Origin of the sequence: Kitasatospora sp. NPDC002965, from assembly GCF_040611255.1 — a bacterium.
Lineage (GTDB): Bacteria > Actinomycetota > Actinomycetes > Streptomycetales > Streptomycetaceae > Kitasatospora.
Genome location: NZ_JBEXNT010000044.1, coordinates 1 through 57,671, shown reverse-complemented (window position 1 = coordinate 57,671; position 57,671 = coordinate 1). Strand labels below are relative to the sequence as shown.

General features: G+C 76.0%; 40 protein-coding genes and 1 pseudogene (1 of these 41 running past the window's edge). 7 read left to right on the top strand and 34 right to left on the bottom strand.

Annotated elements, in window-relative coordinates; genetic code table 11:
* The 10 genes from ABZY91_RS19025 to ABZY91_RS18980 all read right to left on the bottom strand — a co-directional run.
* Nucleotides 1-1,393, bottom strand: the 5' portion of a protein-coding gene (locus tag ABZY91_RS19025; protein WP_355403716.1) for a N,N-dimethylformamidase beta subunit family domain-containing protein. 608 nt of this gene lie to the left of the window's left edge; the window shows 1,393 of its 2,001 coding nt (coding positions 1-1,393); the start codon lies at nt 1,391-1,393; its stop codon lies off the left edge, out of view.
* Nucleotides 1,390-2,880, bottom strand: a complete 1,491-nt coding sequence (locus tag ABZY91_RS19020) for a condensation domain-containing protein (protein ID WP_355403713.1) — start codon at nt 2,878-2,880, stop codon at nt 1,390-1,392. Before ABZY91_RS19020 ends, ABZY91_RS19025 begins: the two co-directional genes overlap by 4 nt.
* Nucleotides 2,877-3,158, bottom strand: coding sequence for a phosphopantetheine-binding protein (locus ABZY91_RS19015; RefSeq protein WP_355403711.1), 282 nt, complete (start codon nt 3,156-3,158; stop codon nt 2,877-2,879). Before ABZY91_RS19015 ends, ABZY91_RS19020 begins: the two co-directional genes overlap by 4 nt.
* Nucleotides 3,155-3,379, bottom strand: coding sequence for an MbtH family NRPS accessory protein (locus tag ABZY91_RS19010; protein WP_329951317.1), 225 nt, complete (start codon nt 3,377-3,379; stop codon nt 3,155-3,157). Before ABZY91_RS19010 ends, ABZY91_RS19015 begins: the two co-directional genes overlap by 4 nt.
* A gap of 3 nt (nt 3,380-3,382) precedes the next feature.
* Complete coding sequence (locus tag ABZY91_RS19005) at nt 3,383-6,469, bottom strand: amino acid adenylation domain-containing protein (RefSeq protein WP_355403707.1); 3,087 nt, start codon at nt 6,467-6,469, stop codon at nt 3,383-3,385.
* A complete protein-coding gene (locus tag ABZY91_RS19000; RefSeq protein ID WP_355403705.1) occupies nt 6,466-7,992 on the bottom strand; it encodes a class I adenylate-forming enzyme family protein in 1,527 nt (508 codons plus the stop codon). The genes ABZY91_RS19005 and ABZY91_RS19000 overlap by 4 nt, the downstream gene beginning before the upstream one ends.
* Nucleotides 7,989-13,688 (bottom strand): amino acid adenylation domain-containing protein, encoded by a 5,700-nt coding sequence (locus ABZY91_RS18995; RefSeq protein WP_355403703.1) that lies wholly within the window; start codon nt 13,686-13,688, stop codon nt 7,989-7,991. The genes ABZY91_RS19000 and ABZY91_RS18995 overlap by 4 nt, the downstream gene beginning before the upstream one ends.
* Nucleotides 13,685-17,065 carry an amino acid adenylation domain-containing protein gene (locus ABZY91_RS18990; protein ID WP_355403701.1) on the bottom strand — a complete coding sequence of 1,127 codons (3,381 nt, stop codon included), beginning with the start codon at nt 17,063-17,065 and terminating at the stop codon, nt 13,685-13,687. The genes ABZY91_RS18995 and ABZY91_RS18990 overlap by 4 nt, the downstream gene beginning before the upstream one ends.
* Nucleotides 17,066-17,504: 439 nt before the next feature.
* A complete protein-coding gene (locus ABZY91_RS18985; protein WP_355403699.1) occupies nt 17,505-21,707 on the bottom strand; it encodes a CHAT domain-containing protein in 4,203 nt (1,400 codons plus the stop codon).
* A gap of 129 nt (nt 21,708-21,836) precedes the next feature.
* Nucleotides 21,837-22,043, bottom strand: coding sequence for a DUF397 domain-containing protein (locus ABZY91_RS18980; RefSeq protein ID WP_355403698.1), 207 nt, complete (start codon nt 22,041-22,043; stop codon nt 21,837-21,839).
* Nucleotides 22,044-22,452: 409 nt separating this feature from the next.
* Between ABZY91_RS18980 and ABZY91_RS18975 the strand changes: the two are divergent.
* From ABZY91_RS18975 to ABZY91_RS18965, 3 genes and pseudogenes are all read left to right on the top strand, one after another.
* Nucleotides 22,453-22,575: pseudogene (locus tag ABZY91_RS18975) on the top strand (DUF6879 family protein); the annotation flags it as partial.
* Nucleotides 22,576-22,602: 27 nt separating this feature from the next.
* A complete protein-coding gene (locus tag ABZY91_RS18970; protein WP_355403696.1) occupies nt 22,603-23,451 on the top strand; it encodes a helix-turn-helix transcriptional regulator in 849 nt (282 codons plus the stop codon).
* Between the two features lie 618 nt (nt 23,452-24,069).
* Nucleotides 24,070-24,630: a hypothetical protein gene (locus ABZY91_RS18965; protein ID WP_329951308.1), complete on the top strand. Its 561-nt coding sequence runs from the start codon at nt 24,070-24,072 to the stop codon at nt 24,628-24,630.
* A gap of 91 nt (nt 24,631-24,721) precedes the next feature.
* Here ABZY91_RS18965 and ABZY91_RS18960 read toward each other — a convergent pair whose 3' ends face one another.
* The 6 genes from ABZY91_RS18960 to ABZY91_RS18935 all read right to left on the bottom strand — a co-directional run bounded on the left by ABZY91_RS18960 (nt 24,722) and on the right by ABZY91_RS18935 (nt 33,627).
* Complete coding sequence (locus ABZY91_RS18960; RefSeq protein WP_355403694.1) at nt 24,722-24,847, bottom strand: hypothetical protein; 126 nt, start codon at nt 24,845-24,847, stop codon at nt 24,722-24,724.
* 160 nt (nt 24,848-25,007) lie between these two features.
* Complete coding sequence (locus ABZY91_RS18955) at nt 25,008-28,619, bottom strand: hypothetical protein (RefSeq protein WP_355403692.1); 3,612 nt, start codon at nt 28,617-28,619, stop codon at nt 25,008-25,010.
* A 29-nt stretch (nt 28,620-28,648) separates the two neighbouring features.
* Nucleotides 28,649-29,266, bottom strand: coding sequence for an FHA domain-containing protein (locus ABZY91_RS18950; protein WP_329876917.1), 618 nt, complete (start codon nt 29,264-29,266; stop codon nt 28,649-28,651).
* Nucleotides 29,254-30,009 carry a 4Fe-4S single cluster domain-containing protein gene (locus tag ABZY91_RS18945; protein WP_355403690.1) on the bottom strand — a complete coding sequence of 252 codons (756 nt, stop codon included), beginning with the start codon at nt 30,007-30,009 and terminating at the stop codon, nt 29,254-29,256. Before ABZY91_RS18945 ends, ABZY91_RS18950 begins: the two co-directional genes overlap by 13 nt.
* Nucleotides 30,006-32,153 carry an AAA family ATPase gene (locus ABZY91_RS18940; RefSeq protein WP_355403688.1) on the bottom strand — a complete coding sequence of 716 codons (2,148 nt, stop codon included), beginning with the start codon at nt 32,151-32,153 and terminating at the stop codon, nt 30,006-30,008. Before ABZY91_RS18940 ends, ABZY91_RS18945 begins: the two co-directional genes overlap by 4 nt.
* A gap of 4 nt (nt 32,154-32,157) precedes the next feature.
* On the bottom strand, nt 32,158-33,627 hold the full coding sequence (locus ABZY91_RS18935; protein WP_355403686.1) for a hypothetical protein: 1,470 nt from the start codon (nt 33,625-33,627) through the stop codon (nt 32,158-32,160).
* A gap of 299 nt (nt 33,628-33,926) precedes the next feature.
* Between ABZY91_RS18935 and ABZY91_RS18930 the strand changes: the two genes are divergently transcribed.
* Both ABZY91_RS18930 and ABZY91_RS18925 read left to right on the top strand, forming a co-directional pair.
* The gene (locus ABZY91_RS18930; protein ID WP_355403684.1) at nt 33,927-34,574 is read left to right on the top strand and encodes a hypothetical protein; all 648 of its coding nucleotides are present in this window, start codon (nt 33,927-33,929) and stop codon (nt 34,572-34,574) included.
* A gap of 4 nt (nt 34,575-34,578) precedes the next feature.
* Nucleotides 34,579-35,244: an RES family NAD+ phosphorylase gene (locus ABZY91_RS18925; protein ID WP_355403682.1), complete on the top strand. Its 666-nt coding sequence runs from the start codon at nt 34,579-34,581 to the stop codon at nt 35,242-35,244.
* A gap of 66 nt (nt 35,245-35,310) precedes the next feature.
* Here ABZY91_RS18925 and ABZY91_RS18920 read toward each other — a convergent pair whose 3' ends face one another.
* The 3 genes from ABZY91_RS18920 to ABZY91_RS18910 all read right to left on the bottom strand — a co-directional run bounded on the left by ABZY91_RS18920 (nt 35,311) and on the right by ABZY91_RS18910 (nt 37,990).
* Complete coding sequence (locus ABZY91_RS18920; RefSeq protein WP_355403680.1) at nt 35,311-35,943, bottom strand: hypothetical protein; 633 nt, start codon at nt 35,941-35,943, stop codon at nt 35,311-35,313.
* Between the two features lie 469 nt (nt 35,944-36,412).
* Nucleotides 36,413-37,297, bottom strand: coding sequence for a siderophore-interacting protein (locus ABZY91_RS18915; protein WP_329876901.1), 885 nt, complete (start codon nt 37,295-37,297; stop codon nt 36,413-36,415).
* A gap of 150 nt (nt 37,298-37,447) precedes the next feature.
* The gene (locus tag ABZY91_RS18910) at nt 37,448-37,990 is read right to left on the bottom strand and encodes an MOSC domain-containing protein (RefSeq protein ID WP_355403678.1); all 543 of its coding nucleotides are present in this window, start codon (nt 37,988-37,990) and stop codon (nt 37,448-37,450) included.
* 472 nt (nt 37,991-38,462) lie between these two features.
* Between ABZY91_RS18910 and ABZY91_RS18905 the strand changes: the two genes are divergently transcribed.
* The gene (locus ABZY91_RS18905; RefSeq protein ID WP_355403676.1) at nt 38,463-39,701 is read left to right on the top strand and encodes a glycosyltransferase; all 1,239 of its coding nucleotides are present in this window, start codon (nt 38,463-38,465) and stop codon (nt 39,699-39,701) included.
* Nucleotides 39,702-39,765: 64 nt separating this feature from the next.
* Here ABZY91_RS18905 and ABZY91_RS18900 read toward each other — a convergent pair whose 3' ends face one another.
* Nucleotides 39,766-40,731 (bottom strand): metallophosphoesterase, encoded by a 966-nt coding sequence (locus ABZY91_RS18900; RefSeq protein ID WP_355403674.1) that lies wholly within the window; start codon nt 40,729-40,731, stop codon nt 39,766-39,768.
* A gap of 141 nt (nt 40,732-40,872) precedes the next feature.
* Nucleotides 40,873-42,120, bottom strand: a complete 1,248-nt coding sequence (locus tag ABZY91_RS18895; protein ID WP_355403672.1) for an MFS transporter — start codon at nt 42,118-42,120, stop codon at nt 40,873-40,875.
* A gap of 128 nt (nt 42,121-42,248) precedes the next feature.
* On the opposite strand from ABZY91_RS18895, the gene ABZY91_RS18890 reads away from it, so the two are divergent.
* The gene (locus tag ABZY91_RS18890; protein ID WP_355403670.1) at nt 42,249-43,211 is read left to right on the top strand and encodes a LysR family transcriptional regulator; all 963 of its coding nucleotides are present in this window, start codon (nt 42,249-42,251) and stop codon (nt 43,209-43,211) included.
* Between the two features lie 105 nt (nt 43,212-43,316).
* On the opposite strand, the gene ABZY91_RS18885 is transcribed toward ABZY91_RS18890, so the two are convergent.
* The 13 genes from ABZY91_RS18885 to ABZY91_RS18825 all read right to left on the bottom strand — a co-directional run bounded on the left by ABZY91_RS18885 (nt 43,317) and on the right by ABZY91_RS18825 (nt 57,496).
* Nucleotides 43,317-44,684: a carotenoid oxygenase family protein gene (locus ABZY91_RS18885; RefSeq protein WP_355403667.1), complete on the bottom strand. Its 1,368-nt coding sequence runs from the start codon at nt 44,682-44,684 to the stop codon at nt 43,317-43,319.
* A 98-nt stretch (nt 44,685-44,782) separates the two neighbouring features.
* A complete protein-coding gene (locus tag ABZY91_RS18880) occupies nt 44,783-45,238 on the bottom strand; it encodes an SRPBCC family protein (protein WP_355403664.1) in 456 nt (151 codons plus the stop codon).
* 87 nt (nt 45,239-45,325) lie between these two features.
* Entirely contained in the window at nt 45,326-46,909 is a 1,584-nt protein-coding gene (locus ABZY91_RS18875; RefSeq protein ID WP_355403662.1) for an MFS transporter, read from the bottom strand.
* 154 nt (nt 46,910-47,063) lie between these two features.
* A complete protein-coding gene (locus ABZY91_RS18870; RefSeq protein ID WP_329876885.1) occupies nt 47,064-47,630 on the bottom strand; it encodes a TetR/AcrR family transcriptional regulator in 567 nt (188 codons plus the stop codon).
* 79 nt (nt 47,631-47,709) lie between these two features.
* Nucleotides 47,710-48,588 carry a metallophosphoesterase gene (locus ABZY91_RS18865; protein WP_355403660.1) on the bottom strand — a complete coding sequence of 293 codons (879 nt, stop codon included), beginning with the start codon at nt 48,586-48,588 and terminating at the stop codon, nt 47,710-47,712.
* Nucleotides 48,585-50,594 carry a dipeptide ABC transporter ATP-binding protein gene (locus tag ABZY91_RS18860; RefSeq protein ID WP_355403658.1) on the bottom strand — a complete coding sequence of 670 codons (2,010 nt, stop codon included), beginning with the start codon at nt 50,592-50,594 and terminating at the stop codon, nt 48,585-48,587. The genes ABZY91_RS18865 and ABZY91_RS18860 overlap by 4 nt, the downstream gene beginning before the upstream one ends.
* Entirely contained in the window at nt 50,591-51,580 is a 990-nt protein-coding gene (locus ABZY91_RS18855; RefSeq protein ID WP_355403656.1) for an ABC transporter permease, read from the bottom strand. The genes ABZY91_RS18860 and ABZY91_RS18855 overlap by 4 nt, the downstream gene beginning before the upstream one ends.
* Nucleotides 51,581-51,586: 6 nt before the next feature.
* Nucleotides 51,587-52,573, bottom strand: a complete 987-nt coding sequence (locus ABZY91_RS18850) for an ABC transporter permease (protein ID WP_355403654.1) — start codon at nt 52,571-52,573, stop codon at nt 51,587-51,589.
* A 110-nt stretch (nt 52,574-52,683) separates the two neighbouring features.
* Nucleotides 52,684-54,360: an ABC transporter substrate-binding protein gene (locus tag ABZY91_RS18845; RefSeq protein ID WP_329951284.1), complete on the bottom strand. Its 1,677-nt coding sequence runs from the start codon at nt 54,358-54,360 to the stop codon at nt 52,684-52,686.
* A gap of 311 nt (nt 54,361-54,671) precedes the next feature.
* A complete protein-coding gene (locus tag ABZY91_RS18840) occupies nt 54,672-55,082 on the bottom strand; it encodes a nuclear transport factor 2 family protein (RefSeq protein WP_329876872.1) in 411 nt (136 codons plus the stop codon).
* Between the two features lie 127 nt (nt 55,083-55,209).
* The gene (locus tag ABZY91_RS18835) at nt 55,210-55,629 is read right to left on the bottom strand and encodes an ester cyclase (protein WP_329876870.1); all 420 of its coding nucleotides are present in this window, start codon (nt 55,627-55,629) and stop codon (nt 55,210-55,212) included.
* A gap of 82 nt (nt 55,630-55,711) precedes the next feature.
* A complete protein-coding gene (locus tag ABZY91_RS18830; protein ID WP_329951282.1) occupies nt 55,712-56,479 on the bottom strand; it encodes an SDR family oxidoreductase in 768 nt (255 codons plus the stop codon).
* Between the two features lie 141 nt (nt 56,480-56,620).
* Nucleotides 56,621-57,496, bottom strand: coding sequence for an alpha/beta fold hydrolase (locus ABZY91_RS18825; RefSeq protein ID WP_355403651.1), 876 nt, complete (start codon nt 57,494-57,496; stop codon nt 56,621-56,623).
* Between the last annotated feature and the right edge of the window lie 175 nt (nt 57,497-57,671).

Genomic DNA, 57,671 nt, shown 5'->3' with positions numbered 1-57,671 from the left:
CGGCGACGGCGAAGAGCAGTCCCTCGCACACGGCGAGGGCGCGCAGCCCCTCCGCCGGACCGACGGTGTGCCAGCGCGGTGCGGCGGCGCCGCCGAGGCGGTCGAGGACGTTGCGGGTGATCCGGTCGACCACCGGATCGCCCAGGGCCCGACCCCAGTTGATGGTGGCGGCGTTGAAGACGGTCCCCGCGCCGAGCCGGTGGACGCCCATGGTGGCCCAGCCACCCTGCCCGTGGGCACGCCAGTGCCGCAGGTCGGCGGTGGCGAGGACGGCGAAGGAGCGGGGGGTGCCGTCGCGGCCGGTGGCCCGCGGGACACCGGCGGACCAGTCGAGTTCGGCGGCGTCGGTCTCGTAGCCGAGGGCGCCGCGCGCGAAGGTGTCGCCGTCGGCCAGGCCGGTGCCGTCGAAGACCCAGTGGTCGGCGAAGCGGACGGTGTACGACTCGCGGCCGATGACCGCCATCCCGTCGCCCCAGGCGCCGGCGCCGTGGCGGAAGCTGACGCCGGTCATGGTGTTCTCCGGACGGTCGACCGGGGAGCTGGACCACTCGACGGTGGCACGGCGCGGGTCGGTGGCGGTGACCGGGTCGGCGGCGGCGTCCCGGTGGCAGACCAGGGTGCGGCCGCCGTCCTCCAGGCGGATCTGCCACCACGCCGTATTGGCCGCGAAGAAGGCCAGGTTGCCGCCCCGGCGGGCGAACTCCTCGACGGTGTCCCGCATTTCGGCGGACCAGTACTCGTCGTGCCCGTTGACGACCAACAGCCGGTAGGAGGAGAGGAAATCGGCGCCACCGGGCCGGTCGTGCAGGTCGAGTCCGGAGCAGTACTCGACCGGGTATCCGGCCCGGGGCAGCCAGTGGAGCAGCGGCTCCTCCCAGCGCTCGGGCGGCGGACCGCCGCCGGGCGCGTCGAGCGGGACCCGGGCGGCGCGGTCCGGCTGTTCGGCGTAGTAGAGGCCCCGGCCGGGCTGTCCGGCCCGGTGGTAGGCGCGCCAGGTGGCGAACGGGATCGAGACCAGGGTGCCGGAGACGGCGCCGGGCCGGGCGGCGCGCACCACGAACCAGACCTCGTGCTCGGCGTCCCGCTCGGGAGCGGGCTGCTCCGGGCGCTCGTCGTGGAAGCTCGCCCGGTAGAGCGAACTCGGCCAGCCGACGGGCACGGTGAGGTCGAAGAGCCGCCCGGTGACGGCCGTCTTGAGCCGGACCTCGCCGGTCACCGCGTCGGTGACGACGACCCGCCCGCGCAGCGGCCGGCCGCTCCGGCCGCCCTCGCCTCCGTCGCCCCCGCCCCCGTCGTCGTCGCCGGGGGCGAGGTGGAAGCGGAGCCGCCCGCCCTGCACGCACGAGGTGCCCTCCGCGCGGGCGAGCGGCCTCGGGACCGGGCCCGCCGTCACGAGTCCGCGTCCCGGTACCCGGCGAGCAGCCCGGGCAGGTCGGCGAGCCGGGGCGGCCGGCCGGCGGCGGAGGCGACGACGACCTCCTCGATCGCCCGCAGATGGGCGTGGACGGCGTCCGGGGGCAGGTAGGCGGTGTCGGCGGTCAGGGTGACGGTGAGGGCCGTGTCGTCCCCGGTCAGGTGGAGGCAGTAGCGGCAGGCGACCCGCTCCTGGGTGGCCGGGAAGTCGAGGACGGTCCGCCGGCGGAGCGCGGCCAGCTCCTCCCCGGCCGGCAACGCCCCCTCGCGGAGCGGCCGTTCGACCAGTCGCATGTCGTTGAAGCAGCAGTAGGGGTGGACCTCGGTGCCGCGCTCGCGGGCGATCCCGGCGAGCAGGGCGTCCCACTCCACCGGGTCGTAGGCGGCGGCCCGGTAGCCGGCCAGCGCGGCCCGCCAGGCGGCCGGGAGCAGGTCGGTGAAGACGATCCGGCCGTCCGGGTCCGCCGGCAGGTCCAGGACGACCAGGGCGTCCTGGGAGAGCGTGCCGACGAGGTCGCGGTGGTCCCGGGCGGCCCGGTTCCCGGCGATGGGCAGGACGGCCGCGGCCGGGTGCCCCTGGTCGGCGGCGACCAGGACCGCCGATGCGGCGAGCAGCACCGTGGAGCCGCTGACCAGGTGGGCGGCGGCCAGCGCGTCGACCGCCGGCGGAAGGGCCGCGGAGACCAGCCGGCCGGTCCAGAACCGGGGCGTGCGCGGCTCGGCGACCGGCTCGGCGAACATGGTCGGCGGTACCCGGCGCAGGTCCGCCTCCCAGCGGGCCAGCGCGGCGGCGCCCCGGCGCCGGCCGGCCGGTCCGTGCTGCTCGTGCGCGAGGTCGAACGGGGTGTCGGCGCAGGGCCGGCCCGCGGAGCCGCGCCGGACCAGCAACCGCAGGTCCCGCAGCAGCACCTCGGCGCCGTGGCCGTCGGAGGCCAGGTGGCAGAGGGCCAGCACGGCGTGGGTGATCCGGCCGCCGCTGCGGACCGCGCCGATCCGGACCGGCCACTCCTGCGTGTAGTCGAACCGCCGCCCGGCGAGCACGGCGAGCAGGTCCTCGGCGGCCTGCCCGGCTCGGGCCGGATCGGGCTCGTCGTGGACGGTCACGCCGATCTCGCCGCCGGCGAGGAGGTGCTGGCGCGGTTCGCCGTCCTCGTCCAGGACGAGTCGGGTGCGGAGCGCCTCGTGCCGGGTGAGCAGCGCGGCGACGGCCTCCGCGAACCGCGGCACGTCGACGGGGGCTCCCCGGTCGGCGAGCGGGAGCACCCGGCCCAGGTTGAAGTAGTGGTCGTTGGGCACGGTGCGGCCGATGGCGTGCCAGATGGCGCGCTGGCCCCAGGTGAGCGGCGCGAGGCCGGTGCGGGTGCCGGTGAAGGCGACGGTGAGGTCGCCCGGCCCGGCCGGGGGCGGGTCGGTCACGGCCGGCCCGCCCACGTCCACGGCCGGCCCGGCTTCGGCGGGTCCGCTCATCCGGTGGGCTCCACCCCGAGTCGGCGGAGGCGTTCGGCCAGGCCGTCCAGGCCCTCCGCGTGGAGCGCCGGGTCACCGAGGTCGATCAGCACCTCGTACTCCTCCTCCAGGCCGTCGGCGAGGCGCAGCAGTGCCAGCGAGGAGACCCCGAGGGCTGTCAACGAGGCGTCGGAGGCGAGGAGTTCGTCCTGTCCGAGCTGCCCGTCGGTGGCGTCGGAGAGCAACGCGGCGAGGCGGCGACGCAGGGCGTCGGCGGGGGCGGGCGCGGCGGCGTTCACCGGGCGGCCCCGCCGGTGGCGGCCGCCTGCTCGGCGAGGCGGCGGCGCAGGCTGAGCGGGCGGATGTCCGGCCAGACCCGGTCGACGTGGGCGGCGCACTCCTCCTCCGTCCCGACGAACCCCTCGGCACGCCAGCCGGCGGGCAGCGGGGCGCCGGACGGCCAGAGGGCGTGCTGCTCCTCGTCGTTGACGACCACCTGGTACGCGGTTGCGGTGCTCACGGGCTACTCCTTGCGAAGGTCGGCGACGGCGGCGACGACGCCGCGCACGGTCGGGGTGTCGAAGAAGACGTCCAGCGGGACGGTGACGCCGAGCTGTCGGCGGATCCGGGCGGCGATGGACGTCATCAGCAGCGAGTGGCCGCCGAGGTCGAAGAAGTCCTCGTCCGGCCCGAGGTCGTCCAGCCGCAGCACCTCGCGCCAGATGGCGAGCACGGCGGCGGTGGTGTCGTCGGGCTCGTCCGGCCCGGTGGTCGGGGCGGTGGCCGGGGCGGCCGGCTCCGGCCGGACGGTGACCGGTTCGGGCAGGGCCGCGCGGTCCAGCTTGCCGTTCGGGGTGAGCGGGAACGCGGCGAGCACGACGTAGGCGCTCGGCAGGACGGCGGCGGGCAGCGTGGCGGCGAGGTGGGCGCGCAGCTCGTCCGGCCCGGGCGGAGGACCGGCGGGACCGGCGGGGACGACGTAGGCGGCGAGCCTGCGGTCACCGTCGGGGCCGTACAGGGTGGCGGCGGCCCGGGCCACGGCCGGGTGTTCGGCCAGCCTGGCCTCGATCTCGCCGAGTTCGATCCGGTGGCCGCGCAGCTTGACCTGCGTGTCGGCGCGGCCGACGTACTCCAGGGCGCCGCCGGGGTGCAGCCGGACGAGGTCGCCGGTGCGGTAGAGCCGGGCGCCGGGCGGCCCGTACGGGTCGGGGAGGAAGCGGGTGGCGGTGAGGCCGGGGCGGCCCCGGTAGCCGTGGGCGACGCCCGCACCGCCGAGGTACAGCTCGCCCGCCAGCCCGGAGGGGACGGGGTGCAGGCGTTCGTCCAGGACGTGGGCGCGGGTGTTGGCGAGCGGCTCGCCGATGCTGACCCGGCCGTCGGTCTCGACGGGTTCGGCGAGGGTGGACCAGACGGTGGTCTCGGTGGGGCCGTAGACGTTGACCAGCCGGGCGGTGGCGGCGGCCAGTTCGGCCGCGAGCGGGGCGGGCAGCGCCTCGCCGCCGGTGAGCGCGGTCAGACCGGGCGCCGTGCCCCGGAGGCCGGCGTCGAGCAGGACCCGCCAGCCGCTGGGGGTGGCCTGGACGTGGCTGATCCGCTCGCGCCCGATCAGCCGGAGCAGCGCGGGCCCGTCCCGGTGGGCACCCTCGGGGGCGAGGACGACCCGGCCGCCGGTGGTCAGCGGGAGCAGCAGCTCGACGGTGGAGATGTCGAAGGAGAGCGAGGTGAGCCCGAGCCAGCGGTCCTCCGGGCGGCTGCCGAGCCGGTCGCGCAGGGCGGCGAGCAGGTTGGCGAGCGCGCCGTGCGGCACCTCGACGCCCTTGGGGGTGCCGGTGGAGCCGGAGGTGTAGAGGACGTAGGCGGGGTGGGCGGGTGAGGGGCCCGCGGGCAGCGCGGGCCCCTCACCCCGTCCGGGGGCGCCCGCCGGTGCGGGGGCCAGGTCGCCGGGCGCGAGGTCGCCCGGCCCGGAGGGTTCGCCGGTGACCCGGAGGGCGAGCCCGGCGTCGGCGCGCAGGAAGGCGAGCCGCTCGGCCGGGTACTCGGGGTCGAGCGGCAGGTAGGCGGCGCCGGCGGCCAGCGCGGCGAGGACGGCGACCAGCTGGTCCCGGCCGCGCGGCAGCGCGATGCCGACCAGCGTGCCGGGGCCGGCGCCGTGCCGGGTGAGCGCGGCGGCGGCGTGCGCGACCAGGGCGGCGAGTTCGCGGTAGGAGTGCGCGACGCCGTCGGCGACCAGGGCGACGGCGTCCGGGGTGGCCGCCGCGCGGGCGGCGAACAGGGCGGGGACGGTGTCCTCGGCGAGCTCGGGACGGGGCGCCGGTGCGGCCGGCCGGGCGGCCCGTTCGTCGGGGCCCAGCAGCGGCAGGTCGCCGACGGGGGTGGCGGGGTCGGCGACCACGCCGTCCAGCAGGGTGGTGAGGTGGCCCGCGATCCGTTCGGCGACACCCGGTGCGAGGGCCTCCGTCCGGTACTGCAGGCTTCCGGTCAACTCGCCCTCGGAGTCGACGAACTGGAGGTGGAGGAGGTTGCGGGCGGTGCCCGCGAAGCCGGTCCAGCGGACCGTCGCGGCGAGGTCCCCGGCCGTGGTGCCCGCGGCGGCGAAGCCGGGGCCCGCGGTGCCGGCGGGCCGGCGGCGGTAGCTGAGGGAGAGCGGGGTGAGCGCGGTGCGCGGGGTGAGGCCGCGGACGGCCCGGCCGAGCGGCACGGTGCGGTGCCGGTACAGCGTGCGCAGTTCCCCGCGCACGGCCCGGGCGAAGGCGGCGAACGGCTGCCCGGCCGACGGCTCGGTGAACAGCGGCAGTTCGTTGACCGCCAGGCCGACGGCGGTCTCCTCGCCGGGGCGTCGGACGGAGAGTTCGAGGGCGGTGGCGGGCGCCCGGTTGCCGTAGCGCAGCAGCAGGGCGTGCCAGGCGGCGGTGAGCAGCTCGAAGCGGGTGACGCCCAGCCGGTCGGCCGTGCCGGCCAGCGCGGTGTACCGGGCACCGGTCAGTCGGAAGGGGACGGCGGCGCCGGGCCCGGGGGCGGTTCCGCCGTCCGCCGGCTGCCGCAGCCCGGGCAGGACCGGCACACCGGGCTCGCGCCAGCGGTCGGCCCAGTACGCGGTGGCGTCCGCGACGTCCTGCGGCGCCGGTTCGGCCGCGGCGGGGGCGGGGGCGGGGGGCGCCGATTCCCGGAGGTCACCGCGGTAGGCGGCGGCGAGGTCGGCGACCAGCCGGTCCTTGGACTCGCCGTCGAAGGCGAGGTGGTGGACGGTCACCAGCAGGACGTGCCGGCCCGGCCCGGTCCGGTACAGGCCGAACCGGGCGAGCGGCCCGGCGACCAGGTCGAAGCGGGCGGCCGTCTCGTCGGCGAGCAGCTTGCCGAGCTCGTCCTCGCCGCAGTCGGCCACCCGCAGCTCGGGCGCGGGACCGGCCAGGACGGCGGTGCCGTCGGGGGCGATGCGGCTGCCGAGCGCGGGGTGCCGGCGGGCGACGGCGGCGCAGGCGCCGGCCAGCGCCGGGACGTCGAGCGGGCCGTCGAACCCGACGGTGACGGCGAGGTGGTAGGCGGCGCCGGCGTCGAGGGTCTGCTCGGTGAGCCAGATGCCGTGCTGGGCGGGGCTGAGGGGGGTGCTCATCGGGGTGCCTCGGGGGACTCGTGGGTCGTCAGGAGCCGGCGCAGTTCGCGTTTGAGGACCTTCCCGCCCTCGTTGCGGGGCAGTGCGTCGCGGAACAGGACGGTGGCCGGAAGCTCGTGCGCGGCGAGCCGGTCGAGCAGGAAGGCGCGCAGCTCGGCGGGGGTCGGTGCCGCGTGCTCGGGCCCGGCGCCGGGGGCGAGCACGACGACGGCGGCGACCACGCTGCCCAGCACCGGGTGCGGGATGCCGAACGCGGCCGCGTCGGCGACCAGCGGGTGGCGGTGCAGGGCGTTCTCGACCTGGAGGGTGGACACCTTGTGGGCGCCGGACTTGATCACGTCCTTCTCCCGGTCGAGCAGGTGGAGGAAGCCGTCGGCGTCGATCCGGCCGAGGTCGCCCATCCGGACCCAGCGGCCCTGGAACACCGTCGTGTCCCGCTCGCCGAGGTAGCCGCGCGGGGCGGTCGGCGAACGGAGCCAGAGCTCGCCCGCTTCGCCGGGCGGCAGCGGCCGGCCGTCGGCGTCGGTGATCCGCAGGTCGGCGAGCGACGCCGGCTGCCCCGGCGACTCCGGGTGCTCCGGGTCGAAGAGCAGGGTGACCTGGGCGGGCGCGGCCTCGGTGGAGGTGTAGTAGTTGGCGATCTGGGCGTGCGGGAAGGCCCGGCCGAGGGCCAGCGCGACCGCTTGCGGGAGGGCCGCGGCGGTGGAGCCGACCAGCTTGACGCCGTCCAGCGCACCGGGGGCGTCCGCCCCTGCCTTGGCGAGGGCGGCCGAGCCGAGCAGTTCGATCGCCGTCGCGGGGACGAGGAAGACGCTGCCGACGTCGTGTTCGGCGATCAGCCGGAGGAACCGCAGCGGGGTGAACTGGGGGGCGGCGATGCAGGCGGCGTGCGCGTTGAGCGCGTTGACCAGCATGGTCTGGCCCGCGTTGGTGCCGACGGGGAAGGAGTGCAGGAACGCCGTGGAGTGCCGCAGCGGGCGGCGGCGCTCGTCCAGGGTGCAGCCGTACGCCAGGTTGGCGTGGGTGGCGGTGACGCCCTTGGGCGTGCCGGTGGTGCCGGAGGTGTAGAGGATCTGGGCGGGGGCCGCCGGATCGGCGGGCGGGAGGCCGGGATCGGCGGGGTGGCCGGCGGCGTCCGCCTCGGTGAGGGCCGTCACCCCGTCCGCGGCGGCGGGGGCGTCCGCCGCCGCGTGCACGAGGAACCGGGCCCCGGAGTCGGCGAGGGCGTGCGCGGTGACGGCCGGGGCGAGCCGGTCGGAGAGCGGGACGGCGACGCCGCCGGCCCGGAGCACGGCCAGGTGGGCGACGGCGTAGGCCGCCCAGTCGGCGGTGCCGTGGCGCAGGCCGACCCGGTCGCCGGAGCGGAGTCCGGCGGCGCGCAGCGCGCCGGCGAGCGCTCCCGAACGGGCCTGCCAGGCGCCGAAGTCGAGCCGGTCGGGGCCGTTGACGATCGCGGTCCGCCCGGGGTGGGCGGCGGCCCGGTGGGCGAGCAGCTCGGGCAGGGTGGCGGGGGCGCGGTTCATGCGGCGCCCGCCTTCGCCCGGTCCGCGGCTTCCGTCGCGGCCCGGCGGTCGGCCGCGAGGCGGGCCCGCTCACGCAGCCCGACCAGGTCGTCCGGTTCGGCGTCGGGCACGTCCCGGTCGAAGCGGGCGAGCGCGGGCAGCCGCAGTCCGACGGCGACCAGGACGAGCATGGCGAGGCCGAACAGCACGTACATCAGGGCGATGCCGCGCCCGGGGCCGGTGCCGATCAGCGGGCCGAAGACCGGGGCGAGCCCGCCGCCCGGCTCCATCAGCGGGCCGAACACGGCCGAACCCAGCGGGGCGATGACGCCGTGGCCGAGCGGCAGGGTCGACCACGCGACCAGGGTGTTGAGCGCGAAGACGCGGCCGTGGAACCGCTGCGGGACCTTGACCTGGACGATCGTCGAGTAGACGCCGTTGACCAGGGAGAGCGCGAAGGACATCCCGAACGCCCCCGCGGCGATCACCCAGAGGCCGGCGTTCAGGCCGGTGACGGCCCCGGCCAGGGCGAGCAGGGCGGCCAGGCCCAGCATCCCGCGCAGCCGGTGCCGGCGCGGTCCGCCCCAGAAGCCCATGGTGACGCCGCCGAGCAGCGCGCCCGCGCCGCCGGCCACCGCCACCCGGGCGGCGCCGTCCAGGTCGTCGAAGGCGAGCACCATGGGCGTGATGAGCAGGAACAGCGGGGAGAGGAAGACGTTCAGCCCGGCGAACCAGAGCAGCATGGCCCGGAAGCCCCGGTTGCGCCAGGACCAGCCGAAGCCCTGCTTGATCTCCGCGGTGAGGGACTCGCGCCGGGTCCAGGGCAGCGTGCGGGGGAACCGCACCGCGAGCAGGATGCCGATCGCCAGGACGTAGCTGGCCACGTCGATGATCAGGATGCCGCGCAGGCCGATCGCCGCCATCAGCGCCACGGCCACCAGCGGCACGACGAACTGCGCCGTTCCGAAGGCGAGCTGGACGATCCCGTTGGCATGGCCGAGGTACTGCTTGGGGACGATCTGCGGCACCGCGGAGGCGTAGGCGAGGCGTTGGAAGGTGAGTGCGACGGAGAGCACGCCGAGCAGGACGTACACCTCCCACGAGTGCAGCTGCCCGGCGAGCAGCAGGGCGAGCATCGCGGCCTGGGTGGCCCCGGCCGCGACGTCCCCCGCGAGCATCACCTTCCGCCGGTCGAGGCGGTCGACCAGGGCGCCGGCCAGCGGGCCGACCAGGATGCCGGGGAGCATGGCGACGACGGCGTAGAGCGCGTACCGCGCCATCGAGCCGGTCTCCAGCAGGATCCAGATCGGCAGGGCGAACTCGGTGAGCGCGGAGCCGGTGATGGAGGCCAGCTGGCCGGTGGCGACGGCGAGGAAGCGGCCGAGGCCGGGCTGCGGGCCGTCGGGCTCCGCCGGGGCCGGCGCGGCCTCGGGGGCGAGCGGCGTGTCCGGGTCGACCGCGGCGTCGGGGGCGACCGGCGTGAGCGGGCCGGTCTCGCCGTGGAACCACCAGGAGTTCTCCGGCGCCCGGGCGGGCAGCTCACCGGTCTCCCCCGCCAGCACCGCGCGGTGCACGGTGGTGACCGCCTCCGCGACCTCGGCGGCCCGGTACTTGACGAAGAAGTGACCGCCCTGGTCGAGCACGGCCACGGCGGAGCGCTCGGCGAGCAGCAGCCACTCGCGGTAGCGCTCCTGGTAGAAGTCCGCGGCCGGGTCGTGGTCGCCGACCAGCGAGACCAGCGGCGCCCGCAGCCGGGGCGCGCCCGCGGCCACCTCCGCGATGGCGCGGGTGAAGTACGCCTCGGCGGCCTTGGAGTCCCGGCGCATGTTGCCGACGATGAACCGGATCTGGTCCTGGTCGAGCTCGGAGGTGTCGACGCCCATGCCGGTGAGCCAGTTGACGTAGACCCGGTCGCCGAGCAGCGGCTCCAGCGAGGCGAGTCCGCTGAGCGCGGTGAGCACGCGGCTGCGCGGCTTGGCGAACGGGAACTGGGCGCCGGCGTAGACCGCTTCCAGCTCCCGCCCGGAAGCCTCCAGCAGACGGGCGGTCGCGACGGCCAGCGCGGTGCCGACGCCGCAGTGCCCGTAGACCACGACGGGCCCGTCGACCCGTTCGCGGACCTCCGCGGCCAGCTGCTCGGCCAGTTCGTCGAAGGGCAGGTGTTCCTCGGTGACACCGATGTCGTGGCCGGGGATGGCCACCGCCCACAGTTCGGTGTCGGCGGGCAGCAGGTCGGCGACGGGCTGGTAGACGACGGCGCTGCCGCCGCCGTACGGGACGCAGACCAGGGTCAGCCGGCGGCGGTCGGCGGGGACGGGCCGGGTGAGCCGGTGCAGCAGGCGGCGCGGGCCGCGGTCCTGCTCGTCGAGGGCGGCGAGCGCGGCGAGGTCGCGGACGGTGCGGCAGGTGAAGAGGTCCATCACGCTGACCGGGCGGGCCCCGGCCTCGGGGAGCCGCCGGCGGGCCTTGGCGACCACCTGGGTGGCGAGCAGCGAGTGGCCGCCGAGGTCGAAGAAGTCCTCGTCGGTGCCGACCTCGGGCAGGCCGAGCACCTCGGCCCAGATCTCGGCGAGCACCCGCTCGGCGGGTGTCCGGGGCGCGGTGGCGCCGGCGTCGCGGCGCAGGCGCGGCGCGGGCAGGGCCCGGCGGTCGAGCTTGCCGTTGGGGGTCAGCGGCAGCGCCGGGAGGACGGCGAAGGCGGTGGGCACCTGGTGGTCGGGGAGGGTCCGCTTGAGTGCGGCGCGCAGGGCGGCGGGGTCGGGTTCGTCGGCGCCGGGCTCGGGGACGAGGTAGCCGACGAGCCGCTTGTCGCCGGGCCGGTCCTCGCGCACGACCACGGCGGCGTCGGCGATGCCGGGCCGGGCGCGCAGGGCGGCCTCGGTCTCACCGGGTTCGATCCGCAGGCCCCGGATCTTGACCTGCTGGTCGATCCGGCCGAGGTGTTCGAGGGCTCCGTCCGGCCGGCGGCGGGCGAGGTCTCCGGTGCGGTACAGCCGGGCACCGGGCGGGCCGTAGGGGTCGGGGACGAACCGGGCGGCGGTGAGGCCGGGTCGCCGGTGGTAGCCGAGGGCGACGGCGGGGCCGCCGATGTGCAGTTCGCCCGGGGCGCCGGGCGGCACCGGCCGGAGTGCCTCGTCCAGGACGTAGAGGCGGGTGTTGTCGATCGGCAGGCCGATCGGGACGGTCTCCAGCGGGCCTTCGCACTCCCAGGCGGAGACGTCGACGGCGGCCTCGGTGGGGCCGTACAGGTTGGCGAGCGCGCAGCCGGGCAGGCGGCCGGTGAACTCCCGTGCGGTGTCGGGCGGGAGGGCCTCACCGCTGCACACGACGCGGCGCAGTGCGGTGCACTCCTCGATGCCGTCCTCGGCGAGGAAGACGGTGAGCATGGCGGGGACGAAGTGGGCGACGGTGACGCCGGCCCGCACGATCAGGTCCCGCAGGTAGCCGCTGTCCTTCTGGCCGCCGGGCTTGGCGAGGACGATCCTGGCGCCGGTGGTGAGCGGCCAGAAGAACTCCCAGACGGAGACGTCGAATCCGGCCGGGGTCTTCTGCAGGACGGCGTCCCCGGGGCCGATCCGGTAGGCGTCCTGCATCCACCGGATGCGATTGGCGATGGCCCGGTGGGTGTTGGGGACGCCCTTGGGGCGGCCGGTGGAGCCGGAGGTGTAGATCAGGTACGCGGTGTCGTCGGGGGCCGGTCCGGCGGGACCGGCGGGGCCGCCGGCCCGGGTTCTCACCCGGGGCCACTCGGCCGGGTCGTCGAGCAGCAGGACGCGCGCGGTGCAGCCGTCCGGGACGGGGAGCCCGCGCTGGGTGAGCAGGACGGGTGCGGCGCTGTCCGCGAGCAGGAAGGCGAGCCGCTCGGCCGGGTACTCCGGTTCGAGCGGGGTGTAGCCGGCGCCGGCGCGGAGCACGCCGAGCAGGCCGGCGACCAGCTCGGGCGAGCGTTCGGCGCTGACCGCGACCAGGCTGCCGGGGCCGATCCCCTCGGCGGCGAGGCGGGCGGCGATCCGGTCGGCGGCGGCGTCGAGCTGACGGTACGTCAGGACGGGCTTGCCCTCGAAGGCGACGGCGACCGCGTCCGGGGTGCGGGCGACCTGTTCGGCGACCAGGGCGGTCAGCGTGGTGGCCGGGCGGTCCACGGCGGTGTCGTTGAACTCGTCGATCTCGAAGCCGCGTTCGGCCTCCGGGAGCTCGCCGAGGGCGGACAGCCGGGTGTCCGGATCGGCGGCGACGGCGGTGAGCAGCCGGCCGAGGTGTCCGGCGAGGCGGGCGATGTCGCCCTCGGCGAACAGGTCGGTGTTGTAGTTGAACGAACCGAGCAGGCCCTGCGGCCACTCCTGGAGGAAGAGTTCCAGGTCGAACCGGGTGCCGCTGGCCCGCACCCCGAACGGCTCGACCTCCACCGGCAGTCCGTCGATCCCGTCGCGCTGGGTGGCGTAGTTCTGCACCGCGAGGACGGCCTGGAAGACCGGCGGCCGGGTGACGTCGCGGGGCACCTTGAGCTCGGTGACCAGCTGGGCGAAGGGCAACTCCTGGTGGGCGTAGGCCTCCAGGCACGTCTCCCGGGTGCGGCGGAGCAGCTCGGTGAAGGCCGGGTCGCCGTCGAGGCGGGCGGGCAGGGCCAGCACGTTGACGAACATGCCGACCAGGGCTTCGAGTTCGGGCTCGGTGCGGCCCGCGACGGGCGAGCCGACCGCGAACTCCCGCTGCCCGCTGTACCGGGCGAGCAGGGCCTGGAAGGCGGCCAGCAGCACCATGTGGACGGTGGCGTCGTGCTGCTTGCCGAGCGCGGTGAGCCGGTCGAGCAGGTCCCGGTCGACCGCGAAGCCGTAGCCGGCGCCGTCGAACGTCTGGCGCGGCGGCCGGGGGCGGGAGAAGGCGAGCTCCAGCGGTTCGACGCCGGCCAGCTCCCGGCCCCAGTGCGCGACCTCGGCGGCGAGCCGACCGCCGCTCAGCCGCTCGCGCTGCCAGATGGCGAAATCACCGTACTGGACGGCGAGTTCCGGCAGCGGGTCGGGCCGGCCGGCCGCGTACGCGGCGTAGCCGCGGAGGATCTCGCCGAGCAGTACCTCGCTGGACCAGCCGTCGCCCACACTGTGGTGGACGACCAGCAGGAGGACGTGGTCGTCGTCGGCGAGCCGGATCAGCAGGGCACGCAGCAGCGGGCCGTTCTCCAGGTCGAACGGGACGGCGGAGGTCTCGTCGACCAGCCGTTCGGCGTGCGCCTCGCCGTCGGCGTCGGTCACCGTGAAGGCGGCCGGGCCCGCCGGGTCGACGGCCAGCAGCGGGCGGCCGTCCTCGGTGGCCGGGTACCGGGAGCGGAGGGTCTCGTGCCGGGCGACGGAGGCGTCCAGGGCGCGGCGCAGGGCTCCGGCGTCCAGCGGCCCCCGCAGCCGCCGGACCACCGGGATGTTGTAGGCCGCGGTGCCCGGTGCGAACTGCTCCATGAACCAGAGGCGTTCCTGGGCGAAGGAGAGCGGTACGGGCGCGTCGGCGGCGCGGCGCGGGATCGCCCCGCGCGGGGCGGTGCGGGCGCGCAGCCGCCGGCTGAGCAGCTCCCGCTTCGCGGCGGTGAGACCGGCGGCCGGGGCCGGGACGGTGGCCGCAGGGGCCTCGCCGGTGGGCGACGGGGCGGTGGGCGACGGGTCCGCCGGGGGCGCGCCCGCAGCGGGCGCGTCCGCCCCGGCGGCGGAGATGGTGATGTCGGTGCTCATTGCGGCGTTGCGGTCCCTTCCAGGGCGTCCTGCGCGGCGAGCAGTTCCTCGACGGCGTCGTCGGACAGCGCGGCGAGCTCGGCGACCAGGGCGGCTTCGACGGCGTCGGCGAAGGCGGCCACCGTGCGGTGGGTGAAGAGGGTGCGCAGCGGGACGGCGAGGTCGGCCGTCCCGCGGATCCGGGCGATGACCCGGGTGGCGAGCAGGGAGTGGCCGCCGAGATCGAAGAAGTCGTCGTGGACGCCGACCCGGTCGAGGCCGAGCACCTCCTGCCAGACCTCGGCGACCAGCTCCTCCGCCTCGGTGCGCGGGGCGAGGTAGGCGGCGCGCAGGTCGGGGCGGGTGTCGGGGGCGGGCAGGGCCCGGCGGTCGAGCTTGCCGTTGGGCGTCAGCGGCAACGCGTCGAGCGCGACCAGGGCGTTGGGCACCAGGTGGGCGGGCAGGGTGGCGGCCAGGGCGGCCCGCAGCGCGGCCGGGTCGGGAGCCCCCGCGCCGGGCGCGGGCACGACGTAGCCGACCAGGCTGTCGCCGCGGGCGACCACCGCGGCCTCGCCGATGCCGGGCCGGGCGAGCAGCGCCGACTCGACCTCGCCGGGCTCGATCCGGTAGCCGCGCACCTTGACCTGCGCGTCGATCCGCCCGAGGAACTCCAGGGCGCCGTCGGCGCGGTGGCGCACCAGGTCACCGGTGCGGTAGCGGCGGGCGCCGGGCGGGCCGTCCGGGTCGGGGACGAAGGCGCGGGCGGTGGCCCCCGGCCGGCCGAGGTAGCCGTCGGTGACACCGGCCCCGCCGACGACCAGCTCGCCGGGAGTGCCGGGCGGTACGGGCGCGCCGTGGCGATCGAGCACGGCGACGGTGGTGGCGCCGATCGGCCGGCCGATCGGCGGGCGGTGTCCGGCGTCCGCGGCGGTGAGTTCGGCGGTGGTGGCGATGACGGTGGTCTCGGTGGGGCCGTAGGAGTTGACCAGCCGGACGCTGTCGCCGAAGCGGGCCCGCCAGGCGGCGACGGCCTCCGGGGCGACCTGGTCGGCCCCGAGGATCAGCAGCCGCAGACCGGGCGGCCAGGGGGTGGCGTCGAGGTCGGCGGCCAGCCGGTGCCAGTACGGCGTGGGCAGGTCGAGGACGGTGAGGCCGGCGGCGGACGGCTCGGCGAGCTGGTCGGGCAGTGCGGCTCCGGCATCGGCGACCACCAGGGCGGCGCCCGCGGCGAGGGCCGGGAACACCTCCTCGGCGCAGGTGTCGAAGGAGAGCGAGGCGTACTGGAGCACCCGGTCGGCGGCGGTGATGCCGTAGCCCTCGCGCATCCAGGCGACCCGGGCGGCGAGCGCGCGGTGCGGGACGAGGACGCCCTTGGGGGTTCCGGTCGAACCGGAGGTGTAGACGAGGTAGGCGGTGTCGTCCGGCCCGGCGGCGGCCCCGGCCGCGAGCGGCGCGGGCACGAGCGGCGCGGGCGGCGCGGGCGGCGCGGGCGCGACGTCCGGGGCCGGTCCGCCGGGGCCGTCCGCGTCGGCGGGGAGGACCGGGCGAGCGGGGAGGACGGGGATCACCGGGACCGCGGTGGTCAGGCCGTCGACGGGCGCGCCGTCCGTGGTGACCAGCACCGCGGCGCCGCTGTCGGCGAGCATGAAGGCGAGCCGGGCGGCCGGGTACTCCGGGTCGAGCGGCAGGTAGCCGGCGCCGGCCCGCCAGGCCGCCAGCATGGCGACCACCGCGCGCGGCCCGCGCGGCAGGCAGAACGCGACCAGGTCGCCGCGCCGCACACCGTGGGCGGCCAGCCGGGCGGCCAGGGCGCGGGAGGCGTCCGCGAGCTGCGCCCGGTCGAGGGTCTCGTCGCGTCCGACCAGCGCGACGGCCGCCGGTTCCGCCGCCGCGGCGAGGTCGATCGCGTCGAGCACGGTGGCCGGGTGGTCGGGCAGCGCCGGTCCGGTGGACTCCCCCGCCCGGGCGGCGCGTTCGTCCGCGTCCAGGAGCGGCAGCCGGTGGACCGGGGTGTCCGGGTCGGCGAGCGCGGCCCGCAGCAGGGTCTCGAAGCGGCGGCCGAGCCCGACGACCCACTCCTCGTCCAGCAGGTCGGTCCGGTAGCCGAACACGGCCTGCAGGTCGGCGCCGTCCGGCCGGACGTCCAGGGCCAGTTCGAACTTGGCGGCGGTGTGGCCGCCGTCCGTCTCGGCGCAGACCAGGTCCGCGAAGGCGTGCTCGTCCAGCGCTCCGCCGCGCTGGGTGTGCACGGTCAGCAGGGTCTGGAAGAGCGGGGTCCGGCCGGGGTCGCGGTCCGGCCGGAGCTCCTCGGCGAGCTGCTCGAACGGCACCCGGCCGTGGCCGAGCGCGCCCAGCCAGTCGCTGCGGACCCGGCGCAGCAGCGCGTCGAAGGTCGGCGCGTCGGCGAGGTCCGCGCGCAGCACCAGGGCCGAGGAGAAGTAGCCGACCGTCGACTCGCTCTCGACGGTGGTGCGGGCGGCGGTGGGCACGCCGACGCAGAAGTCGTCCTGGCCGGTGCAGCGGTGCAGCAGCGCCTGGTAGGCGGCGGCCAGCACCATGAACGGGGTCATCCGGCGAGCGCGGGCGAAGGCCTCCAGTTCGGGGCCGGCGCCGCGCAGGATCCGGGTGTGGAAGGCGCCCGTGCTGCCCGGCCCGGTGGGCCGGGGCCGGTCCAGCGGCAGCTCCAGGGCGGGCGCGCCGGCCAGCCGCTCGCGCCAGTACGCCACCGCTCCGGCGGCCTCCGGGCCGGCGAGCCAGGCGCGTTCGGCGGCGGCGTGGGCGGCGTAGGAGGGCGGGGCGGGCAGGTCGAGCGGCCGTCCGGCGCGGTGCGCGGCGTAGCGGTCGGCGAGTTCGGTGCGGAGCAGGCCGAGTGACCAGCCGTCGGCGGCGATGTGGTGCAGGACGAGGCAGAGCACGTGCTCGCGGTCTGCGGTGCGCAGCAGGGCGGCGCGCAGCAGCGGTCCGGCGGCCAGGTCGAAGCCTCGGTTGGTGCGTCCGGCGAGCGCGGCGGCCGTCTCCTCGGTGGGGCGTCCGCGCAGGTCGATCTCGTCGAGCGGGACGGGCGCCGCCGCGTCGACCAGGGCGACCGGCCGCCCGTCCTCGGCGGGGAACCGGGTGCGCAGCGCCTCGTGGCGGGCGACCAGCCCGTCGAGGGCGGCGCGCAGCGACTCCGGGGCCAGCTCGCCGGTGAGGCGCAGCACCAGCGGGATGTTGTACGCGGGGTCGCCCGGGTCCAGCTGGTCGAGGAACCAGAGGCGTTCCTGCCCGACGGTGAGGACGGCGGACGTGGCGGTGGCGATGGACGTGGCGGTGGCGTTGACGACGTCGGTGGTGGTCGGGCTGCCGGGCGTGGACGGCTGGGCAGGCCGGTGCTCGGGCTCCTGGACGGTCCTGGACATGGTGCTCCTCGGTACCCGCCCCGCAGAGGGGACGGCGGGTCTGGGACATGGCTCGGCCGCGTGCCCTGTGTGGGTGGGAGGGAGCTGCGCGCTCGGCGAAGGCGGCGGGCCCCCGTATGGCCGCCGCAGTGCGGATCATGCTAGGGAGCCCCCAAGGGGGCGTCAATGGTCTGGACCAGTTAGACCGGTGGGACCAGTGTGACGGGTGGGACAGCCAGGGCGAAGGGGTCCGATCCGGGCGTGAACGGCGGAAAGCCGCCCGAAACACAGGCTGGGACGGCCCCACCCCGGACGCGGTCCCGGCGCCGCGCGCCCCTCCGCCCGGCCCTTCGCGCCGTCCGCAGCCGCGGACCGCCACCGCGCCCCCCGGCCCTCGGAACGGGTCAGGCCCGGGCCCGCCCGGCCTGACGGGCGGTCACCGGCGGGCCGTGACCGCCCGTCACGCGCCCTGGTACGCGAAGGCCGCCCACACGTCGAGAGCGGCCGTGTCGCGGCGGGCGAGCGCGACGAGCTCCGCCGGGGCTCCCGGCGGAAGCCGCCGGTCCGGTCGGAGCGCCCACAGCTGGGTGCGGCGCAGCGCCTCGGCCGGCGGATCGCCCTCCGCGAGCCGGCCGTGGAACACGTACATCAGCACGCACACCATCTCGTCGACCACCTCCCAGCGGGAGCCGACCACCCCGGTGGCCCCGGCGGCGACGAACGCGGTGGAGAGGGTGAGCGCCTCGTCGAGGTCGCCGCCGGTGTGGTCGCTGACGCAGGCGTCCAGCACCACCAGCCCGCCCGGCGAGCCCGGCGGGCGGCCCTGGGCCTGCCGCAGGATGTCGCCGACCGGCAGCCGGCCGCTCCGCGCGGGGTCCTGCCCGTCCGGGCCCGGCGCCCGCCCCGCGTCCTCCGCGCCGGACCGAACGGGCCCCGGTTCGGGCGCCAGGCCGAGGTAGGCGTCCAGCGGGGAGCCGCCCGACGGCAGCGCGTGGCAGGCGAGGTGCAGGACCGACGCCCCGGCCCGCCCCGGGGCGGGCAGCGCGGCCAGCACCTCGCGCGCCGTCCCCGCGCCCTCGGCGCCCTCGACGTAGCCGAGCAGGGTCCCGTGCGGGTAGTAGTCGGCGTGCAGGTACTCGGCCTCGACCTCGGCGAACATCAGCTCGCGGGTCGGGTCACCGACGATCACCGGCCGCTCGCCCAGGGGCAGCCGGGGCCGCCCGACCACCTCGCAGAACTGGCGCGCCGAGGCGGCGTACGACAGCACCGCCCGCTCCAGGGCGCGGACCGGCCGGCTGCCGTCGCGCAGTCCGCTGCTCAGCAGCGCCGCGTGCCAGGGAACGCCGCCGAACTCGCCGAACGGCACCAGGACCAGCCGGGGCAGCCCGCCCGCCACCCCACCGCTGCCGGCCGATCGCAGCGCCGGGTGCCGGAGCAGCGGCCGGAGGACGGCGGTGCCCGACCAGTCGCACAGCTCCGCCAGGGTGGCCTGCCAGCGGCGCCGGGCGGCGATCCGGTCCGGGTGGCCGGCCGGGTGGTCGCCCAGGGTGGCCTGCCGCTCCACGTGTGCCCGCCGGTAGGCGGTCAGCGGACCGCGCGGGCCGAGCGCGTCCGAACTCACCAGGCTGAGCGGCACCAGCTCGACACCGCCCGTGCCCGCCGCCGTGACCAGCAGCGCCTGACCGCTCCGGCCCTCGCCGGGCGGCAGCAGGTAGACCAGGCCGTCGGCTCCGGCCGCACGCAGGCTCCGGGCGATCTCCTCGACCGACGGTGGTGCCATGAGCAGGGTGCCGGCCGGGGAGTCGGCCAGCGCGGCGACCGCGCGGCGGCGCAGGTCGTCCGGCATCGGGACGGCAGCGCCGCCGGGCAGCGAGTCGAGCAGCGTGCCGGGAAGGCCGAGCAGGGCATCGAGCGAACCGACGGAGGCGATGTCACCGGCTTCACCGCCCACCGCCCAGGCGGCGGCGAGATCCTCGTGGCCGGCGGCCCGCAACAGGTCGGGGACGTCGGTCGTGGTGGTGGAGGCGTGCAGCACCAGGCCCCGGCCGAGCTCCAGCACCTCCACGGCGGCCCGCAGGTGGGGCGTCACGGCGTCCGGGCCGGACCGCTCCCCGGGCTCCGCTCCCGTCCCCACCGCATCGAGGTCGGCCAGGCACCAGTGGGCGATCGACAGGGCTTGGGCGGCGGCGTCCCTGGCCACCACGAGGGCCGGGGCGGCGGCGGCCTGGAGCAGCGTGGCGGCGGCCGTCTCACGCAGCGCGGTGAGGCCGAACTCGCGGCCCAGCCGGCGGTCGTCCGGGCCGAGGCGCTGCCGGTGGACGCGGGCCACCAGCATCGTCGCCGCGGCGAGCAGCTGGGTGGGACTCCCGCGCCGGAGCCGGTCACGGACGGCCCCCGCGGCGGCCAGCGCCGCGACGGCGTCGGCCGGGAGCCGCGCGTGGCGGTACCGCATCATCAGCAGCATCGCCCGCAGCAGTTGTCCGCGCGTGCCCTCCAGGCTCGCCGGGTCGACGGCCCTGTCGAGCTCGTCGAGGTAGGTCAGGGCGCCGCCGACGCGGTGCTCCGAGTAGACCGGGTAGAGGGCCAGCAGACCGAGCGCCGACGCCGCCCGCATGGTCAGCACCGCCTTGTGCAGATGCCCGGCGGGCGTCTCCTCCGCCGCCTCCACCATCAGGCCGACGGCCTCGACGATCCGGTCCGGGGCCGTGAAGAGGGCGTGCATGAAGGTGACCGCGCCGAGGTCGCCTCGTGCGAGCAGGTACAGCGGGTCGTCCACCGGGACCGCCGCCACCAGCGGCTCCAGCTCGGCCACCACCCGGCCCATCCGCCCGGTGTCCCGGCCGGTCATCGCGTCCTGGAACTCCAGCATCAGCCGGGTGCGCTGGAGGGTCGGCAGCTCACGCGCCACCAGCCGGTCCACCCCGGCGTGCTGCGAACGGGACAGGAAGGCCAGCACCTCGGCGTGGTAGCGGCGGGAGGCCTCCAGGTCCTGGTAGTCCCCGCCGAGCAGGAAGCGCTGGTAGAGGCTGACCGAGAGGTTCTCCAGGTAGACGGCCCGGTTGACGTCGTCCGGTGCGGCCCGGCGGAACGCGGCGCGCTCGTGCCGGATCGCGGCGTCCAGGTCGGCCATCTCGTTGGTCAGCGCGAAGCGCTTGCTCATCGCCGCCGCCAGCGAACCGTGCAGGTGGTCCTCCGACCACTGGGTGCCGGAGGGCTTCGCCCGCGACTCGTCCAGCAGCCCGATCACCCGGTCCACCGCGCCCAGGTCGGTCGAGAACTCGCCCTGCACGATGGAGGCGTGGGCCAGCTGCTGGAGGATGTCACTGCGGCGGATCCCGTGATCCTCCTCCTGCATCGAGTCGACGGCCACGGTGAGGTGGTGGGCGGCCTCCTCGGTGCGGTACGTCTCCGGGTCGTGCTCGCGCATCGCGTTCACCATGGTGCCGAGCATCGCGTGCGAGGCCGGCCGCACCGGGTCGTCCCCGGCCATGCCGGTCAGGCCCTCGCGGAGCACCTCCACCGACTCCCGCGCCTCCTCGGTCGCCACGTAGCGGTCGAGCCGGGCCAGTCCGGCCAGCGCGCCACCGAGCAACCAGCGCACCGTGCCGCCCAGTTCGTGTTCGGGCGGGAGCAGTCGGCGCAGATCGCGCAGTCGGGCCAGCCGGTGGTCCACGTCCTCCGGCCGGATCGTGCCGTCGCAGCGCTCCCAGTACCGGTCGATCAGGCTGAGCGAGGCCCGCAACCGGTAGGGGTCGTCCGGCGCGCTGGTCGCCGCGATCAACTCCAGGTGCATGACCGCCCGTTCGACGCGCAGTTCCTGCTCGGGCGTGGCGGCGCGACGCTCGTCCCCGACCAGCAGGAGGGCGAGGCGTTCCCGGACGGCGAGTTCGAGGGGCTCGGCCAGGTCGACCGGGCCGGGCTCGGCGTCCGGGGCCGGACGGAACGGCGGGCCGTCGGCGTCCGTCCACGGCGGCGGGCGCAACCGGTCGAGGACGCCCTCCAGGACGGCGCTCGCGGCAGCGAGGTCGGCGGGGTCGAGGTCGCGGTCGTGCCGGTCGGCGAGCGCACAGCCGAGGTTGGCCACGAAGCCCGGGTCCTGGTCGCCGTAGTCGGCCTCGTCGGACGGATCCCGTCCGGCGAGTGCCCGCCAGGGACCGGGCGGGACCGGGACGGGGCAGGCGAGCCGCAGCGCCTCGACGGCCCGGTCGAGGTCGTCCGCGCGGGCGTCCCCGTCGGCCGAGGCGTCGGCCAGCACGTCCTCGTGGCGTACGTGCAGCAGCAGCCCCAGCCGACCGGCGGCCTCCGCACGCTCCGGCGCACCGGGATCGAGGAGCGCCACGGCGAGCGTCAACAGCTCGACGGCAGAGGTCCGTTCGGCCAGCACGGCGGACCTGATCTCCTGGTCCTCCGCGAAGTCCGGCTGCGCCGCGGCCCGCCAGTACCGGACGGAGAGGGTGAGCCCGAGCAGGAACCGCACCTCGGCCGACACCTGTGTCGGCGCCGCCGCCCCGGCCCGCTCCAACAGCCCGCGCGCGGAGGCGAAGGCGGTCAGCGCACCGGAGAGAAGGACGGACTCGCGCCTCGGATCCGCCTCGGCGTCGTACTCGTCCAGCAGTCTCCGCCCGCGTGCGACCGACGCCGCGGCCTCGTCGAGCACCGTCACCGGAACATGACCTCCCCCGTCGCCCACCCGTCCACGGCAGACAACCGCACCACCCGCCCCCGGTCAACAACAAGCGGCAGGGAGAGGCCCGGCCGCCCGGCACACCGGACGGCCGGGCCGGGGCACTGCTCAGATACCGCCGAACTCGCCCGCCCGGACGGCGGCGACGAAGGACCGCCAGGCATCGGCGGGGAAGCGGAGGGCGGGCCCGTCGGGGTCCTTCGAGTCACGGACCGGCATGAGCCCGGGGCAGCCGTCGGCGACCTCGACGCACGCCCCACCCCCACCGCTATATGAACTCTTGATCCAGCGGGCGCCGATCAGGCCGACATCCATTCAAGGTCCCTCCGTACAGAGCGGATCATCGCCGGCGAGTCGGCCTGATTCATGGCCTCGATCCGGAGCCGATCGTAGCTCTTGACCACCGGAAGGCTTCCTCGACGGCCACACCCTCCCCGGCGGAGCCGCCCGCAGCCTCGCCGCCCACCGCTGGGGCAACCGCATCCGACCACCCCAGCACACCAGCCCCGGCCGCCCGACGAATTGGGCGGTCGGGGCCTTCGTCGCTCCTCGGCTCCCGGCTTGCTCGCGTGCCCTCTTGACGCCCTGGCCTTCAGCAGGAGTGACTGTATTGCAAGAAGACGCAACTACCTGGACGCAGGAGGGCGCGGTGGCACTACGGTTGATCTGGAAGGACGACAAGTCCCCGGATGGAAACTCCCCGGCCATCTTCGTTGACGAAGAGACCAGGGATCTGGTGATCCAGGACGAGGCCACCGAGGACCCGGCGGCCGTCGAACTCTGCTCCCTCGCCTTCGAGGCCGTGTGGGAACGGGCCACGCCGCACGACCAGTACAAGATCACTTGATTCCAGCGAACACCGGGCAGTCAGCACATGTCGTCGTCGCCATCGTCCAGCGTTGTCGCTGCTCGAAAGGCCCTGGCCAACCGCCTCACGGAGCTCCGAAAGGATGCGGGGCTCAAGGGCGAGGAGTTGTCTGCCCGGTGCGGTTGGCACCCCGCCAAGACCTCCCGACTCCAGAACGGCAAGGCTGCGCCGTCCGAGGACGATCTCCGGGCATGGTGCCGCGCTTGCGGCGCGGAGGGCCGGATCCCGGACCTGATCGCAGCCGCGCGGGCCGTGGACTCGCTGTACACCGAGTGGCGGCGCATGGAGCGCACCGGGTTGCGAGCGGCCCAGGAGTCGGTGTTTGACCTGTACGAGCGCACGCGGCACTTCCGGGTGTACGCCAGCAAGGTCGTCCCCGGCATGGTGCAGACCCGGGAGTACACGGCGGCCGTCCTGCGGGCGATCCAGCGTTCACGAGTCGCCATCGACGATGTGGAGGCCGCTGTTGAGGCCCGAATGGAGCGTCAGCGGATGCTGTTCTCCGGCCCGCGTCGGTTTGCCTTGGTGCTGGAGGAATCAGTCCTACGCGGGGCGGTGTGCGACGGGGATACGTTGGCTGGCCAGCTCGGGCATCTGATAGCCGTCAGCACCTCTCCGAGCATCAGCCTGGGAATCATTCCGACACGGCCGGACCGTGCGCGGTCTCCAGCCGAAGACTTCTACATGTTTGATGACGCCTTGGTCTCCGTCGAGCTGACGGTGGGCCATCTCAGGCATACGGAGCCAAGGGAGGTCAGGGACTACGCAGCCGCGTTCCTGGCCCTGTCGCAGATGGCGGTCTACGGCGGCGAAGCGCGCGCACTGCTCACCAGCGCGATAGACGCCCTGCGCTGATCCCGGCGCAATTGGGCGCAATTTCCTGGCACCGCCTGTAGCCGACTCCGTACGGTCTATCACGCACCCCCCACCGCCACGGCGAAGGAGACCCCCGGCTGCGCTGATAGACCCCTACGCCGCCCCGGTGTTCGGCATCGGCGGCGTGTGGGCGGGCCAACGCCGCGCGCGGGACGGGCCTGCCGCCGCCCGTTTCCCCGGTGGGCGCAGAACCGGCCCTTGTGGGCCTCTCAGATTCCCGCTCCGGCCGCCGTCCCTGGCAGGCAGCCGGCCGGAGCGGGATCCGCAACACCGGACGGCCCGGGCACCTGCCGGTGACCGGGAACCCCGCAGTGTGAGGAGGTACCAGTATGAGCACGCCCCCGCCCGAGCGTCCGCCCGGTCCCACGACGCCGGACAGCGCCAACACCGTCCCCGCCGAGTAGGAGGAGCCCGCCCATGCCCGTCGAGATCATCGTGTCCAAGCACAAGGGCAACGAGAAGCCCCCGCCGAAGCACGCGGGCAAGCCCGCCGAGGAGAAGCCCGCGCAGCCGTCGAAGTAGCGGCTGCCGGCACACTGGCAGGCCCCTCCTGCGTGTTGGCGAGGGGCCTGCCCCCCACTGCAAGGGAGAGCACCGATGGCCGACCGTCTGGTCATCTCGTACGAGTCGCGCCACTTCGCCGACGCGGACTGGTCGAGGAACGCGGACCGGTGGCGGGCCAGCTTCTACGAGAACGGAGCCAAGATCTTCGGTACCGCCGACATCACCCGTGTCATCCCTGGTGTCACGCCGAATCCCCGCGAGGCGCTGGGGGTGGACCCGGGACTTCTCGACCGCATCCCGCGGGTGATCTTCACCGAGGACGGCGGGCTCTCCCCGTCGCTGGCCGAGCTGCGGCCGTCGCTGCTGCTCCTGCTGGAGTCGGTCGAGGTCTCGGCCGAGTGGCGGGGGAAGGGTGTCGGGATGCGCTTGGCGGTCGAGGCCCTCCGCCGCCTGGCTGTCCCGGGGACGCTCGCACTCTGCTACCCGGCTCCGATCCACGACCACGGGCCGGACGAACCGTGCAGCTTCGAGTCCGAGGACCCCGAGGTCCGCAGGCCCGACGAGGAAGCCGTGGCCAGGCTCCGGCGCGCCTGGGAACGCCACGGGTTCGGGCCGCTCGGCGAGGGCGTGTACGTCCGTCTCATCGAGCCTTAGGACCGGTCCTCTGCCGCAGACGGGCCGGGGGCAACCTCACCTCCAGGACCGACCATGTGGGCCAGCACCGAGCCCGACCGGCAAGCCGTGATCAGACAGTCTCGTCGCGGGGCGGGTCGAACTCCGCGCCGGCGACGTACGCGGGCGGCGGGCCGGAGCGGAGCGCCGCCCCGGCCTGCACCGCAGCCGCGTCGCCCGGCGGCTGGAGCAGGCCCAAGGCCCTGGGCTTCGAACCCACCGAACCGGCGGGCCTGTTGCGGGCCGCCCTCGCCCTCACCGCCTGGCGGCTGCTCGACGACCGAGGGGACGGCGGACGTCAGGCCGGGGGTCCGCCGTCGCGTCGGGACCTCACCTCACGTCGTGCGTGGTCCGGTGGTTCACTCCGCCACCCGGCGGACCGTCCAGAACCCGACGTAGCAGGCGAGCGGCAGGGCGACCAGCAGGGCGGCCCAGAAGGCGGCGTGGCCCCACACCTCGGCGATCGAGGAGAACCAGCTGCCGAGCACCGGGATGCGCAGGGCCTCCAGCGGGCCGAGCGGGGGCGGCCAGGCTCCCAGGACCACCACCCCCAGGGCCGAGCCGGCCAGTATCCGGGGCGCGGTCCGGGGGACGGCCACGGCGCCGAGGAGGGCGAGGAAGGCCAGCAGCAGCAGGTAGTCCGCCTGGTAGGCGGCGCCGGCCTGGCCGGTGCCCCAGGACTCCGGGGTGGGGTGGTGGGGCTGCCCGACGACGAGCCGGACCTCGACGGCCGCCCAGAGCAGCAGTGTCAGCACGAGGGTGCCGCCGAGGGCGAAGAGCAGCCGGTCGCGGAGGCCGGCGCGGCCGGTCCGCCAGCGGTTCGGGCTGCCGCCGCGGGCCCGGCGGCGGGCGGCGAGCCGACGGCGGTCGCCCGCAGCCCGTTCCTCGGCCTCGTTGGCGGGGTTGAGCAGCCAGCGGTTGGAGCGGCCGTTGAGGACCAGGGCGAGGACGACCCCGGCCGCCGCCCCGACACCCGCCCAGCTGCCGAGGCCGCCTTCGAACATCACCACCCGCTCGACCACGGCGGCCGGCGGCCTGAGCACCGTCATGGGCGGCCCGAGCCGCAGGTAGCCGACGGCGAAGGCCGCGGCGACGACCAGGAGGAGCACCCGCCGGCCGATCCGGGCCGGGAACGCGGCCACCGCGACGGCGGCGACCAGGGCGGCGCCCAGCTGTCCGACGGTCTCCCGGGCCGCCGTGTCCCCCGCGGTCCGCAGCGGGCCGCCGAACGCGCCGTCGGGCAGGAAGGCTCCGCCCGCTCCGGCGTCGACGGCGATCCGCCAGACCGCGCCCGCCCAGAGCGTCACGGCGAGTCCGAGGAGCAGCAGCACGGCCGCGGCCGCGCGCCGGGGAACTGCGCTCCGGGCGCCCCGTCCCCAGGCGCGCGCCGTCGTCTTCCAGGCGCCCCGGTCGGCTCCGCGGCGCGCCCCCTCGGCGCGGACCCTCCGCACGTGCAGCACGGCGGCGGCGGCCAGCAGCGCCCGGCCCTCGGCGGTGGTCGGGGAGGCGGCCAGCGCGCGGCGGCGCAGCTCCGACCAGGCGCGCCGGAACCGGTCCCGCTCGCCCCTCAGCACGGCCGCACGGGCGGTGCCGGCCGTGTCGGCGACGACGGTGGCGGCCGTGTGCGCGGGCGCCGGCAGCCTGCGCAGCGGGCCCGGCAGTGCGGAGACCCGCCGCACCACCGCGAGACGCTGCGCATCGGGCTGGACGGTGAGCAGCAGGGCCCAGCGGTGGGCCGTCGTCAGCTCGTCGGCGGTGAGGCGTCCGTCGCGGCCTCCGCCGCCGCGGCCCCCGCCGCGACCGCCGAGGGCCCGGGCCTCCCGCCCGACGGCCTCCAGCACGGCGGGCAGTTCGGTCAGCGCCAGCAGCCGGCGGCAGGCCCCGTCCGGGCAGGCTTCGTGCCCGCAGCGGAAGCGGGCGGCCAGCGCCGGCAGCCCGGCGGCGATCAGCTCGTCGACGAAGGCGGCCGTGCCGTCCTCGCCGGCCGCCCGGGCCAGCCCGGTCGCGTCCACCCGGCGGTCCCGGACGTGCGGGACCGCCTCCGGCGCGAACACCGCGCCCAGCGCCAGCACCGCGCGCGAGGCCGCGCGCGACCTGTCCGCCGGGGTGCCGCGGTCGACGTCCTTCAGGTAGTGGAGGTCGAGGGCCGTGTCCTTGACCTCGTCGCGCAGCCAGTCGCGCAGCCTGCGCGCGCCTCCGCTCATCAGCCAGGCCGCCGCGTCGCCCGATTCCGCGAGCATCCGCACCGCCAGCGCCGTCGGGTCGTGGAAGTCGGCGCCCCGGTAGGCGATCGGGCGGTACGCGGGCCCGGTCTCGACCTGGGGGGCCTCCGGGGCGACCCGGGTGCGTACCACGTCCGGGCTGCCGCCGGCCAACCAGTCGCGGACCTGCGGCGCGGTCCAGCGGTCGGCCGGCTCCTTGGTGAACAGCCCCTGGAGCAGCAGCCTCCGGCGCTCGTCGGTGACGGCGGCGAGGTCCACCACGTCCTCCATCACCAGCCGGTACTGGAGGGCCTCGTCGCTGACCAGCCCGCCGTCCGCCCGCCGGTAGCGGGTCCCGCCGGTGAACACCTCGTACAGGATGGTGCCCAGGGCCCACCACGGGCCGGCCCGGTGGTTGTGCCCGGCGAGCTGCTCGGGCGCCATGAAGGCGACGGTGACCTGCATGTCGGCGGAGAACCGGCGGCTGGCGGTGAGTTTGGCGACGCCGCCGAAGTCCGCCACCACGAACTGGGGCGCGGCCGGACCGCCGCGGCCGGACCGGCCGCCCTCGCGGACCAGGATGTTGGCCGGCTTGAAGTCCACCGGGTTGCGGTCCACCGTGGTCTGCCAGAAGTCCAGCAGCGCGACCAGTTCGCGGATGATCCGCTCGGTCTCACCGGGCCGGTCGAGCCTGCCCCCGCGGCGCAGCTCGGCGACGTGGTCGGCCAGGGTGACCGGCAGGTACTCCATCGCCATCCAGTCGCAGAGCGCGCCCGCGTGCTCGATCCGCCCGTGGCCGAGGATCTCGGGGACGTGGCGGCGGAAGGCGGCATCGCCGAGGTGGGTGAGGAGTTCGGTGTCGGCCTGGACGCCGGGGTTGCCGACCTTGACGGCCGCGTCGCCGCCGCCGTCGGCGCGGCGGACGTGCCACACGGTGCCCTCGCTGCCGGAACCGGCCGGGCCGACGGGGTGGTAGCGGTCGGTCAGGGCGGTGGGGAAGGCTCCCGCCTGGTCGGCGGAGGGACCTTCGGAGGGGGCGGCCGTCGGGCTCGCCGACCCGCCGGGGGCCGGCGGGGGCTGGGTCGCGCCGGGGCGCTGGACGCGGGTGGGCGCACCGGGCGCGGGGGTCCGCGCCGGGGCGGGAGCGGGGGGCTTGCCGCGCTGGAGCCGGGTGGCCGGCGAGGGGACGGCGCTCCCGGCGGCCGGGGTGTCGGCGCCGGTGGGCGCGCCGTCGGTCGAACCGGTGGTCGCGCCGGTAGTGCCTCCGGTGCCGTTCCCGGTCCGCCGGGGACGGCTGCCGCCCTGGACCCGGGTGGGCGGGCTAGCGGCCGGGGCTCCCTGCGGGGTGCCGGACCGGGGGGTGCTCGGTGTGCCCGTCGGGGTGCCCTTGGGTGTGCCCGTCGGGGTGCCGGACCGGTGGCCGGCCGGTGCCCCGCCGCCCTCGGTGCCGGTCCGGCCGTCGTTCGCGGGCCCACCGGAGCGCTGGACCCGGGTGGGCGGGCTCGCAGCGGTCGGGCCGTCGCCCGACCGGCCCTGCGCGGGCGTCCGGCCCTGGCCCTGGCCCTGACTCTGGCCCTGGCCCTGACTCTGGCTCTGGCCCTGACTCTGGTTTCGGCCGCCGCCCTGTGCCTGGCCTCCGCCCCGGGCCTGGTTCGCCCCCTGGCCCGGGACCTGGTCCTGGCGCCTCCCCTGTCCCGTCCCCTGCCCCGTCCCCTGTCCCCGGCCCTGCTTGCGGGTGGGCGGACTCGGTTCCGGTGGTGTGTCGGCCATCGCGCCGTTCTCCTCCTCGCGCCCCCGGGTCACCGGGGAGCGCCGAACTCGTCGATCTCGATCACCTGGACGTCGATGTCCTGCGCGAACCGCAGCCGGTGCCCCGGCCAGACCACGGTCGGCCCGGTGACCGGGCGGTCGTCGACGAAGGTGCCGTTGGTCGACCCCACGTCCCTGACGTGCAGCACCCCGTCGATCCAGCTCAGCTCCGCATGGTGCCGGGAGAGCTGGTTGAGGTCCGCCAGGCCGGGGATCGCGGCGCAGTCGCGGTCGTCGCGGCCGATGGCCAACCCGCAGCCCCCGCGCCGGCGTTCACCCCGGATCGGCAGCAGCGCCCCGGCGATCACCAGCGCCAGCCGGACCACCGGACGGGCGGCCGGCTCCGGCCGCCGCCCCTGCTGTGCGGGTGCGGCGCGGGCCGGCCGCGTCGCCGCCTCGGGTGCGGCGGCCGGTACGGTCGCGGGCGACCCGGCGGCCGACGCGGTACCGGGCGCGGACGGCGCGGGCCCGGGGGGCGGGGGCGCGTCCTGCTCCGGGTCGTACCGTTCGAGCTCCACGAAGAAGTGCACCTGGCAGTACCCCCGGGTACCGGAGGTCGGGCACTCCCCCGGCGCTCCCACCGGGCAGCGGTAGATCACGGTCGCCACGAGGTCTCCCGGAGGGTCACGCCGCGCCGGACCAGGTCTCGTTCGATCCGGCCCAGGTCGCCGGGGCGCGGCACCCCGATCACCCGGACCTCGCCCTCGGTGACGTGCACCTGGAGTTCCGGCCGCTCGGGGCGGTGGTCCAGGTGGGGCGTGTAGCGCTCGCGGCCGAGGGCGGTGCGGATCACCAGCCGCTGGTTGGCCGATCCCCGCCAGACCAGCCGGGTCGGCTGCCCGGCCCGGTAGCGGCCGGTGACGACCGCGTCGGCGCCGGCCAGTGCGGAGGCGGTCGCCGGGTCGGCGGCCAGTTCCTCCGGCTCCCAGCCGGTGTACACCAGCAGGTCGGCGGCCCGGCCGGCGCGGCGGCGCTCCTCGTCGGCGGCGCCGAGGAGGGCGGCGAGGGCCGGCGCCTGTTCCAGCGGTTCGCCGCCGCTGACGGTGAGGCCGTCGATCCCGTCGGCCAGGGCCGCGCGCCACAGTGCGGCGAACCGCTCCGTCGTCAGCTCCCGCCCGCCGGAGGGCTCCCAGGTGTGCCGGGACATGCAGCCGGGGCAGGCCAGGGTGCACCCCTGGAACCAGACGCCCATCCGCCGGCCGGGGCCGAGCGAGGTGACCGGCCGGTAGACCTGGCTCACCCGGGCCGCCGGCGGGCTCTCCGGGGCGACGGCCGGCCCCGCACCGTGCCCGACGGCCGGATCGGCGACGCGCCCGCCGCCCGGCCCGCCGTCCGTCGACTCCTCGCTCACCCGGGCCAACGGTTCACCTCGACGCGGTAGCCCTCGCCGTCCCCGTCGCCCTCGACCGAGGCCACCTCGATCCGCTCGCCGCGCTTCGGCAGGGTCCGGAAGACCTCCTTGGCCAGCGGGTTGACCAGCGCCGACTCGACGGCGGTCAGGACCCCGCGACCGCCGTGGTCCAGCCGCCGGGTCGCCTCGACCCGCAGCACCTCCCACGCGTCGTCCGCGACGGTCAGTTCGGCGCCGTGCACGTCCCGGATCCGGCCCGCCACCGAGGCGATCGCCTTGTCGAGGATCTGCGGCACCCACTTCTCCTGCATGAAGTCCATCGGGATGAAGTTGTCGCCGAAGCGGTTGCGCAGCTCGGGACGCCGGATCTGGTCGTTGAAGAAGGTGTCGAAGGCCTCCCGCAGCGCCTGACGGACGATCACCGGGTCGTCGTGCCGGGTGAGCTGACGCCGGCCGCTGCGGGCGGGCGCCGCCTGCGCCGGCTCGCCGGCCTGCGGTACCGGTTCGCCGCCCGGGCCGCCGTTCTCCGCCGCCGCCCGCCCGCCGTCCCGGGACTGCTCCGCCACCACGGTCGCCGTGATCCCGAGGTTGGACGTGAAGATCAGCACGCATTCGGTGAAGTAGACGGTGGCGCCGCGTCCGTCGGTGAGCCGGCCGTCCTCCAGGATCTGCAGGAAGAGGTCGAACAGCCGCGGGTTGGCCTTGTCGATCTCGTCGAAGAGCAGCACGCTCATCGGGTTGGCGCGAACGGCGTTGGTCAGCTCGCCGCCCGCGTCGTGGCCGACGAAGCCCGGCGGGGCGCCGATCAGCCGGTCCCGGGCGTGCTCCTCGGCGAACTCGCTCATGTCGAAGCGGATCGGCCGGGCATCCTTGCCGAGGATCATCTCGGCGACGCCCTTGGCGAGTTCGGTCTTGCCGACACCGGTCGGGCCCGAGAGGAAGAGGGTGCCGCGCGGCCTGCTCGGCGAGCTGGACGACTGCGCGCCGTTCAGCCCCGCCGCCGAACGCATGAAGATCTCCAGCGTGCGGCGGACGGCGTACGGCTGGCCGATCACCTTGCCGTTGAGGAACCGCTCACCGTCCGCGATCCGCTCGCGCAGCGCCGCGGTGGCCCACGGGTTGTCGAGCACGCCGATCCGGTAGAGGCGGGCCGCCTCGTCCAGGCGCTGCACCGGGAGGCTGCGGTCCAGCGCCATTCGCCCGATCGCCATCACCTCCGAACTGCCCATGCCGTGGGAGGAGTCGGCGAGTGCCTTGGCGGCGGACACGGTCTCGGCCGCGTCGAGCAGTTGGCCGCCGGTCGCCGCCTGGTAGCGGGCCAGCCCGCCGACCACGTGCCGGGCGGCGGCCAGCCGCTGGTCGTGCGGCGGCTGCGGCACGTTGATCACCCGCACCGCGCGGCTGCCGACCGCGAACTCCATCGGCAGGTCCTCCTGCCGTTCCACCACCCAGAACACCGTGTTGTACGGCGTCACGACCGTGCTGCCCTGCACGGGTCGGGCGGTGTGGCCCAGCTCCTCGGCGGCGGCGAACAGCCGGGCGGCCTCGCCCGCGACGGGTGCCCGGGCCGAGCCGAGCCGGGCCGCGTAGGGGACGACGAGTCCGATCGGCGGGCCGGGGTGGCGGACCACGCCGACCATCGCGTCGCGCAGCCGGTCCAGCAGCTCGGGCTCGTCCTCGTCGTCCGCGTCCGGCGCGCCGTTGCCCGCGCCGCCGCTGCGGCGCCACCGCTCGTCGCGTTCGGCGAACTGCCGGATCACCTCCGGGACCTCCTCGACCGTGGCGCTCAGCCTGAGCAGGGCGATCCGGTCGTTGACCTGGTCGACGAAGGCGAGCGCGCCGTAACCGCGGGCCAGGCAGAGCGATTCGATCACCCCGCCCAGGGTGTACGGGGCGAGCGTGGTGCTGCTGCCTGCGGCGTGGTCGTCCGGCAACAGGTACTGGTCACGGACGTTGCCCGTCAGCAGCACCTGCGGGTAGACGGTGAGCGCCATGTCCAGCTCACGGATCCAACTGGGCGTCGCCGAACGCGGACCGTCTCCCGCCCCGGCGCCGTCGGGCCCCTCCGCACCGGCCGCCGCGTCCTTCCGAAGGTCCGCCCTCCCACCGTCCGCGTTCCCACCGCTCGTGTCGTCCCTGCTCACGTTCTCACCGCTCACGCTGTCGCTGCTGCTGTTGCCAGGCCTGGGCGGCGTTCGCCGAGCCCTTGCGGCCCGGCTTCCTCGTCCCGCGGCGCGGGACGGCGGCGGCCGGCGGCGGCCACGAGCCGTTCGGCACCACGCCGGCGGCCATCATGCCCGGCGCCATCGCGGACGTCCGCTCCAGGCGCACGCCCTTCTCCCGGACGGCCTCCTCGATGGAGGGCAACTGCTCGTCGCAGAACCACTGCTGGACCAGCTCGTCCTGCTCCTCGGCGAGCTCCTCGTCCACCCCGTCGCCGGCCGCACCGTCGGCCGTACCGTCCCCGGCCGTGCCGTCCCCGGCCGTCGGGCCGCCGGACCGCTTGACCACCGAGGTCGAGAGCGTCGCCCGGTCCGGCGACAGCACCAGCCGCAGCCCGTACCCGGCCACCGGCGCCTCGCCGCCGGCCGCGCCACCGGGTTCGGGGTCGCCGAACGGCACCACCACCTCCCCCTCCTCGGCCAGCAGGTCGGTGAAGTCCTCACCCACCAGGTAGTCCCGCTCGCGCAGCACCTCGGCGAGCGCCACCGCCACCGGCCCGCGGTTGCGGTGCGCGTCCGCCCGGGCCACCGCCGCCTCCACGGCGGGGCGCAGGTAGGCCGGGTCCTCGGCGGCCGTGAGGTCGGCGACCAGCCGGTCGCGTTCCCCCGGCTCCGCCTCCTGCGCCAGTTCCACCAGTGCGGCCCGCAGTTCGGCGCGCTCCTCGTCGCGACCGCGGCGCAGCACCGAGTGCTGGACGAGCGCCGCCAGGTCGGTGAGCGTCGTCCGCACGTCGGAGACGGTGCCGGCCGCCTTCAGGGACCGCACCAGCCCGGCCACCCGCTCCAGGTCGGCGGGGTCGCAGCGGGGCACGTCCCGGTCCAGCACGGCCTGGGCCTCGGCGAGCGCACCGGCCCGGACACCGTCGGTCCGTTCCGCCAGCTCGCGCGCCGCCTCCTCCGCCGCTGCCGCCGCCGTGGCGGCGTCCCCCGCCGCGTTCCGGACGGGCTTCCTCGGCGGGCGCGGCCGTTCCGGTTCGACCACCGCCTCCGGCAGCACCGCCGCCCACACGTCCTGGACGGCCTCCGCCAGCTCGCGCGCCGCGCGGCCGTTGGCCGCCCGGGCCCGCTCGATCGCCCGGGTCAGCTCGGCCTCGTCCGCCCCGGCGCCGACGGTGACCGTCTCGACCCGCACCTTCCCGGCCCGGTACGCGCGGCGCAGCTGTCCGGCCTCGCCGCGCAGCCCCTGCGCCTCCTCGTTCAGCTCGCCGAGCCGGGCGCGCAAGTCCGCCCGCCGCTCCTCGGCAAGGAGCCGGGCGCGCAGCTCCGCCCGGCGTTCCTCGGCGCGCCGCAGGTTCTCGGCCCGCTGGGCCTCGGCGGCCAACTGCGCGCGCAACCGCCGACGGCGCTCGGCCTCCTGGTCGACGTAGGACCATCCGTATCCCGCGGAACTGCTCACCGGCCGCCTTCCGAGCGCGAGTCGTGACGTACGGTGCGGACCGGGGGCTCGGCACCGGTCGGAACACCCTACGCGCGCCGTCAGGGCCGGTGCGGGCCGAGTCGTCGGACGACCACGCGTGGACCGGCACACCGCCCCCGAGGTGCTGCTGAAGGCCCATCATGCCGCAGATCGTGGAGGGTTGTTCCCGCCTTGCGGGAATCGGTGATCACCGCCCACGGTCGACACCGGCACGCTAGATTGCCCCTCGGCGGATCGTGGATCGCGAACGCGGGTCGGGCGGACGGAGGTGACGGGCGATGGAGCTGGCCGAGGTGCTGGAGGCCCTGCGGGAACGCTGGGACGAGGTGCAGGAGTTCCTCGACGAGTCGGCCCGGGCCCGGCTGCGGGAGCTGCTCACCGCGCCCTCCGGGGACCCCGAGCGGATCGCGCGCAGGATCGTCCGGCTGCTGCTCGCCTCGGTTCCCGACGGTCACCCGGTCCGGGCGGTGTTCGAGGACTCGGTCCGCTACGCGCGCGGCGCCCGGGCCGAGCAGATCAACCGGGAAGCGGTCCTGAGCGCGCTGGCGTTCTTCGGCCGCCGACCCGCGGCGGCGGCGCAGCCACCCCCCGACGCCGACGACTGGCTGCTCGACGCCGGGAACGTCACCGCCGCGGAGTACCGGGCCGGCGGACACGACCCCGCCGACCCCGACCTCATCCGGCTGACCGACCGCCAGGGCACCGTCCGGCTGCCGTCCTTCCAGTTCGACGGCGCCTCCGGCCTCCCGCTCCCGCTGGTCGTCGAGGTCAACCGCCTGCTCGACGCCGACGACGACCCGTGGGGCGTCGCCGACTGGTGGCTGGGCGCCAACGCCTGGCTGGACGCCGTCCCCGCCCGCCTGCTGGGCACCCCCGGCGAGCACTCCCTGCTCGCGGCGGCCCGTGCCGAGATCGCGGAGTGGTGACCGGATGCCCGACGTGAAGGTCCCCGCCCCCACCGTGCGTGCCGTCCCGCACCGCGAGCTGCTGCCCGCGGGCACCGTGCTCCACCGCGTCCACCTGGCCGCCTACCCGGCGACCGCGTTCAACCCGAACCCCGCCGACGCGCTCTACGAGGGCGGCCGGTTCTGCTCCTTCCAGGGCGACGGCGAGCAGTTGCCGTACCTGTACGCCGGGTTCTCGGAGCGGACGGCGGTGATGGAGACGCTGGTGCGCGGCATCCCGTTCGACGAGAAGGGCTGGCGGCGGATCCGCAGGGTCGCCGTCCGGGGCAGGGTGCTGTCGCAGATCGAGACCACCTGCGACATCCCCCTCGTCGGCCTGATGACGCTCGACCAGCTCGCCGCCGTCCACCAGGACGAGTGGCTGATCCACTCCACTCCCGAGGCGTACGCCCGGACCCGCCGCTGGGGCGCCTGGATCCGCGGCCAGGCGCCGTGGGCACGCGGGCTGAAGTGGCCGTCCAAGCGCGACCTGTCGAGCGCCGCCTGCGTCCTCTACGAGCGCGAGGGCGCCGCCGGGCTGGTGAAGCCGGCCGGGACCGAGCCCGTGGCCCTCGACACGGCCGCCGGCGCCGAGCTGCTCAACCGGCTGCTCGCCCCGGCCCGCACCAGGATCGAACCGCCCCGGCGGTAGCACCGGGGCGGAGGCCGCCGCGCCGCCCCGGCCGGGGGGGCGCGGCGAGGAGTCGGCGGCGGGTGCTCAGTACAGCTTCTTCACCGCGGTGTTCAGGGTGTTCTTCCACGGGATCACAGGCGGATCGCCCCAGTAGCTCTGCCACAGGACCAGCGTCACCGTGTCGCCGTCGCGGCCCACGCCCCACAGGTAGTTGTAGTCGGGGCGCTCGGTGGCGTTGGAGTCGAAGGTGTGCATCCCCTGAAGGGTGGCGCCCTCCTCGACGTTGATCACCCCGTGGTCGAGGTAGGTTGCGCTCACGCCGGGCCGCTGCGGGGCGTGCGCGCAGGCGACGTAGTCCTGCCGGGCCTTGTCCGCGAAGGCGACGGCCTCGGCCTCCGTGTCGAAGACCGCCACCTTCTGCTGGGCGAACGCGGTCTCCGCGGTGGTGAAGTCCCGGTGCCATACATTGACTTCGGCCGGCTCGGCGGGCCAGCCCACCGGACAGTCGAAGTCGTCGCCCCACCCCCGGGCGGTCGGGTTGGCGCGCCACGACTCGGTCTTCGGCAAGTCGGAGATGTACAGGGTCCCCGGCTGCGGCCGCCACTGGTCGGCGGCCGCCGCCTGACCTGGAGCCACCCCGGCCCCCAGGGCCCCGACCGCCAGCACCGCGGCCCCCGCCGCGACCGCGCCCCCGCGAAGCCGTGCACGTACCCCCATGGCTTTCCTTCCTTCGTGCGCTTCGATCACCCCGTTCCGCCCCGGACCGGGGCAGACTCCCTTCCACGGTAGGGTGTCAGCGCCCGTGCGGCAGGGCCTTCGGGTCGGAATGACCGGGAAATCACCCGTCAGGAACGCGAAGGCCCGCCCCGGCTTCCTCTTCCGCAGGCCAGGCGCAGGAGGGCGGCGCCGGGCCGCCACCGAGGCGGCCGACCAGGCCGCGGCGCAGACCGGCGTCACCGGCGGCGGCAGCAGCCGGGCCCGGGTGGAGAGGGCCACCGCGTCCGGGCTCAGGGCGGGCAGCAGGGCCCACACCTCGGTGACGACGGCGCTGATCGCCGGCAGCCACCCGGTCAGCCGCGTCCACACCGCGTGCCCGCGGCCCCCCGTCCATGATCGGAGTGCGATCGTAGCGACCGGCGAGGGGCCCGTCCCGGGCCGGGGGTCGCCCGGGGGTGGCCGGGTTCCGTCAGTCGTCGTCGACCGCCGGGCCGTCCTCGGCCCGCTGGTCCTCCGTCCGCCCGGCCCGCCAGTAGCCCATGAAGCAGACGGCGCGCCGGTCGATCCCGCGCTCGCGGACCAGGTGGCGGCGCAGCTCGCGGACGCTCGCCGCCTCGCCGGCGATCCACGCGTACGGCTCGCCGGGCGGGAGTTCGGCGGCCCGGACGGCGGTGGGCAGGACCGGGTCGACGTCCTCGCCCCGGTGCAGCCAGGTCACCTCGACGCCGGGCCGGCCGGTGGGCAGGTAGCCCTCCTCCCCCGGGCCCTCGACCTCGGCGAACACCCGCACGGGCAGCCCGGCCGGCAGTTCGTCGAGGATGGCCGCGACGGCCGGCAGCGCCGACTCGTCCCCGGCCAGGAGGACCCAGTCCGCGCTCGGCGGCAGCCGGAACTCGACGCCGCCGGCCTCCTCCACCGCCGGCCCGCAGACGATCACGCGGTCCCCGGGGGCGGTCTTGACGGCCCAGCGGGAGCCGGGCCCGTGGTCGCCCTGGACGGCGATGTCGATGTCGATCTCGTCGGGGTCCCGGCGCTGCGCCCGGACGGTGTAGGTGCGGAGCACCGGCCGGACGGCCGGGTCCATGGCCCGCCAGCTCTGGTACCAGCCGAACTCGCCCTCACCGGGCGGGGTCAGCGGTTCGGTCTGGCCGGGCTGCGGCAGGAGGAGCTTGATCCGCTGGTCGAGGCCGCCGTTGACGAAGCCGGCGAGGCTCTCGCCGCCGAGCGTGATGCGGGCCAGGTGGGCTGTGATGCGGGTGCTCCGGACGACGTGGAGCGGGAAGAGCACGAAGCGCGCGGGGGCGGTGGTGCTGGTCAGGGCCCTCTCTCCTCTCAGCGGGCGGGTCGGCGGCACGTCGGCGGACGGCAGCCGGTCCCGTCGAAGCTTAGGTTAGGCTAACCTATCTGTTCGCGTCCTGCCCATCCCGCCTCCGGGCCGCGCCCGCCTACGGCCCCGCCCCCGCCCGCGCGCCCGCCGCGGCGCCCGCCCCGCGTCCGGGGCCGTTCAGACCCGGTCGAGCGGCCGGCGCGGGCCCTCGGGGAGCTCGACCTCGATCACGTCACCGGGGCGCACCACGCCGCCCTCCCGGACGACGCTCATGATCCCGGCCTTCCGCACGACGTTCCCCTCCGCGTCCCGCCCCACGACCTGCTTCAGCAGCCCGCTGCTGAAGGCGTCGATCTGCAGGCAGGGGTTGCGCAGCCCGGTGACCTCCACGACCGCGGCGTCCCCGATCCGCAGCAGCGTCCCGACCGGCAGGCCGAGCAGGTCGATCCCGCCGGTGGTGATGTTCTCCCCGAGCTGGCCGGGTGCCACCTCGAAGCCCTTCTCACCCACCTCGGCGAAGAGTTCCTCGTGGATCAGGTGGACCTGTCGCAGGTTCGGGAGCGTCGGGTCCTGCGCGACCCTCGACCGGTGCTTCACCGTGACGCCCGCGTGCACGTCCCCCTCGACCCCGAGGCCGGCGAGCAGCGTGATGCCGTCCCGGTTGGGCTTGGTGAACGTGTACTCGCCGCTGCTGCTGACCGCCGTGACCGTCCCGCCCATGGTGCGCGGACCTCCTGTTCGGACCTGATGATTCGTCCCGAGCCTATCGAGCGCCGCACGACCTCCGGCCGGCACCCCCGGCGGCCCCCGGCGGCCCCCGGCGGCCCCGCCTCAGTACGCGGGGAAGGCGTAGCCCCGGGGTGGAAGGGCTCCCGGACGCCGCGGAACGCCGCCGACGCACGGGCGAGCGCGCCCCGCCGGAACTCCTCGACCCGGCCGGCCGCTCGGCTCCTCGTGCACCGCGTACCGCAGGGCGCCGGCTCCCCGCGCGCCTGCGGGGCGTCCCGGAGCGGGAGGGGGCCACCGGCAGGTCGTCCGTCCGCGGCGGGCGTCGAGGGGCGAAGGGGGAGGAACCCGCTCCCCTCGCCACTCCGAACCTATAACGCATCAGGGGCCTTGCGGCAAGGCCCCCGTGATGCCGCAGAATGTCCGGCCGTAACCAGGTCGACCTGCGAATTCACGGGAGTCATGCATGCGTGTGGTGTTGTCGGCGTACGGGTCGCGCGGCAGTGTCGAGCCGATGGTGGGGCTCGCGGTGCGGCTGCGGGAGCTCGGCGCGGAGGTGCGGGTGTGCGCGCCTCCGGACGAGGAGTTCGCGGAGCGGCTCGCCGGCGTCGGCGTCGAGGTGGTGCCGGCCGGTGACCCGGTACGGCCGCTGGTGACCACGGTGACCCCGGGGTCGGCGGCGGGCCTGGCCCGGCGGGTGGCCGACCTGATGGACGCGCAGTTCGACACGCTCGCCGCGGCGGCCGAGGGGTGCGACGTGCTGGTGGTGACCGGCCCGTTGCCGGCCGCGGCCGGTGCGCGGTCCGTCGCCGAGAAGCTGGGCATCCGCTACGTGCACGCGAGCCACCAGCCGGTCAGCCTGCCGTCGCCCCACCGGGCGCCGCCCGCGCGGCGGGGCCGGCCGCTGCCCGAGGACGAGAGCGACCGCCGGGCGCTGTGGGACCTCGACGCCCGGATCGCCGACGAGATGTTCGGCGGGGAGCTCAACGCCCGCCGGGCGTCCGCCGGGCTGCCGCCGGTGACCGGCGTCCGCGACTACGCCTTCACCGACCGGCCGTGGATGGCCGCGGACCCGTTCCTGGCCCCGTGGCAGCCGACGGAGCTCGACGTGGTGCAGACCGGCGCGTGGATCCTGCCGGACGAGCGCCCGCTCCCCGCCGGGTTGACGGCCTTCCTGGACGCCGGCACTCCACCGGTGTACGTGGGCTTCGGCAGCACGCCCGTGCCGGATCCGGCGGGCGTCGCCCGGGCGGCCGTGGACGCGGCCCGCGCGCGGGGCCTCCGGGTGGTCCTCGCGCGCGGCTGGGCCGGCCTGGCCCCGGTCGACGACCGGGACGACTGCTTCGCCGTCGACGAGGTCAACCAGCAGGCCCTGTTCCGGCGGTCGGCCGCCGTCGTGCACCACGGCAGTGCCGGCACCACCACGACCGCCGCCCTGGCCGGCGTGCCGCAGGTGGTGGTGCCCCAGGGGGCCGACCAGCCGTACTGGGCCGGGCGGGTCGCCGAGCTCGGCATCGGTGTGGCCCACGACGGCCCGACACCGACCGCGGCGTCGCTGTCGGCCGCGCTCGCGACGGCGCTGGCCCCCGCGACCCGCGAGCGGGCGGCCGCCGTGGCGGGCACGGTCCGCACCGACGGCGCGGCGGTGGCCGCGCGGCTGGTGCTCGACGAGGTCGACCGGGAGGGGTCGCCGCAGCGCGCGTGAGCCACGCGGGCCCGCCCGGCGGTCCGGCCCGGCGGCGGCCGGCCCCCGGGCCGCCGGGGCTCGGTCAGCGCATCGGGCGGGGTTCGCCGTAGCGTTCCTCGAACTCGGCGTCGCCCAGGGCCTGGAGCTCCTCGCCGGTGGTCCGGCCCGCCAGCAGGTCCGCCAGGAAGCCGGGGAGGGACGCGGCCCGCATGGCGTCGGTGATCCCTCCGGACACGGTCCGGACCTCGCTGTCGACGCGGCCGTCGGGGTGCAGGGTGTACGTGCGGTAGCCGGGGCCGTCGAGGCCGTGGCTCGCGTGGTCGATGCTGTAGAAGGTCGACGGGCACACGTACACGGGGCGGCCTTCGAACTCGCCGGACAGGTCGCCGTGCAGGTGGCCGGCGCCGATCGCCCGAATCTTGGGGAAGTCGCGCACCAGCAGGGCGAGTTCGCTGTCCCCCTGGGCATCCGGAGCGGTCCGGGGAAGCGGCGGCTGGTGCATCCAGACGAAGACGTGGTCGGCACCGGTGGTCGTCAGGATCGCACGGGCGCGTTCCTCCTCGACCGGGGTGAGGCCCGGTTGGGCGGCTGCGTGCACCCGGTCGTCACGGTCGCGGTAGGTGCCGTCGGCGGCGGCCTCGCGGCCGTGCGCGTTGCTGTCGAGGAACAGCATCAGCCAGTTCCCGACCCGGACGGCCGGTTCCAGGTGCACGTTGGGGCGGGGCAGGCAGGCCTGCAGCGCGTCCTGCCGGTCGTGGTTGCCGGCGAGGCAGTAGACCGGGGTGGGCAGCGCGTCCAGGACCTCGCCCATCCGCTCGTAGGCGCCCGCCTCGCCGGTGTCCGCGAGGTCGCCGGTGGCGACCACCAGGGCGGCCTCCCCGATCGCCCCGGCCGCTTCCGCGAGGACGGCCGCGAGCCCCTCGTCGGGCTCGTGCGCGACGAACCTCCGGGCGACGGGGGCGTCCTGGAAGTGGAGGTCGGAGATCTGGACGATGCCGACGGCTCCGGTGCCCGGGGCTGCCGGGGTCGGGTCGGTGTGCTGCTTCATGGGCCCTCGCTCGCTCGGTGGGAAGGGTCGCGGGTCGGACGGACGCCACCCAAGGTAGGGAAGTGGCAGAACTGCCACATGACAGTCGTGCAAACTTCTGCCGAGCACCGTCGGGCGGTCCGGGGCCGCCGCCCGGTCCGCTCAGACCGCCCGGCCGGCGCCCTGCGGTGCGGCGTCCGGGAGCCGCGGCGCAGCGGGCCGGCGGGGAAGGAGCAGCGGGGTGACCAGGAGCAGGAGGCCGGCGAGGGCGATGGCCTGGCGGAGGCCGACGAGGACCGCGAGCAGGCCCCAGAGGGCGGTCAGGGCCGCGACGGCGGCCTTGGCCGTGACGGACCAGGCGGTGAGGACGCGGGTCATGTGGTCGGGGGCGACCTCCTCCAGACGGTGGGTGGCCAGCACCGGATTGAACACGCCCAGACAGGTGATCAGCGCGAACTCGACCGCCATCACCAGGACGAGCCCGCCCGTGCCCGGCCCGACGAAGGCGAGGCCGACCGGCCAGCAGGCCCGCAGCGCACCGGCGACGAGCAGGACGCGGTGCCGTCCGAAGCGGGCGACGGCGCGCCCGGCGAGCCGTGAGCCGATGAGCCCGCCGAGACAGGGAACGGCGAAGGCGAGACCGTACTGCCACGGGGCGAGGCCGAGCCGGCGCAGGAGGAGGACGGCGAGCAGCGGCTCGACCGCCATGATCAGGGCGTTGACGAGGACGGTGTTGAGGAACAGCGGCCTCAGCACCGGGTGGGCCAGCAGGTGGCGCCAGCCCTCGAAGAGGTCGCGGGCCCGCGGCGGGGCGACGGGGGCGGGCGCGGGGCGCGGCTCCCCACCGCCGATCGCACGCAGGCCGGCGGCCGACAGCAGGTAGCTGCCGGCGTCGGCGAGCACGGTCACGACGGGGCCGAACAGTCCGATCGCGACGCCGCCGAGCGGCAGCCCGAGGACGATGGTGGTCCAGCTCGTGGCCTCGAACCGGGCGTTGGCGGTCAGCAGGTCCTCGGGCCGGACGAGCGCCTTCAGGCAGGCCCCGGCGGCGGCACCGAAGGTGATGTCGGCCGCCGCGACGAGCACCGACACCAGCAGGAGCTGGGGGAAGGTGAGCAGACCGAGCGCGTACCCGGCCGGGACGCTCAGCAGCGCCGCGCACCGCAGCAGGTCCATGGTGATCATCACCGGCCGCTTGCGGCGGCGCTCCGCCCACGGGCCGAGCGGCAGCGCGACCGCCGCACCGACGGCCGCCCCGGCGGCGGCCAGCACCGACACCTCGGCGGGGCCCGCCGCCAGCACGTCGATCGCGATCAGCGGAAGCGCGTTGAACGCGAGCCGGGTGCCGAGCGCGCTCACCGCGTACGCCCCCCACAGCCAGCCGAACCGCCGCCCCAGCGACACCCTCACCGCACTCCTCCTCCGACCGGCGGTCGACAGCCGCCATCAAAGCGGGACGGCGGACCGGGGATCAAACAACCGCGGGCCGGCCCGCCACAACCGGTGGTTGTGTCCCGCGGATCCCTAGGATGGCGGCCATGGATCTCGATGCCGTGCGCACCTTCGTCGCCGTCGTGGACGCGGGCCGCTTCCAGCACGCGGCGGCCGAACTCTCGGTCAGCCAGCAGGCGGTGTCGAAGCGGGTCGCCGCGCTGGAGCGGGATCTCGGGGTACGGCTGTTCACCCGCACGCCGCGCGGCGCCCGGCTGACCGTCGACGGGCAGGCGTTCCTGCCGCACGCCCGCGCGCTGCTCCGGGCCGAGGAACGCGCGACCGCCTCGGTGCAGGCCGGGCGGCGGGCCCTGCGGGTGGACGTCATCGGACGCCGGCTGGCCCCGGCGGCGCTGCTGCGGGGCTTCCACCGCGCGCACCCGGAGGTCGCGCTCGACGTCGTGACGCGGTTCGACGTGGACGCGGCCGTGGCCGAGCTCCGGGCCGGGACGATCGACGCCTCGTTCCGCGCCGTCACCATGCCGGGCCGCCGGCTGCCCGAGGACATCGGGGCGGTGCCCGTGCTGGACGAGCCCCTCCAGCTCCTGACCGGGCCGTCCCACGCGCTGGCCGACGCCCGCGCGGTCACGCTCGCCGCGCTGGCCGGACACCGGATCTGGGTGCCCGGCATCGTCACGGGCACCGAGTGGGCGGCCTACTACGAGGACCTGGCGGCCGCCTTCGGGCTGACCGTCGAGGTGACCGGGCCGGACTTCGGTGTCGAGCCGCTGCTCGACACCCTCGCCGAGGTGCCGGAGCTGGCGACCTTCGTCAGCGCGCAGACCCACCTGCTCTGGCCCGCCGGCCACGACCTGCGGCGCATCACCGTGCACGACCCGACCCCGGTCTACCCGCACGCGCTGCTCTGGCACGTGGACAATCCGCACCCCGGGCTCGCCGCGCTCCGCGAGCACCTCACCAGGGCGGCCGGGACGGCGGTCGCGGACGGCGTCGGGGGCGGTGGCGAGCACGGCGGCGGGACGTGGGTGCCGGACTGGGCGCTGCGGTAGCGGCGGTAGCGGCGGTACGGCGGACGAACGGGCGCGCCCGCCCCGACCGCACGGGGGTCGCGGTCGGGGCGGGCGCTGTCCGGGGCGGCCCGGGCGGGCCGGTGGTCAGCCGAGGTCGGCGTCCGGGATCCAGGAGCCGTGGATCATCGCCGGCACCCGGCGCGGCAGGTGGACGGTGGCGACCGGCGGGAGCGCGAGGTCGGAGGCGTCCAGGACGAGGAGCCGGGAGGCGTCGGCGTTGAGGTCGCTGACCACGGTGAGCAGGTAGCCGGCGTCCTCGTCCGCGTCCGCCCGCCCGGCGGCCGGGACGAACAGGGCCTCGCCGGGCAGTTGCCCGGTGCCGACCGGCAGGAGCTGCCGCCCTCCGGTGCGGCGGTCGTACTTGACCAGGGTGTGGTTGCCGACGCCGCGGTCGTCGGGGAACGACAGCGCGTACTGGTAGCGGTGCTCGCGGCCGAGGTACGCCTCGTTGATGGTCGGGAACTCGACGGTCAGGTCGTCGGTCTGCTCCTCGCGGACCCGGCCGGCCGCCAGGTCGACGGTCCAGCGGCGGCTGCGGGAGCCGGAGTTGGGCTCGGCGCCGCGGTCGGGTGCACCGATCCACCAGTTCCAGGAGCGCTGCCAGCCCTCGCGGCCCACGGCCGGGCCCTCGATCACGACGCGCCCGGCGGCGTCCTCGTAGGCGTTGGCGAAGTGCATCGCGTAGCCGGCCTCGATCGGGAACCAGCGGACCTCCGACGCCCGGCCCTCGCCGCGCGGCATGACCCCGACCCGCGCCGCCCGGGTGTCGTCCCAGCCGTACGGGATGCCCGAGTGGTCGGTCGGGTCGAAGGTGACCGAGCCCTCCAGGAAGACCACGTAGTGCTCGGTGATCACGAAGTCGTGCTTCAGGGCGGCGCTCGCGCCCGGCACCTCCTGGCTGGCCAGCACGGTGCCGTCGGGCGAGGAGACGTGGTGGATCAGGTACGGCGGGAACGGGGAGGAGGCGAAGAAGTGCAGTTCGCCGGTGACCGGATCCTCCCTGGGGTGGGCGGTCATGGCGGAGGTCAGCCGGCCGTTCCAGTCGTAGGCGCCGACGGTCTCCAGATCGGCGGTCAGCTCGAAGGGGAGGGCCGACTCGCAGAGGGCGAGCAGCCGGCCGCCGTGCTCGATCACGTGGGTGCCGGCGGTGGAGACGGTGAGGTCGGGCCCGTGCTCGGTCAGGTAGGGCGCGCCGTCCAGGGCGGGGGTGCGGACCCAGCGGTTGCGGTACCACTCGGCGCGGCCCTCGTGCAGCCGGATGCCGTGGACCATGCCGCTGCCCTTGAACCAGTGGGTGGGGGTGACGCCGGGCTTCGGGTTGTGGCTGTTGCGGATCAGCCGGCCGCTCAGCTCGGGCGGCAGGTGCCCCTCGACGGTCAGCCCGGTCGCGGTGATCTCGTCGGCGACGGGGGCGTAGTGGCCGGTCAGGTAGGGCTTGGCGGTGGCGGTCACGGCAGGAACCTTTCGCGGGCTGGTGAGCGGGTGAGCAGGGCGGGCGGGGTGCGGGGCGGGCGAGGGAACAGGGCGGGCGGGGTGCGGGGCGGGTCGCCTCAGCGGGTGCGGCGTTCGGCCTCGGCCTTGAGGTGACCGAGCCAGCGCTCCAGGGACTCCCGCAGCGCCTGCTCCATCGCCTCGGGCATGGCGTCGACGGGCGCGCCGCTCCAGGACTCCTCGGTCCGGACCGTCACCCGGCCGTCCCCGGTCTCCTCGAACGTCCAGACGTGGATGCCCTCGATGCCGTTGGCCGGGCCGCCCCAGACGATCCGGACGCCGGGGACGAGTTCCCGGACGGTGGAGAGGATCTCCAGGCCGTGGGTCCGCCACGTGAACGAGGTGCCGGGGGCGACCGGCGGGCCGTCCTGCCGGGCCGTCTCGACGTCCGGGTTCCACTGCGGCCAGGCGTCGATGTCGGTGTGGACGGCCCAGACGGTGGCCGGCGGGGCGTCGACCGTCACGGCGAGGCGGACGATGACGGGGGCGGTGGTGTCGATGGTGTGCGTGGACACGGGAGTTCCTCTCCTCGGCGGGACTGCGGTGCGGTGGAAACGACGGTGAACGCGGTGGGACGGGCTGCGCCGCGTGCTGCGGGATGGTCAGCGGGGGTCGGGCAGCGGCGCGGCGGCGGGCGGGGCGGGCGGGACCGGGGCGGGCGGGACCGGGGCGGGCGGGGCCGGGGTCCGGGCCGGCCGGCGGAGCAGGACGAGCGCGAGGCCCGCCGCGACCGCGAGGACGAGCGCGCCGCCCAGGAACGCGACCCGGTAGCCGGCGGTGAGGGCCTCCGGACGGGGCAGCCGGCCCTCCTGCCCGGCGGTGACGGCGGCGGCGAGGGTGCCGAGGACGGCCAGGCCGACCGCGCCGCCGACCTGCCGGGTGGTGTTCACCAGGCCGCCGGCGAGCCCGGAGTCGGTCGGCGGGACGCCGGCGACGGCGATGCCGGTCAACTGGGCGAAGGCGGCTCCCAGACCGAGGCCGACGGCGATGCTCGGGCCGAACACGTCCGTCAGGTAGCCGCCGTCGGCGTCGATCCGGGAGAGCCAGAGCAGTCCGGCCGCCTCGGTCAGCAGCGCGGCGGCCAGCACCGGGGCGGCGCCGAACCGGCGGGCCGCCCGGGGGACCAGCGCGGCGCCGAGCATGTTGGCGGCGGCGAGCGGGAGCTGGCCGAGCCCGGCGGCCAGCGGACCGTCCCCGAGGACCTGTTGCTGGTACAGCGGCAGGAGGTAGAACAGCGCGATCCAGACCGAGCCGAGCAGGACCATCAGCAGGTTCGCGGCGGCGACCTGCCCGGTGCGGAACAGGCGCGGCGGCAGCAGCGGGCTCGGGTGGCGGCGCTCGGCCAGGAGGAAGAGCCCGAGCAGGAGGACGGCCGCGGCGAGGGCGGCGAGCACCAGGGGGTCGGTCCAGCCGGCGCGGCGGGCGGCGGTCGGCGCCCAGACCAGGGCGGTCAGGCCGAGCGCGGCCGTCCCGGCGCCGAGGACGTCGAACCCGCCCCTCCCCCGCCCCGGCGGCTCCGTACCCGGCGCGGGAGCGCCCGGCGCGGGAGCGCCCGGCGCGGGGACGGCCTTCGCGGGGACGGCCTTCGCGGGGACGGCCGGCAGCAGGGCGACCGTTGCGGCGAGGACGAGCGCGGCGCCGATCGCCGTCGCGTGGAAGGTCCACGGCCAGCCGAGCCCCTGGGTGAGTGCGCCGCCGAGCAGGACCCCGGCGGCGCCGCCCGCGCCGGAGACCGCACCCCAGACCCCGAAGGCCCGGCCGCGCCCCGGACCGGGCGGGAACACGTCCGTCACCAGGGCGAGTGCGGCGGGGGCGACGGCAGCGGCGGCCAGGCCCTGCACCGTCCGGGCCGTGATCAGCGCCGCCCCGCTCGGCGCCAGCCCGGCCGCTGCCGAGGAGGCGGCGAACAGGGCCAGTCCCCCGAGCAGGACGCGCCGGCGGCCCAGGAGGTCCGCGAGGCGACCGCCGGCCAGCAGGAGCGCCCCGAAGGCGAGCCCGTAGGAGTTGACGACCCAGGACGCGCCGTCGTCGGTGAGGCCGATGCCGTCCCGGATGCTCGGGAGGGCGACGTTGACGATCGAGGTGCTGAGGATGACGACGAACTGCGCCCCGGCCAGCGCCGCCAGCGCGGTGCCCGGGCCGCGGCCCTCGCGGACCGGAGCGGGTCGGCTTCCCTGCGGACTCATGACACCCTCCTTCCATTCTATGAGTGATAGACCACTCACACTCGCGGCCGAGGAAACGGCGATGCCGTCCGGGCCGCTGCGCGCGGACCTCCGGCCCCGCCGGTGCCTCACCAGGGGGATCGAGCGGCCACCGGGTCGCCCCGGGGGCGGTGGGTCAGTAGTGGGTGATGCCGGCCGCGAGGGTCCGCGTCCACGGCGCGTCGACGGCCTCGACGCCCAGCGAGACCAGCAGGTGGCAGAGCATCCCCGTGGCGAAGAACTCCTGGACCTGCCGGTCGTCCCCGCCGGACGCGCCGCGGACGTACTCCACCAGCCGGGCGTACCCGCGCCGGACCGCCTCCCGGACGGCCGGCTCGGAGACCGCCGCCGCCTGGGCGTGCAGCTGGACCAGCATCAGGTCGTGGTCGCTGATCAGCTTGGCGTAGGCGTCACCCATGGCGGCGAGCACCAGGTCGGACGAGCTCCCCTTCGCCTCGGCCGCACCCCGCTCCAGACTGCCCCGCACGCGGACGAAGCAGTGGTCCACCACCGCCACGAACAGGGCTTCCTTGCTCGGGAAGAGCCGGTAGACGTAGGCCTGCGAGATGCCCGCGGCCTTCGCCACCTCCGTGGTGGTGGTGCCGAAGTACCCCCGCGCGGCGAAGGCCCCGATGGCGGTGCGCAGCACCGTCTCGCGACGCTCCTCGGCGGTGGACAACTGGCGGGGTCGTTCGTTCTGCATGTGAGTACTCAACCACTCACACTTCCCGGCCGTCAACCCCCGTCAACCGCAGTCAACCCTCGCCGGCACCGCCCGGCCCCTACAGGCGGACGGCGAAGCGGGGGGCGGGGCGGACCGCGACGGGCGGCGCGGGGGTGGCGGGGAGGATGCGGCGCAGCGGACTGGGGGCGCCCCGCGGGGCCCACTCGCGCGGGTAGCCGAGGGAGACCTCGTGGAACGGCACGCCGTCGGTGCGGGTGGTGCGGGGGATGTGGAGGTGACCGTAGACGACGGCCGCCGCGTTGAAGCGGCGGTGCCAGTCGGCGGTGTGCTCGGTGCCGCACCAGAGGGCGAACTCGGGGTGGCGGAGCACGTAGGTCGGGTCCCGCCGGAGCGGGAAGTGGTTGACCAGGACGGTGGGCACGGCGGGGTCGAGGGCGGCGAGGCGGGCCTCGGTGACGGCGAGGCGGGCGCGGCACCAGCTGTCGCGGTCGGGGTACGGGTCGGGGTGGAGGAGGAACTCGTCGGTGCAGACGACGCCGGCGGCGTAGGCGGCGGCGAGCGCGTCGGCCTTGGTCGTGGTGCCGCGCGGGCGGAACGTGTAGTCGTACAGGACGAAGAGCGGGGCGACGGCCACCGGGCCGCCGGGGCCGGTCCAGACGGGGTACGGGTCCTCGGGGGTCGAGACGCCGAGGCTGCGGCAGAGTTCGACGACGGCGCGGTAGCGGGCGTCGCCGCGCAGCTGGACCGGGTCGTCGGTCGGGGTCCAGAGCTCGTGGTTGCCGGGCGCCCAGACCACCTTGGCGAAGCGCTCGCTCAGCAGGCGGAGCACCCGGGCGATGTCCTCGAAGCGCTCGGCGATGTCGCCCGCGACGATCAGCCAGTCGTCGGCGGAGCCGGGGTACAGGCGGTCGACGACCGCCCGGTTCTCGGCGTAGCCGACGTGCAGGTCGCTGGTGGCGAGGAGCGATCCGGTCATCGACGTGCCTCCACGAGGTTGGTGGCGTCCAGGAGTTGACGGGTGTAGGGGTCGGCGGGGCGGTCGAAGAGCTGGTCGACGGTCGCGGTCTCGACGAGCCGGCCGTCCTTCATCACGGCGACCCGGTCGGCGAGGTGCTGGACGACGCCGAGGTCGTGGGAGATGAAGAGCAGTGCGAGGCCGAGGTCGCGGCGCAGGTCGGCGAGCAGGTCGAGGATCTGCGCCTGGACGGAGAGGTCGAGGGCGGAGACCGGTTCGTCGCAGACCAGCAGCGTCGGGGCCGGGGCCAGTGCGCGGGCGATGGCGACGCGCTGGCGCTGGCCGCCGGAGAGCGCGGTCGGGCGGCGGTCGAGGAGGGTGGCGGAGAGCCCCACCTGGTCGAGCAGTTCGGTCACCCGGCGCCGTAGTTCGCCCCCGCGCGGCACGCCCGTGCGGGCGACGGCCTCCGCGACGAGGCGTTGCACGGTGAACCGCGGGTCGAAGGAGCCGAGCGGGTCCTGCTGGACGGCCTGGATGCGGAGGCGGTCCGCACGGCGGCGGCGTTCGGGCAGCTCGCTCCACGGGCGGCCGGCGAGGTGGACGGTTCCGGTGTCGGGGCGTTCCAGGCCGAGGACGATCCGGGCCGCGGTGGTCTTGCCCGAACCGGACTCGCCGACCAGACCGAGCGTCTCTCCGGCGTGGAGCCGGAAGGAGACCTCGCGGACGACCTGGCGGCCGGCGAAGGACTTGGTGATCCGGTCGACGTCGAGGAGCGGGGCGCCGGAGGCGGGCGCGTCGGAGGTGGACGTGGCGGGGCCGGGCGTGGCCGGGCCGGACGCGTCGGGACCGGCCGGCGGGCCGGCGGACCGCGCGGTGAGACCGAGGAGGACCGGTTCGCGGACGGTGAGCGCCGCCGTCCCGGGGTGCCAGCAGCGCGCGCCGAGCGAGTCCACCGGCGGGAGGGTGCTCCGGCAGGTCGGGTCGGCGGCGGCGCAGCGGGCCGCGTACGGGCAGCCGCCGGGTTCGGGGGCGGCCTGCCGGAGGGGTTCGGGGGCGAGCCGGGTGCCGCGGGTGCGGGCGCCGGGGACGGCGTCGAGCAGGGCGCGGGTGTAGGGGTGGCGGGGGTCGCGGAGCAGGCGCTCGGTGGGGCCGGTCTCGACGATCCGGCCGCCGAACATGACGGCGACCCGGTCGGCGAGCCGGGCCACCACCGACAGGTCGTGGCTGATCAGCAGCAGGGCGGTGCCCTGGCGGCGGAGGCCGTCGAGCAGGTCGAGCACCTGGGCCTGGACGGTGACGTCGAGGGCGGTGGTGGGTTCGTCGGCGATCAGCAGGTCGGGTTCGGCGGCGAGGGCGGAGGCGATCAGGGCACGCTGGCGCAGGCCGCCGGAGAGCTGGTGGGCGTACTGGGCCGCGCGCCGTCCGGGCTCGGGGACACCGGCGCGTTCGAGGAGCCCGCGGACCCGGTCGGGGATCTCGTCGCGGCCGGCCAGGCGGTGGACCCGCAGCGGCTCGGCGACCTCGGCGCCGACGGTGCGCAGCGGGTCGAGCGAGACCAGGGCGTCCTGGAGCACGAGGCCGATCCGGCGTCCGCGCACGCCGCGCCACTCGGCCTCGGTGAGGGCCGTGAGGTCGCGGTCGTCGAAGACGAGCCGGCGGGCGGTGACGCCTGCGGGCGCACGGGTACCGGGACCGGCGGCGGCGTCGGTGAGGCCGACCAGGGTGCGGGCGGTGACGCTCTTGCCGGAGCCGGACTCGCCGACCACGGCCAGGCACTCCCCCCGGTCGAGGGTGAACGAGACGTCCCGGACGGCGTGCACCGCGCCGAACCGCACGTCGAGCCCGTCGACGGTCAGCAGGGGCGCCGGCCCGGCGGCCGACGGGGCCCGCGCGTCGGTCCGGGCCCGGTCGGTGGCCTGCTTCGAGGTGGGTGCGGCGACCTTCGCGGTGGCCGGGGCCGGGGCCGGGGCCGGGGCCGGGGCGGTGGCCGGTGCCGCGGTCTGCTTCGGGGCCTGCGCGGACGTCATGCCTCGGTCCTCCGGGTGAAGCGGGCCTGGGCGCGACGGCCGAGGACGTTGACGACGAGGGCGGCCGCGGTGATCGCCGCTCCCGGGAAGACGCCGATCCACCAGGCGGTGGCCAGGAAGCGCCGCCCCTGGGAGAGCATCGCGCCCCACTCGGGGCTGGGCGGCTGCGGGCCGAGGCCGAGGAAGCTGAGCCCGGACGCCGCGATGAGCGCCGTGCCGAAGCCCACGGTGGCGAGGACCAGCATCGGCCCGACGGCGTTCGGCAGGACGTGCCGGACGATCAGCAGCGGGCGCGGCAGGCCGAGTCCGACCGCCGCCTCGACGTACCCCGAGCGGCGGACGACCAGCGTCTCGGCCCGGACGATCCGTGCGTACCCGGGGACGAAGGCGATCGCGATGGCGAGCATCACGTTGAGCGAGCCGGTGCCCAGGACGGTGACGGCCAGCAGCGCGAGCAGGATCGGCGGGAGGGCGAGCAGGACGTCCGCCAGCCGCATCAGCACCTGGTCGGCCCAGCGTCCGCCGAGCGCGGCGGCGAGGCCCAGCGCGGTGCCCCCGATGACGGCGAAGACGGAGGCGCCGAGGCCCAGGAGCAGGGACGGCCGGGCGCCGTGCAGGACCCGGGCGAACAGGTCGCGGCCGAGCTGGTCCGTGCCGAACCAGTGCTCGGCGCCCGGAGGGGTGAGCGCCTCGACCGGATGGGTCTCCACCGGCGAGACCGAGGTGAGCAGCCCGGGGGCGAGGGCGGCGAGGACCAGCAGGGCGAGCACGGCGACGGCGAGGGCGAACCCGATCCGGCGGACGAGCGACGCGGCGGAGCCGGCCGACGGGGAGGTGCGGGCGGTCCGGCCGCCCTGCTTCCCCGGGCCGGGCCGGCCGTCCGGACCTCCGGGACCTCCCGGTCCGGCCGGGTCGGCCGGGTCGCCCTGCTCGGCCGGATCGGCCGGATCGGCCGGATCGGCGGTGGCAACGGTGTTGTGGGCCATGGGAGTTCAGCCGTTCCTCAACCGTGGGTCGATGACGAGGTAGAGCAGGTCGACGAGGGTCGAGATGACCACGAAGACCAGCGCCGAGAGCAGGACCAGCCCGATCACCAGTGGAAGGTCCTTGTTGGTGGTCGCCTGGAGGGTGAGCGCCCCGATCCCCGGCCGGCCGAAGACCGACTCGACGAGCACCGCGCCGCCCAGCAGCGACCCGGTGAGCCAACCGGTCAGGGTGACCACCGGGACGGCGGCGTGGCGCAGCGCGTGCCGGAGCACCACGGCCGCCGACCCGAGCCCCCGTGAGCGGGCGGTGAGCGCGAACGGCCTCCCGAGGGCGGCCTCCAGTCCCTCGCGCAGCACCTGGGCGAGCATCCCGGCCACCGGCAGCGCGAGCGTGACGGCGGGCAGCACCAGGGCGGCGAACCCGTCGTCGCCGGCGACCGGGAAGATCCGTAGCTGGAACGAGAAGGCGGTGAGCAGCAGGATGCCGATCCAGTAGGACGGGCTGGAGACGGCGAGCAGTTCGGCGAGCGAGCTGAGCGCCCGCAGGGCGGGCCGCCGGCCGGCCGTGACCACGGCCGCACCGACCGCCAGCAGGACGGCCAGCGCCAGGGCGGCCAGGCCGAGCCGGACGGTCGGCCCGAGCTGATCGCCGATCAGCTCGGCGACCGGCCGCTGGAGCTGGAAGGACTCGCCGAGGTCGCCGGTCAGCAGGTGGCCGAGGTAGGTGACGTACTGGACCGGCACGGACCGGTCGAGTCCGTACTGCTCCCGGATCGCGGCCTTGACCTCGGGGGTGGCGGCGGTGCCCGGCCCGAGCATGACGGTGACCGGGTCACCGGGGATCAGCTGGAGTGCGGCGAAGGCCACGGTGGCGGCGCCGAGCAGGACGGCGAACGCCCCGAGCAGGCGGCGCAGCACGGCGCGCAGGACGCGGACGGCGGGCTGGCGGACGGCCGCCGGGGTGGCGGCGGCCGTCGGTCGGGTGGTGGTCATCCCTCAGTTCCAGGAGTTCGGGTGGTGGGTCCGGGAGTCCGTGTGTCGGCTCCGGGCCCGGCTTCGGCTTCGGTTTCGGCTTCGGGTGTCCGACCGGCCCGTGCCGGTGCTCACTGGGCGAGCCAGGCGCCGTGGAAGGCGAGCCAGGTGTTGGGGTCGGCCTTGAGGCCGCGCACCTTGGCCGAGGTGCCGACCACGGCGGTGCGCACGTACAGCGGGACGATCAGGCCGAGGTCGACGGCGCGCTGCTGGGTCTTGCCGTAGACGTCCTGGCGGACGGTCTTGTCGAACGTCCCCTTGCCCGTCGTGGTCCACTCGTCGAGCTGGGCGTCCTGGTAGAAGGTCGCGTTCTGGCCGCCGGTGGACGGCTTGCTGGCGCTGTGGAAGTACAGCCGCAGGACGTCCGGGTCGAACCGGGCCCAGCTGTAGTCGGCGATGTGCTCCTTGCCGCCGTAGACGTTCCCGATGTAGGTGCCGATGTCCAGGCGGGGCCGGGTGATCTCGACGCCGATCTTCTTGAGGTCGGCCTGGATGGCCTGGCCGAGCGTCTCACGCTGCTCGCGGACGAACTCGGCGGGCGGCAGCGGCCACGACAGGGTGAGTCGCTTGCCGTCCTTGGTGCGGTAGCCCTCGCTGTCGCGGGCGGTCCAGCCGGCCTCGTCCAGGGCCTTGTTGGAGGCCGCCTGGTCGTACGGCCAGGACTTCTCCAGCGCCTTGTTGTAGTACGGGGTGGTGGGCGAGACCGGGCTCCAGGCGCGCTTGAAGACGCCGAAGTAGACGGACTGGATGTCGGTGTCGAGGTCGATGCCGCGCTGCACGGCCTTGCGGACCTGCGGATCGTCCAGCGGGGCCTTGGTGGTGTTGAGGACGAGCGCGTAGTTGGCGCCGGGCGCGTCGGTGGTGACGGTGCGCAGCTTCGGGTCGCCCTGGACGGTCTTGACGTCGGTCGGCGGGATCGGCTCGGCCACCTGGACCTGGCCGCTGTTCAGCGCGCCGACCCGGACCGAGTCCTCGGTGAGGAAGCGGATGGTGAGCTTCTCCAGGTACGCGGGCCCCTGGTGGTTGGCGCTCGACGGCGCCCAGTTGTAGTCGGGGTTGCGGGTGAAGACGGCGCTCTGGCCCTTGGTGTAGCTGCTGAACACGAACGGGCCGGTGCCGACGTCGGCCGCGCCGCCGGCGCCCAGCTTGGGACCGTTCTCCTTGATCGTCTTCGGCGAGTAGAAGCCGAGGTAGGCGGTGCTGGCCGCCTGGAGGAACGGCGCGAACGGCTCGCTGAAGGAGACCTTGACGGTGCGGGTGTCGACCACCTCGGTCCCGGTGTACGGGCCGAGCAGGCTCGCCGCGTACTGGGACTTGGTCTCCTTGGCCACGATCCGGTCGAAGTTGGCCTTGACCGCCTCCGCGTCGAAGGGCGTGCCGTCGGTGAACTTGACGCCGTCGCGCAGGTGGAAGGTGTAGGTCTTGAGGTCCGGCGTGATCTCCCACGAGGCCGCCAGCCAGGGCTGGAACTCGCCGCTCGCGTCCTGGTGGACGAGGGAGTCGAAGACGTTGCGCTGGATCGCGCCGGTGATGTCCTGCTGGCTGACGTGGATGTCGAAGGAGATCGGCTCGACGTCGGTGGCGTAGGTGAGTGCCCCGCCCTGGACCGGCTTGTCGGCCGAACCGTCCTGGGCCGCCCCCGGTCCGCCGGAGCCGGCTCCGGAGCCTGAGCTGCAGCCGGCCAGGAGCAGCATCCCTGCGGTGAGGGCGGCGAGCAGCGGGAAGGGCCGGGGCCCGGTGATGGGCATGCTGATGACTCCGTCTTGGTGGGAGGGGACGAGCTGGGGAATGCCGAGAAGCTATCGGCGGGCGCACCCCCGCGGACCCCTACCGGACCCCTAACCCACCCTTAGGACGGGCCCTGAGCGACACCCGGACCGAAGCCCGTCCCGGCACCCCGGCCACTGCCCTGACCTGCACCGCGACCGGCTCGCCGGCCCGTTCGGCGGCCGGCCTCGGGGTACCCGGGGCCCCGGACGGGCCGCGGCACGAAGCGGCCCGGGCGCAGGACGCCCGGGCCGTCGGACAGGCCGCTGGGCCGCACCCGGCGGCCCGCCGGTCAGGCGTGGTGGTGGCGGCGCGGGTAGCGCGGCACGGAGCGGCGGTGGGCGATCCGCCAGCCGTCCGCCGTGCGGGTGTAGACGTCGAAGTAGTCGCCGTTGTGGACCGAGCCGTCGGGCAGGATCGCCAGGTAGCGGCTGCGGCCCCGGACGGTACCGTCCTCGTCCACGGTGAGGACGGAGTCGAGGGTCTGGTGGTCCGGGTGGTCCTGTCCCAGGTCACGGGCGAACACCCGGATCTTCTCCAGGCCGGTGAACACGGCTCCGGTGCGGGCGAGTTCGATCACACCGTCCTCGGCGAACACCCCGGCCAGCGCCTCCGCGTCCGCGTTGTCGAAGGCGTGGGAGAAGCGGGCGAGCAGCTGGCGCAGCTGCTCGGCGTCGGCCGGGCTCAGGTCGGCGGCGGTCATGGGGATTCCTCCTGGCGGATCGGTTCCGGGGTCGGGTTCGGCCGAGCGCCCCGGGGCCCGGCCGACGGCGGCGCCGGCCGGGCCCCGGGGGCCGGAGGGGGCGGCGGTGCGCCCCGGTGAGGCAGGGTCAGACGGTGGCCGGGGCCAGCTGCTGGACGATGCCCAGGCGGTCGGGCAGCACGTTGTAGCGGACCACCTTGTTGTCACGGACGGTCAGCCAGCTGATGCTGTGCCCGACGAAGGACCGGCCGGTGGCGGGGACGCCGAAGACCGGGCCGACGTGCACGCCCTCGATCCGCCAGAAGGCGATCACCCGGTCGCCCTCGGCCACCAGGTCCTCGACCGTGGCCTTGACGTCGCGGACGTTCTCCCAGAGCCAGCGCAGGTGCTCGCGGAAGTCCTCCCGGGTCCCGCTGCCACCGGGGCCGACCCTGGTCTCGTCGGCGGCGTCCTCCGCGACCAGCTCCTCCAGCAGTTCGACCCGCTGCCCGGTGACCAGCTCGTGGTAGTACCGCTCGACCAGGGCCTTGTTCGCCTCGATGCTCATCGGTGTTGCTCTCCTCGTCAGTTGGGATAAATCGGGGGGTACTTCGGTCGGTGCGGTACGGCGGCGGGCCGCCGTACCGGGGTCAGCGGCCCCGGGCCGGCGGCGGCAGCAGGATGCCGCCGTTGGCGCTCAGGCCTCCGTCGACGGGGACGGTGACCCCGGTGACGTAGGAGGCCGCCGGGGAGGTCAGGAACCAGACCACCTCGGCCTGTTCCCGCGCCTCGGCCCAGCGCTGGGCGGGGATCCGGCGGGTGATGAACGCCGAGAACTCCGGGTCGGCGACCTGTCCGGCGGTCAGCCCGGTGACGGTGCCGCCGGGCGCGATCGCGTTGATCCGGATCCCCTCGGCGGCGTAGTCGATGGCCGTGCCCCGGACCAGGTTGATCACGGCCGCCTTGGTCGCGTTGTACGCCCAGGTGCCCGGGTCGCCGCGCAGCCCGGAGACCGAGGAGGTGGCGACGATCGCCCCTCCCCCGGCCTCGCGGAGCGCCGGCACCGCGGCGCGGATCCCCAGCACCACGCTGCGCACGTTGACGGCGAAGAGGCGGTCGAACCGCTCGATCGCGCCCGGGGCCTCCAGCGGACCGCCGCCGCCGGTACCGGCGTTGAGCACCGCGGCGTCCAGCCGGCCCCACCGCTCCTGCGCGAGGGCGACCGCGGCGACGTTGGTCTCCTCGGACGACACGTCGCCCACCAGGGTCGCCACGCCGTCCAGCTCGGCCAGCGCCTCCAGTCCCGCCTTGTCGACGTCCACGGCGACCACGCGGTGGCCGCGCTCCGCGAACAGCCGGACCGTCGCCTCGCCGATGCCCGACGCCGCTCCGGTGACCAGCACTACCGGATCCGTCATGCCTGTTTCCTTCCTCTCGTTGCGGCTGCCGCGCCGCTCGCCCGGGTTGTCGTACCCGGCACGGGCGGCGGGGTCGGCCGTGTTCCTCGTGGGCGGTCCCGCCAGGTCGTACGGTCCCGCCCGGGGCCGGCAGGCCCGTCGTCAGCCCTGCCGGGTGCGCTCGATGCGGTCGATCCACCCGCGGACGGCCTCGGCCGTGGTCGGGGTGTGCTGCTCCAGCACGGTGAAGTGGTCGCCGGGGATGTCCAGCACCTCGTGCGGCACCGGCCAGTAGGCCCGCCAGTCCTCGCGCTCCGCCGTGTCGACGACCATGCCGCGCAGCGGCGTGTCGGCGCGCAGGGCGAGGATCGGCGCCGCGACCGGGCTGGGCTCCCAGCCGGCGAAGACGTTGTTGTACCCGCCCATCGAGGTGAGGCTGGAGTCGCTCCAGATCATGTCGTACTGCTCGATCCGGTCGATCATGCCGCCGAGCATCGCGTGCAGCCACCACTCGCCCATGCCCTCGCGGGCGGCGCTGTCCATCGGGTACGAGTCGACCAGGACCAGCCCGGCGACCGCCCGGCCGCGCGCCTCCAGCCGCTCGGCGACGGCCTGCGCGACGCAACCGCCCATCGAGCGCCCGACGATGACGAACGGCCGCTCGTCGCCCAGCAGTTCGAGCACGGTCTCGGTGTGCATGTCGAGGTAGGTGTCGAGGTGGTCGGGCAGGAGGTCCGACGGGTCCCAGCCCGGGGACGGCACGACGAAGACGTCCCGCTCGCCCTGGAAGGAGTGGCCCAGCCGGGCGTACTCGTGCGGCCCGGAGATCGCGCTCAGCGCGGGGAACGCGACGACGGCGAGTTCGCCGCTGCCGGAGGCCAGCCGGATCGGCTTGAGGACGTGCCGGTCGCGCTCCTCGGCGCCGAACCTGGACCGCAGGTGGGAGGCGACACCGATCAGCGCGGACGCCTCGGGGAAGCTGCCCTGGGCGGCCAGCCGGCGGTAGAGCGTGGAGAGCGGGTGGCGCGGGTCGTCCACCGGCGCACCGCCACCGCTCCCGTGCGCGGCCGCCACGCTCCCGGCCGCCGTTCCGGCCGCCGCCCCTGCCGGGGGGGGGGCCGGCGGGGGCGCCCCCCCCCGGGGCCCCCCCCCCCGGAGGAAAAACCCCCGGGGGGGGGGCACGTTAGGGGGGTGGGGGGGGGGGGATGGGGTT

Bases quoted from the DNA above. Each gene is read 5' to 3' on its own strand.
- ABZY91_RS18990 (WP_355403701.1), bottom strand. From the start codon at position 17,065: ATGTCCAGGACCGTCCAGGAGCCCGAGCACCGGCCTGCCCAGCCGTCC.
- ABZY91_RS18995 (WP_355403703.1), bottom strand. From the start codon at position 13,688: ATGAGCACCGACATCACCATCTCCGCCGCCGGGGCGGACGCGCCCGCT.
- ABZY91_RS18925 (WP_355403682.1), top strand. From the start codon at position 34,579: ATGCCCGACGTGAAGGTCCCCGCCCCCACCGTGCGTGCCGTCCCGCAC.
- ABZY91_RS18970 (WP_355403696.1), top strand. From the start codon at position 22,603: ATGTCGTCGTCGCCATCGTCCAGCGTTGTCGCTGCTCGAAAGGCCCTG.
- ABZY91_RS19005 (WP_355403707.1), bottom strand. From the start codon at position 6,469: ATGAGCACCCCCCTCAGCCCCGCCCAGCACGGCATCTGGCTCACCGAG.
- ABZY91_RS19000 (WP_355403705.1), bottom strand. From the start codon at position 7,992: ATGAACCGCGCCCCCGCCACCCTGCCCGAGCTGCTCGCCCACCGGGCC.
- ABZY91_RS18920 (WP_355403680.1), bottom strand. From the start codon at position 35,943: ATGGGGGTACGTGCACGGCTTCGCGGGGGCGCGGTCGCGGCGGGGGCC.
- ABZY91_RS18855 (WP_355403656.1), bottom strand. From the start codon at position 51,580: ATGGCCCACAACACCGTTGCCACCGCCGATCCGGCCGATCCGGCCGAT.
- ABZY91_RS18865 (WP_355403660.1), bottom strand. From the start codon at position 48,588: ATGACCGGATCGCTCCTCGCCACCAGCGACCTGCACGTCGGCTACGCC.
- ABZY91_RS18870 (WP_329876885.1), bottom strand. From the start codon at position 47,630: ATGCAGAACGAACGACCCCGCCAGTTGTCCACCGCCGAGGAGCGTCGC.
- ABZY91_RS18875 (WP_355403662.1), bottom strand. From the start codon at position 46,909: ATGAGTCCGCAGGGAAGCCGACCCGCTCCGGTCCGCGAGGGCCGCGGC.
- ABZY91_RS18965 (WP_329951308.1), top strand. From the start codon at position 24,070: ATGGCCGACCGTCTGGTCATCTCGTACGAGTCGCGCCACTTCGCCGAC.
- ABZY91_RS18850 (WP_355403654.1), bottom strand. From the start codon at position 52,573: ATGACCACCACCCGACCGACGGCCGCCGCCACCCCGGCGGCCGTCCGC.
- ABZY91_RS18890 (WP_355403670.1), top strand. From the start codon at position 42,249: ATGGATCTCGATGCCGTGCGCACCTTCGTCGCCGTCGTGGACGCGGGC.
- ABZY91_RS18835 (WP_329876870.1), bottom strand. From the start codon at position 55,629: ATGAGCATCGAGGCGAACAAGGCCCTGGTCGAGCGGTACTACCACGAG.
- ABZY91_RS18955 (WP_355403692.1), bottom strand. From the start codon at position 28,619: ATGGCCGACACACCACCGGAACCGAGTCCGCCCACCCGCAAGCAGGGC.
- ABZY91_RS18930 (WP_355403684.1), top strand. From the start codon at position 33,927: ATGGAGCTGGCCGAGGTGCTGGAGGCCCTGCGGGAACGCTGGGACGAG.
- ABZY91_RS18980 (WP_355403698.1), bottom strand. From the start codon at position 22,043: ATGGATGTCGGCCTGATCGGCGCCCGCTGGATCAAGAGTTCATATAGC.
- ABZY91_RS18840 (WP_329876872.1), bottom strand. From the start codon at position 55,082: ATGACCGCCGCCGACCTGAGCCCGGCCGACGCCGAGCAGCTGCGCCAG.
- ABZY91_RS18830 (WP_329951282.1), bottom strand. From the start codon at position 56,479: ATGACGGATCCGGTAGTGCTGGTCACCGGAGCGGCGTCGGGCATCGGC.
- ABZY91_RS18900 (WP_355403674.1), bottom strand. From the start codon at position 40,731: ATGAAGCAGCACACCGACCCGACCCCGGCAGCCCCGGGCACCGGAGCC.
- ABZY91_RS18910 (WP_355403678.1), bottom strand. From the start codon at position 37,990: ATGGGCGGGACGGTCACGGCGGTCAGCAGCAGCGGCGAGTACACGTTC.
- ABZY91_RS18845 (WP_329951284.1), bottom strand. From the start codon at position 54,360: ATGCCCATCACCGGGCCCCGGCCCTTCCCGCTGCTCGCCGCCCTCACC.
- ABZY91_RS18905 (WP_355403676.1), top strand. From the start codon at position 38,463: ATGCGTGTGGTGTTGTCGGCGTACGGGTCGCGCGGCAGTGTCGAGCCG.
- ABZY91_RS19020 (WP_355403713.1), bottom strand. From the start codon at position 2,880: ATGAGCGGACCCGCCGAAGCCGGGCCGGCCGTGGACGTGGGCGGGCCG.
- ABZY91_RS18860 (WP_355403658.1), bottom strand. From the start codon at position 50,594: ATGACGTCCGCGCAGGCCCCGAAGCAGACCGCGGCACCGGCCACCGCC.